Origin of the sequence: Aestuarium sp. (assembly GCF_023253315.1) — a bacterium.
Classification (GTDB): domain Bacteria; phylum Pseudomonadota; class Alphaproteobacteria; order Rhodobacterales; family Rhodobacteraceae; genus Marivivens; species Marivivens donghaensis.
Window position 1 is genome coordinate 1 of the sequence record NZ_JALRGW010000011.1, and the last position, 55,801, is coordinate 55,801.

55 protein-coding genes and 2 pseudogenes (1 of these 57 cut by a window edge) are annotated in these 55,801 nt (G+C 55.0%); 31 read left to right on the forward strand and 26 right to left on the reverse strand.

Annotation, left to right across the window (positions count from 1 at the left end):
- From AC1QQ2_RS07465 to AC1QQ2_RS07480, 4 genes are all read left to right on the forward strand, one after another.
- Window positions 1-599 (forward strand): hypothetical protein (locus tag AC1QQ2_RS07465; protein ID WP_479712673.1); only part of this gene is annotated, 599 nt, incomplete at its 5' end.
- A 79-nt stretch (window positions 600-678) separates the two neighbouring features.
- On the forward strand, window positions 679-1,152 hold the full coding sequence (locus AC1QQ2_RS07470) for a hypothetical protein (protein ID WP_479712674.1): 474 nt from the start codon (window positions 679-681) through the stop codon (window positions 1,150-1,152).
- Between the two features lie 82 nt (window positions 1,153-1,234).
- On the forward strand, window positions 1,235-1,858 hold the full coding sequence (locus tag AC1QQ2_RS07475; protein ID WP_479712675.1) for a ribonuclease HII: 624 nt from the start codon (window positions 1,235-1,237) through the stop codon (window positions 1,856-1,858).
- A gap of 106 nt (window positions 1,859-1,964) precedes the next feature.
- A complete protein-coding gene (locus AC1QQ2_RS07480) occupies window positions 1,965-3,068 on the forward strand; it encodes a site-specific DNA-methyltransferase (protein ID WP_067547477.1) in 1,104 nt (367 codons plus the stop codon).
- A gap of 89 nt (window positions 3,069-3,157) precedes the next feature.
- Here the strand turns inward: AC1QQ2_RS07480 and AC1QQ2_RS07485 are convergent, their stop codons facing one another.
- Window positions 3,158-4,291 (reverse strand): alkane 1-monooxygenase, encoded by a 1,134-nt coding sequence (locus tag AC1QQ2_RS07485; RefSeq protein WP_479712676.1) that lies wholly within the window; start codon window positions 4,289-4,291, stop codon window positions 3,158-3,160.
- Between the two features lie 51 nt (window positions 4,292-4,342).
- Complete coding sequence (mutY, locus tag AC1QQ2_RS07490; protein ID WP_479712727.1) at window positions 4,343-5,368, reverse strand: A/G-specific adenine glycosylase; 1,026 nt, start codon at window positions 5,366-5,368, stop codon at window positions 4,343-4,345.
- A gap of 88 nt (window positions 5,369-5,456) precedes the next feature.
- On the opposite strand from mutY, the gene AC1QQ2_RS07495 reads away from it, so the two are divergent.
- On the forward strand, window positions 5,457-5,969 hold the full coding sequence (locus AC1QQ2_RS07495) for a DUF721 domain-containing protein (protein WP_249946710.1): 513 nt from the start codon (window positions 5,457-5,459) through the stop codon (window positions 5,967-5,969).
- Window positions 5,970-5,980: 11 nt separating this feature from the next.
- Window positions 5,981-6,613 (forward strand): DsbA family protein, encoded by a 633-nt coding sequence (locus tag AC1QQ2_RS07500; protein WP_479712677.1) that lies wholly within the window; start codon window positions 5,981-5,983, stop codon window positions 6,611-6,613.
- A 45-nt stretch (window positions 6,614-6,658) separates the two neighbouring features.
- On the opposite strand, the gene lpxK is transcribed toward AC1QQ2_RS07500, so the two are convergent.
- Genes lpxK through AC1QQ2_RS07515 form a run of 3 tightly spaced genes read right to left on the reverse strand, consistent with a single transcriptional unit; the run spans window position 6,659 to window position 9,096 of the window.
- The gene (gene lpxK, locus AC1QQ2_RS07505; protein WP_479712678.1) at window positions 6,659-7,636 is read right to left on the reverse strand and encodes a tetraacyldisaccharide 4'-kinase; all 978 of its coding nucleotides are present in this window, start codon (window positions 7,634-7,636) and stop codon (window positions 6,659-6,661) included.
- Window position 7,637: 1 nt separating this feature from the next.
- Window positions 7,638-8,843 (reverse strand): 3-deoxy-D-manno-octulosonic acid transferase, encoded by a 1,206-nt coding sequence (locus AC1QQ2_RS07510; protein WP_479712679.1) that lies wholly within the window; start codon window positions 8,841-8,843, stop codon window positions 7,638-7,640.
- Between the two features lie 7 nt (window positions 8,844-8,850).
- A complete protein-coding gene (locus tag AC1QQ2_RS07515; RefSeq protein WP_479712680.1) occupies window positions 8,851-9,096 on the reverse strand; it encodes a DUF4170 domain-containing protein in 246 nt (81 codons plus the stop codon).
- A gap of 157 nt (window positions 9,097-9,253) precedes the next feature.
- Between AC1QQ2_RS07515 and AC1QQ2_RS07520 the strand changes: the two genes are divergently transcribed.
- Both AC1QQ2_RS07520 and AC1QQ2_RS07525 read left to right on the forward strand, forming a co-directional pair.
- Window positions 9,254-10,090: an HAD-IIB family hydrolase gene (locus AC1QQ2_RS07520; protein WP_479712681.1), complete on the forward strand. Its 837-nt coding sequence runs from the start codon at window positions 9,254-9,256 to the stop codon at window positions 10,088-10,090.
- A 3-nt stretch (window positions 10,091-10,093) separates the two neighbouring features.
- A complete protein-coding gene (locus AC1QQ2_RS07525; protein ID WP_479712682.1) occupies window positions 10,094-11,314 on the forward strand; it encodes a glycosyltransferase family protein in 1,221 nt (406 codons plus the stop codon).
- Here AC1QQ2_RS07525 and AC1QQ2_RS07530 read toward each other — a convergent pair.
- The 3 genes from AC1QQ2_RS07530 to AC1QQ2_RS07540 form a co-directional block, all read right to left on the reverse strand.
- A complete protein-coding gene (locus AC1QQ2_RS07530) occupies window positions 11,311-12,081 on the reverse strand; it encodes a 3'(2'),5'-bisphosphate nucleotidase CysQ (RefSeq protein WP_479712683.1) in 771 nt (256 codons plus the stop codon). The genes AC1QQ2_RS07525 and AC1QQ2_RS07530 overlap by 4 nt on opposite strands.
- The gene (locus tag AC1QQ2_RS07535; RefSeq protein WP_479712684.1) at window positions 12,068-13,414 is read right to left on the reverse strand and encodes a TldD/PmbA family protein; all 1,347 of its coding nucleotides are present in this window, start codon (window positions 13,412-13,414) and stop codon (window positions 12,068-12,070) included. Before AC1QQ2_RS07535 ends, AC1QQ2_RS07530 begins: the two co-directional genes overlap by 14 nt.
- A gap of 99 nt (window positions 13,415-13,513) precedes the next feature.
- The gene (locus AC1QQ2_RS07540; RefSeq protein WP_479712685.1) at window positions 13,514-15,013 is read right to left on the reverse strand and encodes a DUF2125 domain-containing protein; all 1,500 of its coding nucleotides are present in this window, start codon (window positions 15,011-15,013) and stop codon (window positions 13,514-13,516) included.
- A gap of 125 nt (window positions 15,014-15,138) precedes the next feature.
- On the opposite strand from AC1QQ2_RS07540, the gene AC1QQ2_RS07545 reads away from it, so the two are divergent.
- The 6 genes from AC1QQ2_RS07545 (at window position 15,139) to AC1QQ2_RS07570 (ending at window position 20,938) form a co-directional block, all read left to right on the forward strand.
- Window positions 15,139-15,888 (forward strand): SDR family oxidoreductase, encoded by a 750-nt coding sequence (locus AC1QQ2_RS07545; RefSeq protein ID WP_479712728.1) that lies wholly within the window; start codon window positions 15,139-15,141, stop codon window positions 15,886-15,888.
- A complete protein-coding gene (locus AC1QQ2_RS07550) occupies window positions 15,885-16,493 on the forward strand; it encodes an enoyl-CoA hydratase/isomerase family protein (RefSeq protein ID WP_479712686.1) in 609 nt (202 codons plus the stop codon). The genes AC1QQ2_RS07545 and AC1QQ2_RS07550 overlap by 4 nt, the downstream gene beginning before the upstream one ends.
- 70 nt (window positions 16,494-16,563) lie before the next feature.
- Window positions 16,564-17,745 (forward strand): TIGR03862 family flavoprotein, encoded by a 1,182-nt coding sequence (locus AC1QQ2_RS07555; protein WP_479712687.1) that lies wholly within the window; start codon window positions 16,564-16,566, stop codon window positions 17,743-17,745.
- Window positions 17,746-17,898: 153 nt separating this feature from the next.
- The gene (locus AC1QQ2_RS07560; RefSeq protein WP_479712688.1) at window positions 17,899-20,016 is read left to right on the forward strand and encodes a YjbH domain-containing protein; all 2,118 of its coding nucleotides are present in this window, start codon (window positions 17,899-17,901) and stop codon (window positions 20,014-20,016) included.
- Window positions 20,013-20,654: a YjbF family lipoprotein gene (locus tag AC1QQ2_RS07565; protein ID WP_479712689.1), complete on the forward strand. Its 642-nt coding sequence runs from the start codon at window positions 20,013-20,015 to the stop codon at window positions 20,652-20,654. The genes AC1QQ2_RS07560 and AC1QQ2_RS07565 overlap by 4 nt, the downstream gene beginning before the upstream one ends.
- Window positions 20,655-20,737: 83 nt before the next feature.
- The gene (locus tag AC1QQ2_RS07570) at window positions 20,738-20,938 is read left to right on the forward strand and encodes a hypothetical protein (RefSeq protein WP_479712690.1); all 201 of its coding nucleotides are present in this window, start codon (window positions 20,738-20,740) and stop codon (window positions 20,936-20,938) included.
- A 53-nt stretch (window positions 20,939-20,991) separates the two neighbouring features.
- On the opposite strand, the gene holA is transcribed toward AC1QQ2_RS07570, so the two are convergent.
- The 5 genes and pseudogenes from holA to AC1QQ2_RS07595 form a co-directional block, all read right to left on the reverse strand.
- Complete coding sequence (holA, locus tag AC1QQ2_RS07575; protein WP_479712691.1) at window positions 20,992-22,014, reverse strand: DNA polymerase III subunit delta; 1,023 nt, start codon at window positions 22,012-22,014, stop codon at window positions 20,992-20,994.
- The gene (gene lptE / locus AC1QQ2_RS07580; RefSeq protein ID WP_479712692.1) at window positions 22,011-22,517 is read right to left on the reverse strand and encodes an LPS assembly lipoprotein LptE; all 507 of its coding nucleotides are present in this window, start codon (window positions 22,515-22,517) and stop codon (window positions 22,011-22,013) included. Before lptE ends, holA begins: the two co-directional genes overlap by 4 nt.
- Window positions 22,504-25,057: pseudogene (leuS, locus tag AC1QQ2_RS07585) on the reverse strand (leucine--tRNA ligase). The gene lptE and the pseudogene leuS overlap by 14 nt, the downstream one beginning before the upstream one ends.
- 75 nt (window positions 25,058-25,132) lie before the next feature.
- The gene (locus AC1QQ2_RS07590) at window positions 25,133-25,594 is read right to left on the reverse strand and encodes a DUF3576 domain-containing protein (RefSeq protein WP_438986277.1); all 462 of its coding nucleotides are present in this window, start codon (window positions 25,592-25,594) and stop codon (window positions 25,133-25,135) included.
- Between the two features lie 160 nt (window positions 25,595-25,754).
- Window positions 25,755-26,969 carry a porin gene (locus AC1QQ2_RS07595; RefSeq protein WP_479712693.1) on the reverse strand — a complete coding sequence of 405 codons (1,215 nt, stop codon included), beginning with the start codon at window positions 26,967-26,969 and terminating at the stop codon, window positions 25,755-25,757.
- A gap of 27 nt (window positions 26,970-26,996) precedes the next feature.
- On the opposite strand from AC1QQ2_RS07595, the gene AC1QQ2_RS07600 reads away from it, so the two are divergent.
- Window positions 26,997-27,959 (forward strand): tyrosine-type recombinase/integrase, encoded by a 963-nt coding sequence (locus AC1QQ2_RS07600; protein ID WP_067547420.1) that lies wholly within the window; start codon window positions 26,997-26,999, stop codon window positions 27,957-27,959.
- Window positions 27,960-28,077: 118 nt separating this feature from the next.
- On the opposite strand, the gene AC1QQ2_RS07605 is transcribed toward AC1QQ2_RS07600, so the two are convergent.
- The 3 genes from AC1QQ2_RS07605 to AC1QQ2_RS07615 form a co-directional block, all read right to left on the reverse strand.
- Complete coding sequence (locus AC1QQ2_RS07605; protein ID WP_479712694.1) at window positions 28,078-28,398, reverse strand: hypothetical protein; 321 nt, start codon at window positions 28,396-28,398, stop codon at window positions 28,078-28,080.
- A 98-nt stretch (window positions 28,399-28,496) separates the two neighbouring features.
- Entirely contained in the window at window positions 28,497-28,856 is a 360-nt protein-coding gene (locus AC1QQ2_RS07610; RefSeq protein ID WP_249945153.1) for a hypothetical protein, read from the reverse strand.
- A 486-nt stretch (window positions 28,857-29,342) separates the two neighbouring features.
- Window positions 29,343-29,651 (reverse strand): DUF6626 family protein, encoded by a 309-nt coding sequence (locus AC1QQ2_RS07615; RefSeq protein WP_479712695.1) that lies wholly within the window; start codon window positions 29,649-29,651, stop codon window positions 29,343-29,345.
- 716 nt (window positions 29,652-30,367) lie between these two features.
- Here AC1QQ2_RS07615 and AC1QQ2_RS07620 point away from each other — a divergent pair.
- Complete coding sequence (locus AC1QQ2_RS07620) at window positions 30,368-30,934, forward strand: tyrosine-type recombinase/integrase (protein WP_479712696.1); 567 nt, start codon at window positions 30,368-30,370, stop codon at window positions 30,932-30,934.
- A 9-nt stretch (window positions 30,935-30,943) separates the two neighbouring features.
- Here AC1QQ2_RS07620 and AC1QQ2_RS07625 read toward each other — a convergent pair whose 3' ends face one another.
- Entirely contained in the window at window positions 30,944-31,081 is a 138-nt protein-coding gene (locus AC1QQ2_RS07625; protein WP_479712697.1) for a hypothetical protein, read from the reverse strand.
- 105 nt (window positions 31,082-31,186) lie between these two features.
- Window positions 31,187-32,383, reverse strand: a complete 1,197-nt coding sequence (locus tag AC1QQ2_RS07630) for a porin (protein ID WP_479712698.1) — start codon at window positions 32,381-32,383, stop codon at window positions 31,187-31,189.
- A gap of 236 nt (window positions 32,384-32,619) precedes the next feature.
- Between AC1QQ2_RS07630 and AC1QQ2_RS07635 the strand changes: the two genes are divergently transcribed.
- Window positions 32,620-33,273 (forward strand): YggS family pyridoxal phosphate-dependent enzyme, encoded by a 654-nt coding sequence (locus AC1QQ2_RS07635; protein WP_479712699.1) that lies wholly within the window; start codon window positions 32,620-32,622, stop codon window positions 33,271-33,273.
- Window positions 33,274-33,276: 3 nt separating this feature from the next.
- Here AC1QQ2_RS07635 and AC1QQ2_RS07640 read toward each other — a convergent pair whose 3' ends face one another.
- Window positions 33,277-33,771: a L,D-transpeptidase family protein gene (locus AC1QQ2_RS07640; protein ID WP_479712700.1), complete on the reverse strand. Its 495-nt coding sequence runs from the start codon at window positions 33,769-33,771 to the stop codon at window positions 33,277-33,279.
- Entirely contained in the window at window positions 33,768-34,841 is a 1,074-nt protein-coding gene (gene ribA, locus AC1QQ2_RS07645; RefSeq protein ID WP_479712701.1) for a GTP cyclohydrolase II, read from the reverse strand. The genes AC1QQ2_RS07640 and ribA overlap by 4 nt, the downstream gene beginning before the upstream one ends.
- A 164-nt stretch (window positions 34,842-35,005) precedes the next feature.
- Between ribA and AC1QQ2_RS07650 the strand changes: the two genes are divergently transcribed.
- The 7 genes from AC1QQ2_RS07650 to yaaA all read left to right on the forward strand — a co-directional run bounded on the left by AC1QQ2_RS07650 (window position 35,006) and on the right by yaaA (window position 41,515).
- Window positions 35,006-35,692: a response regulator transcription factor gene (locus tag AC1QQ2_RS07650; RefSeq protein ID WP_067547397.1), complete on the forward strand. Its 687-nt coding sequence runs from the start codon at window positions 35,006-35,008 to the stop codon at window positions 35,690-35,692.
- 182 nt (window positions 35,693-35,874) lie between these two features.
- Window positions 35,875-36,663, forward strand: coding sequence for an exodeoxyribonuclease III (locus tag AC1QQ2_RS07655; protein WP_479712702.1), 789 nt, complete (start codon window positions 35,875-35,877; stop codon window positions 36,661-36,663).
- An 81-nt stretch (window positions 36,664-36,744) separates the two neighbouring features.
- On the forward strand, window positions 36,745-37,644 hold the full coding sequence (locus tag AC1QQ2_RS07660) for a tetratricopeptide repeat protein (protein ID WP_479712703.1): 900 nt from the start codon (window positions 36,745-36,747) through the stop codon (window positions 37,642-37,644).
- A 27-nt stretch (window positions 37,645-37,671) separates the two neighbouring features.
- Window positions 37,672-38,298 (forward strand): LON peptidase substrate-binding domain-containing protein, encoded by a 627-nt coding sequence (locus AC1QQ2_RS07665; RefSeq protein ID WP_105236045.1) that lies wholly within the window; start codon window positions 37,672-37,674, stop codon window positions 38,296-38,298.
- Window positions 38,295-38,474 (forward strand): Trm112 family protein, encoded by a 180-nt coding sequence (locus AC1QQ2_RS07670; RefSeq protein ID WP_438986268.1) that lies wholly within the window; start codon window positions 38,295-38,297, stop codon window positions 38,472-38,474. The genes AC1QQ2_RS07665 and AC1QQ2_RS07670 overlap by 4 nt, the downstream gene beginning before the upstream one ends.
- 135 nt (window positions 38,475-38,609) lie before the next feature.
- Entirely contained in the window at window positions 38,610-40,646 is a 2,037-nt protein-coding gene (gene recQ / locus AC1QQ2_RS07675) for a DNA helicase RecQ (RefSeq protein ID WP_479712704.1), read from the forward strand.
- Between the two features lie 95 nt (window positions 40,647-40,741).
- Window positions 40,742-41,515 carry a peroxide stress protein YaaA gene (gene yaaA / locus AC1QQ2_RS07680; protein ID WP_479712705.1) on the forward strand — a complete coding sequence of 258 codons (774 nt, stop codon included), beginning with the start codon at window positions 40,742-40,744 and terminating at the stop codon, window positions 41,513-41,515.
- On the opposite strand, the gene AC1QQ2_RS07685 is transcribed toward yaaA, so the two are convergent.
- Window positions 41,516-42,691 (reverse strand): acetyl-CoA C-acyltransferase family protein, encoded by a 1,176-nt coding sequence (locus AC1QQ2_RS07685; RefSeq protein ID WP_479712706.1) that lies wholly within the window; start codon window positions 42,689-42,691, stop codon window positions 41,516-41,518.
- Between the two features lie 173 nt (window positions 42,692-42,864).
- On the opposite strand from AC1QQ2_RS07685, the gene selD reads away from it, so the two are divergent.
- The gene (gene selD, locus AC1QQ2_RS07690; RefSeq protein ID WP_479712707.1) at window positions 42,865-45,021 is read left to right on the forward strand and encodes a selenide, water dikinase SelD; all 2,157 of its coding nucleotides are present in this window, start codon (window positions 42,865-42,867) and stop codon (window positions 45,019-45,021) included.
- Here the strand turns inward: selD and mnmH are convergent.
- From mnmH to AC1QQ2_RS07710, 4 genes are all read right to left on the reverse strand, one after another.
- Window positions 45,008-46,027 carry a tRNA 2-selenouridine(34) synthase MnmH gene (gene mnmH / locus AC1QQ2_RS07695; protein ID WP_479712708.1) on the reverse strand — a complete coding sequence of 340 codons (1,020 nt, stop codon included), beginning with the start codon at window positions 46,025-46,027 and terminating at the stop codon, window positions 45,008-45,010. The genes selD and mnmH overlap by 14 nt on opposite strands.
- A 43-nt stretch (window positions 46,028-46,070) precedes the next feature.
- Window positions 46,071-46,784 (reverse strand): metallophosphoesterase family protein, encoded by a 714-nt coding sequence (locus AC1QQ2_RS07700; protein ID WP_479712709.1) that lies wholly within the window; start codon window positions 46,782-46,784, stop codon window positions 46,071-46,073.
- A 112-nt stretch (window positions 46,785-46,896) separates the two neighbouring features.
- Entirely contained in the window at window positions 46,897-48,492 is a 1,596-nt protein-coding gene (gene serA, locus AC1QQ2_RS07705) for a phosphoglycerate dehydrogenase (protein WP_105236038.1), read from the reverse strand.
- 75 nt (window positions 48,493-48,567) lie between these two features.
- Window positions 48,568-49,713, reverse strand: a complete 1,146-nt coding sequence (locus tag AC1QQ2_RS07710) for a phosphoserine transaminase (protein ID WP_249946745.1) — start codon at window positions 49,711-49,713, stop codon at window positions 48,568-48,570.
- Between the two features lie 223 nt (window positions 49,714-49,936).
- Here AC1QQ2_RS07710 and serB point away from each other — a divergent pair, with 223 nt between their 5' ends.
- The 4 genes from serB (at window position 49,937) to rlmN (ending at window position 53,562) form a co-directional block, all read left to right on the forward strand.
- Window positions 49,937-50,812: a phosphoserine phosphatase SerB gene (gene serB, locus AC1QQ2_RS07715; protein ID WP_479712710.1), complete on the forward strand. Its 876-nt coding sequence runs from the start codon at window positions 49,937-49,939 to the stop codon at window positions 50,810-50,812.
- Window positions 50,813-51,574 (forward strand): TSUP family transporter, encoded by a 762-nt coding sequence (locus AC1QQ2_RS07720; protein ID WP_479712711.1) that lies wholly within the window; start codon window positions 50,813-50,815, stop codon window positions 51,572-51,574. It abuts the gene before it with no gap.
- 174 nt (window positions 51,575-51,748) lie between these two features.
- Window positions 51,749-52,276: an invasion associated locus B family protein gene (locus AC1QQ2_RS07725; RefSeq protein WP_479712712.1), complete on the forward strand. Its 528-nt coding sequence runs from the start codon at window positions 51,749-51,751 to the stop codon at window positions 52,274-52,276.
- 104 nt (window positions 52,277-52,380) lie between these two features.
- The gene (rlmN, locus tag AC1QQ2_RS07730; protein ID WP_479712729.1) at window positions 52,381-53,562 is read left to right on the forward strand and encodes a dual-specificity RNA methyltransferase RlmN; all 1,182 of its coding nucleotides are present in this window, start codon (window positions 52,381-52,383) and stop codon (window positions 53,560-53,562) included.
- 16 nt (window positions 53,563-53,578) lie between these two features.
- Here rlmN and AC1QQ2_RS07735 read toward each other — a convergent pair whose 3' ends face one another.
- Window positions 53,579-54,427: an LOG family protein gene (locus tag AC1QQ2_RS07735; protein ID WP_479712713.1), complete on the reverse strand. Its 849-nt coding sequence runs from the start codon at window positions 54,425-54,427 to the stop codon at window positions 53,579-53,581.
- Window positions 54,428-54,513: 86 nt separating this feature from the next.
- Between AC1QQ2_RS07735 and dapD the strand changes: the two genes are divergently transcribed.
- A complete protein-coding gene (dapD, locus tag AC1QQ2_RS07740; protein WP_067547352.1) occupies window positions 54,514-55,341 on the forward strand; it encodes a 2,3,4,5-tetrahydropyridine-2,6-dicarboxylate N-succinyltransferase in 828 nt (275 codons plus the stop codon).
- A 380-nt stretch (window positions 55,342-55,721) separates the two neighbouring features.
- Window positions 55,722-55,801: pseudogene (locus AC1QQ2_RS07745) on the forward strand (hypothetical protein); it runs 254 nt beyond the window's last position.

Genomic DNA, 55,801 nt, shown 5'->3' on the forward strand with positions numbered 1-55,801 from the left:
GGGCGAATTCGGACTCAAACGCCGAGGACGAAGACGTCGAACGCGCGCCCGGCGAAGCCGTGCTCAACGAAAGAATGATGTTCTACGTCGGGAAGAGCATCGAGACGCACTGTCATATGCTGAAATTGCGCCAACGGTGCGAGGCAGATGATTACACGCCCACGAAGGAGGATATTGAGCTTATGGATACGATCAGAGATGCGATATTGAAGCACTACGACGCGCCGCTGCCGTCACTAGAGAGCGAAGCCAAGGCGCAGGCGGAAGAAAGGCGGCGGAAGAATCCGAATAATTACGGCTTACCCAAACCTTCGTCCGAACGCGAGGGTAAATTAGAAGCTTTGCCTACCGACGGATGGCGTCTAACGCGTAAGAAGGAGCGCACGAAGCTCAAGGCGAGCGACCCCGTATTGCAGACGCAATGGGGAATCCTGTTTGGCTTTATAGTCGGCGTAGCAATCCGCCTGCGCAACCGACGCCATCAGGAAAAGAATGAAGGATATAGCGTGTTTCATGATGAGATCAGAACACCAGAAGGTGCGGCGCTATTCAATAACCGAATGAGTGTGAGGGTGTGTTATCGAATGGCTCAGCACTGATATTGAGCGACACACCGCGAAGATCCCATCGTCCCTTCATCACGGCGCACCATCGCGTCAGACGAAGAAAGGACACACTATGTTCAAGACAGTAACCGCGGGATTGACCGCACTTTCTCTGGCGCTTTCGGTGCCCACCACAGCCCAAGCTGGCAATGACGATGTCGCTAAGGCGCTCGCAGGATTGGCCTTGATCGCCATCGTGGGTGCGGCTCTTTCTGATAACAATGGACGAACGCAAGTTCAGGTCACGCCGCCGCAATCCTACCCAAACCGCAGGGAAGGTGTTCGCAGTCATGATGAACATCGCAGTGACAATTGGGGCCATAACGCTCGCCGTGTCGCGCTACTGCCCGAAGCATGCAGCATCGAACTGAGCCGCCATGGCGAAACACGAGAGTTGTATAACAGCCGCTGTCTGCGCCGGACCTACGCCAACTTTGACGCACTCCCTAGCGATTGCCAGACGACCTATCGTCAGAATGGGCACACGCGAAATGGCTTCAATGCGTCGTGTCTCCGCCAATACGGTTACCGAGCAGAGCGCCGATAAAAGGGTCGAGCAGCAGGCACCAAAGGTGCCGAGGGCGGGGCGAGGGTTGGACAATTACCCTCGCCCCGTTTTAGGTGAAGCCATGACAAAGATTGCTCCTGATTTTTCATTTGAACGCGCCGCGATGGATCGTGGTTATCTTCGTGTCGCGGGTGTGGACGAGGTAGGTCGCGGACCTTTGTGTGGTCCTGTGACAGCCTGTGCTGTCGTGCTTGATCCCGCACAGGTGCCCGACGGTCTGAATGATTCTAAACAACTGACCCCGAAAAAACGCGCCATGCTGCTAGAGGCGCTCTTGGACGTGGCGGATGTTTCCATCGCCCATGCATCTGTAGAAGAGGTTGATAGTCTCAACATCTATCATGCCACGCATCTGGCGATGTGTCGTGCTCTCGATGGACTGTCTGTTCCTGCTGACTACGCGTTGATCGACGGCAATAAGATTCCCAAAGATATCCAGATTCCCGCTGAGGCCATCGTGAAGGGAGATGCCCGTTCCGTCTCAATCGCTGCCGCCTCAATTGCGGCAAAAATGTGTCGAGACCAAATTATGGTGGACTTAGCGCAACAGTTTCCGGGCTACGGATGGGAGCGAAATGCGGGCTACGGGACGAAAGAACACCTCGAAGCACTCGTAAAAAAAGGGGTTACACCACATCATAGGCGGTCGTTTAAACCCGTGCACAACATCTTGTATCAAGAATAAAACTTAAAGGCTTGATTCAAAAAACTTTTTGACACCGTCCCCCCTCTGACTCATCTTAAGGCCAACCATAGAGCGGAAAAATCCGCCGGTTATACGAGGCAGTAAAATGATCAGAGCAGAAGAGAAGGGCGCGGCAGCGCTCCCTCTGAATAGTATTCTTGCGGGCGATTGCATTGAAATAATGAACTCGCTTCCCGCAAATAGCGTGGACCTCATTTTTGCGGACCCGCCCTACAATCTCCAACTTCGTGGCGATCTTCATCGCCCCGATAACTCCAAAGTCGATGCCGTTGATGATCACTGGGACCAGTTTTCGTCCTTCGCGGCCTATGACCAGTTCACACGTGATTGGTTGGCAGCGGCGCGCCGTTTGCTGAAGCCGAACGGTGCGATCTGGGTGATCGGCAGTTACCATAACGTGTTCCGGATGGGTGCCGAACTTCAAAACCAAGGGTTCTGGATTTTGAATGACGTGGTTTGGCGCAAGTCGAACCCCATGCCCAACTTCCGCGGCAAACGTCTGACCAACGCACATGAGACCCTGATTTGGGCATCCAAAGAAGAGGCCAGCAAATATACCTTCAACTACGAGGCCCTAAAGGCCTTGAACGAAGGTGTGCAGATGCGCTCTGACTGGGTGCTTCCGATCTGCACGGGTCATGAGCGTCTCAAAGATGATGCAGGCGATAAGGCGCATCCGACACAGAAACCGGAATCGCTCCTCCATCGTGTTCTGCTCGGCACGACAAACCCGGGGGATGTGATTCTGGACCCTTTCTTTGGCACAGGCACCACGGGTGCAGTTGCCAAGATGCTGGGTCGCGAGTTTATCGGCATTGAGCGCGAAGAAGCGTACCGTTTGGTTGCGAAGAAACGCATCGAAGCCGTGCGCAAATTCGACAAAGAAGCGCTTGAGGTTTCGCAGTCCAAACGGGCCGAGCCGCGCGTTGCCTTCGGCGTTCTGGTTGAACGTGGTTTGCTGCGTCCAGGCGAAGAGCTGTTCAGCATTAATGGTCGTCACACGGCCAAAGTGCGTGCGGACGGGTCAATTGTCGGTCGGGACATGAAGGGGTCGATCCATCAGGTCGGTGCCCATCTCGAAGGCGCGCCGTCGTGCAATGGCTGGACCTACTGGCACTTTAAACGGGACGGTCAGACTGTTCCGATTGATCTCCTGCGCCAGCAGATCCGCTCGGAAATGTCAGCGTAAGCTGATCAAGAGTTACCGCCAGAGCCACCAGCCCTGCTCGGCTGTTGTAGGCTCATACCTCCCCGCCGTTTGTTCGGCGGGGCTTTTTGCTATCGAGGCATTGGATTGCTGGCAGTTTTATAGGCTGACCAATCGGTTATGTCGGGGTAGTACTGCCGACGCCAAGCGCGAACCTTGGGATTCATCCAGCGCCGCCAAACTGGGGGCACTAAGGCAGCCATTGCCATGAGCGGATATCCGAACGGCAACTGTGGCGCTTCGTTCTCATCATAGGTTTGCAAGAGCGGGAACCGTCGGTCGGGTTTATAGTGGTGATCCGAATGGCGCTGAAGGTTGATCAGCAGCCAGTTCGTGCCGGTATGAGACGCGTTCCACGAATGATGTGGTTTGACGTGTTCGTATTTCCCGTCACCCAAGTGACGACGCGTTAGTCCGTAATGTTCAACATAGTTGGTCAGTTCGAGGGCAAGAATGGCCATGAAGGCTTGAACAACAAAGAGGCCAAGTCCAGCGATTCCGCCGATACCAAACGCGATTGAAAGCATGATCAACTGCAGGACGGCATAGCGCCAAAACGGATTGCTCCGATGCCACCACGCCAGGTTCCGACGGGCGAGCATCTTGCGTTCAGCGTCAAACGCTGAGGGCGGACATGTCACGAGAACTCGGGCGAAATAACGGTGGAACCCTTCGTTGTAGCGAGCCGTCACCGCATCCTTCGGTGTGCCGACGTAGATATGGTGAACCAGAAGGTGTTCGGTTCGGAAATGCGAATATAGAACCATGGACAGAAGAATGTCTCCGAGCCACCGTTCGAACGTATTTTTCTGGTGCATTAACTCATGCGAGTACACGATCCCAATCGTGCCCGACAGAATACCAACATCGATCATCACTGCGATTTTTTCGCCGACGCGCAGATGGGTTGTTGAGGTGACATAGGCTAGAAGGCCGAAAATCATCACGAACTGCACAGGCGGCCAGATCATAGTGATCAGCCGATACCAAAACAGGTCTTTCGTTGGGGTTTCGGTGTCAGGGTTTTCTTGGTTTAGACCAGCGACGGCATCGACGACGGTAAATATATGCCACGCGAGTAGTGGCGTCAGTGCCAAGGTCCAACCGCCATAAATTGCGCCAATAACAGGCAGCGGGACGAGAGCTAATGAGAGCCAAAACGGCAGGGCTTTTGTGAATGATCCAACCGATTTTGCGGGCGTCATATGATCGATCCTCTACCTTTGGCTGAATGTTACGCCTATCGGTTTAGGGTTTCAATCAGTGCCGAAAGCACCCACTGCGAGGTCGTAAACCTTGCGCATGACAGTTGGCAGCGCACTTGGGTCCAATGTCATGAACACCCCATTCTTTGCCTCGGCCTTGGTAGGAACACGCGCGATTTCGATTCTGAGGCGCAGATGGAAATGGGTGAACGTATGCAGTGCTTCGACATTGAGCGTTTGCCAATCGGCTTCCATGGGAGGCGCTTCTTTTGGCGCATCGTTCCAGTCCGATCCGGGCCAGCCGAGCATCCCGCCCAAAAGCCCTTTGTCTGGTCGTGTCTCCAAAAGGAAGGTGCCGTCGGGCTTGCGGGCGACGTAGGCAATGCCAAATCGGACCGGTTTCGGCTGTTTAGGAGTCTTTTTTGGCAGTTCTGCTGCAGTCCCTTCGACGCGGGCGTGACACGGATCGCGCCACGGACAGATCCCGCAGGCTGGGCTTTTTGGTGTGCAAATGGTTGCGCCGAGGTCCATGACGGCCTGAGCGTAGTCTCCTGCGCGATCCTTTGGTGTCAGGTCACGTGCGAGTTCCGTAAGTTCAGGTTTAGCAGAAGGTAGCGGTGTGTGGACGTTATAGAGCCGAGACATCACACGTTCGACGTTGCCATCCACGACGACCTCAGACCTGTTGAACGCAATCGAAGAAATAGCACCTGCGGTGTATGGGCCGATCCCAGGAAGGGTCAGCAGACCCTCGCGCGTGTCAGGGAATGTTCCCCCATGATCCGTCACCACCGCGCGGGCGCATTTCAGCAAATTCCGTGCGCGGGCGTAGTAGCCGAGACCTGCCCATTCAGCCATTACATCGGCGTCGGCGGCATTGGCCAAATCAAAAACCGTAGGCCAGCGTTCTGTGAAGCGGCGGAAGTAGTCTTTGACGGCCGCAACTGTCGTTTGTTGCAGCATCACCTCTGACAGCCACACACGATAGGGATCAGGCATAACGCCCGCCTTGCGGTCCGCGGGCGATGTGCGCCATGGCATGACGCGGGCATGTTGGTCATACCAATCCAAAAGCATATCACTTAGGCCGTCACGCAATCTTTAGCTCCTGTAACAGTGGTTTCGCTGGCAACTGCCGCCTCGGTCGGTAACATAGGTCACTAAGATGAAACAGCCACGCTCCAATGGAACCACTCGCGGTTTTTCACGCGCCGTAAGCCTGATGCAGACCCGCATCCGTGAGGCGAGCGAATCGCGTGGCTTTGCCGTGTCGCGTCTTTTGACCCATTGGGAAGAGATCGTGGGGCAGCAGACGGCCTCAATGGCGCGACCTGTGAATGTGTCTTACGGGCGGAACGGAATGGGCGCGACGCTCACGCTTTTGACCACGGGATCGATGGCGCCGATCCTTGAGATGCAGAAAGAACAAATCCTGCAAAAAGTGAACGGATGCTATGGCTACCGTGCCATTGCGCGAGTGAAGGTCACGCAGACCGCACCAACAGGATTTAGCGATGGGCAGGTGGCATTTAGCCATGCACCCAAAGCCGAGAAACCCGCCCCTGCCCCTGAAGTGGTCGAACAGGCCCGCGATATCGGGCAGGGTGTCGGTGACGATGGATTGCGCCAAGCGTTAGAGCTTTTGGCGACCAATGTGTTAAGCAAACGGAAAACCTGACAGAGGCAGTAATGAAACGACGTCTTTTCCTCACCACCGCCGGTGCAGCCATGATGGCTGGCGGTATGACCCTCCCTGCATTTGCCCAAGAGGCAGAGGCCGCCGCTGGTATTCCTGATATGGTGCTGGGCAATCCTGATGCGCCAGTTGAGATCGTAGAATATGCGTCCTTCACTTGCCCGCATTGTGCGAACTTCCACGCCAACCAGTTCCAGCAGATCAAAGCGAACTACATCGATACTGGCAAAGTGCGCTTTGTCTTCCGTGAGGTCTTTTTCGACCGCTACGGCCTATGGGGTTCGATGATTGCGCGCTGTGGTGGCGAAATGCGCTTCCACGGGATCGTGTCGATGATGTTCGAACGCCAGCGTGATTGGGCACAGGGCGAACCAGCGCAGATCGCTGCAAACCTGCGCAATATTGGTAAGGTCGCAGGCCTTGATGATACGACGCTGGACGCTTGTATGCAGGATGCCGATACCGCGCAGGCTTTGGTCGCTTGGTACGAAGAGAATCGTGTTCGTGACAACATCGAAGGCACGCCGTCATTCCTGATCCAAGGTCAGAAATATTCGAACATGAGCTACGAAGAGTTCGCAGCAATTCTCGATGAAAAGCTGACCGAGGTTGGCTATACAGAATAAATCTGGAACATGGTTTCAGTCCAAAGGGCGGCCAGTGGCTGCCCTTTATTTTTTGGTGATGCCGATCGCGGATAGGGCGCTGTCGATTGGCCCCCAATCCTCTAGCTCTAGCCGAACTGGAACTGTCAGCACTTTTGAGCGGAACGAGTCTGGCAGACGAACCGCGTCTTTTTCGGTCGTGACCAACTGTGCTCCACGCAACTGCGCCTCTGCCTCTAAGCGGAGCATGAGGGCAGGTGTCAGTGGTTGGTGGTCTTGCAGGGGTTCACCGTGAATGACATTCGCACCTAGTTCGCGGAGGGTGGCAAAGAACTTCTCTGGGTTACCGATCCCCGCGAAGGCGAGAACTGGCATTCCCGCCCACGGCATTCCCGTTTGCAACGGTGCCAATCGACCATTGACGAGCGGAATGGGAATTTCGCCCAATGGCACACCGTTTGTTCCAATCGACAGGACGATTTGTGCGCGCTTTAGACCTGCATCAACCGTTTCACGTAAGGGACCAGCGGGCATGACGCGCCGATTGCCAAAGCCACGCGCCGCATCGACGACGACGATACTGAGGTCTTTAGTGACCGACGGGTTCTGAAACCCATCGTCTAGCAAAATAACGTCAGCACCTGCAGCTTCTGCGGCCTTGACGCCCGCCGCCCGATCCTGTGCGACCCATGTGGGGGTAAATGCTGCTAGCAAAAGGGGTTCGTCACCTACATCTTCGGCGTTGTGATCTCGTTCTCGAACTTGGGTCGGGCCAATGGTTTTGCCGCCATACCCACGCGACACAACATGAGGGGAGTAGCCGAGGGCAATAAGCCGTTGGACCAGTGCGATTGTCGTCGGTGTTTTGCCAGTCCCGCCAACGTTGATGTTGCCGACGCAAATCACGGGGACAGAGGCCCTATATCCCGACTTAGCCACACGGCGCGCAGTCACAAACCCATAGAGCGCCCCAACAGGCGACAGTATCCGCGCCATGAGCGCAGGTTTGTCTGCGGGGGTGAACCAATAGTCGGGCGCGCGCATCCTATCCTTCGGCCTTGTATAGGATTGTGCTAATCAGAGCGGCAATCCGGTTTGTTACCTCTGCTCCGCGCGATGTGACATCCCAAGCAGCATGGGCAATCTGCGCGGTAAGGTCAGGGGATAGCAGGTCTTCGATCGTTTTGGCCAGTGCTGCGCCGTTTGCAATTGGTGCCGCGCCACCCGCGTTGTCGAGTTGCATATAAAAGCGGGCATAGGGTGCCGTTGTCGGGCCATGCACAACTACAGAGCCAAGTGCCGCGGCCTCAAACGGATGGCGACTTCCTCTGGTCAACGTGCCGCCCATGTAAGTAATCGGCGAAATCCGATACCACATACCTAATTCACCATCGAGATCGGCGACCAGCGCACGGGTCGTCTCGGTCGGGTCGCCTTCGGACCGAAGAACGGTTTCAAACCCAGCATCGACGAGCTTCGCGGCGAGTTCGGGTGCTTGGCGTGTATCCTGAGGAACGAGGATCAAAAGCAGCCGATGTGATCTGCGGCATGCACTGCGGTGCGCCTCAATGATCAAGTTGATCTCAGCGGGGATCGCATTTGCGACGAGCCAGATCGGGCGCGTATCGATGGTTCTTGCGAAATCGGCCCGTTCTGCGTCGTTGCATGACAGAACGGGCGCTTGATCATCGAAATGTCCGATGACTTCGACGTGGTCTGAGGCGACACCCCAACGGCGAAACCGTTCGGCACTCGATTTATCAGCGGCGAGGACGTCGTTGAAAACCGAAAGAAGATAGCGGCGCATCCCAAAGAACCACTTTCGTCCTTCAGGGATAAAGTCGTTTGCGTCCGCAGCGATCAGGTATTTCGGAAACGAATATCGGTCGGCTGCGGTTACGATCGCGGGATCAACTTGTCCCCCAATCCACACCAGTCCGATGGGTTTCCAGTGATCAATGAACCGCGAGATATCCCGCAGATTTCGACCTGGTCCTTTTGATACTGTGATCATCCCGTCTGGAGAGGTGTCAGTGTCTAGCGACGATCCCGTCACGACAAATGCGACCTGTTCGAGGTCGTCCTGCATTTGTCGCATGACCCGTCGAATGTGATCTGCATCTGCGGTGTTTCGACAGTGCACCCAAATGACGGGCTGGGAAGGGGGGGTAGGTTCGTTTGCGCCTATGACCTCGCCTGACCCGCAGGGGCGGGCCAAGAGGTAGAGGTTTAGGAGCAATGACGAAGCCATTTAGGGATTACAGGCCCAGTTCTTCGGTCGGGGAAGCCGCAACGCCTTCGTCCCGGAGCCTGTGAATGTGAGCGATGAAATAGCGTGTGTGTGCGTCATCAACGGTGCGCTGAGCCGCTGCTTTCCATGCATCATGGGCGGACTGATAGTCGGGGAACATACCGACGATGTCGATATTGTTGACGTCTTTGAAAGTCGTGGTGCTGGGATCAACAAGTTCGCCACCAAAGACGAGATGCAGACGATTGGCCATGGGGAAACTCCGCTGTGTTGGATGTGCGCCACCCTAAGCATTGGAGGCAAAGGGTCAAGAGAACCACCGTCATGGTTTCGATACAGATGTGCCCTAACCCCCTGCAACTCAAGGGTTTGCTGCGGTGCAGAAATTTTTACTTGCCTTCTGGTCGTTGATGGCCAACCCTGTAGGTGAAGAAAAGAGGACCGCATTGCCCTGCATCGCCGTGTTCACCGATCTGGATGGAACTCTTCTGGATCATGAAACTTACTCTTGGGCGCCAGCCGCGCCTGCACTGGACCGATTGAGAACGCGGAATATTCCGCTGATCATAGCGAGTTCAAAGACTGCAGCCGAAATTGAACAGCTTCGGGATGCAATCGGGTTCGGCCATATGCCTGCAATCGTCGAGAATGGCGCTGGCATTCTTGAGGGTGGAGCGACCGCTGGATCTGATCGAGTGGATCATGAAAGGATTATGCGGGTCCTCTCACAGATACCTGATGCCCTGCGCCGTGATTTTGAAGGGTTCACTGATTGGGGCGTAGAGGGCATTTCGCGTGAAACTGGGTTGTCCAAATCTGGGGCTCGACTGGCTTATGCTCGTCAGTTTTCTGAACCTGGATTGTGGCGCGGAAGTGAGCAAGCCGAAGCGGAGTTTATAGCGGTTTTGGCTGAGCATGGAGTGCACGCACGGCGTGGCGGGCGGTTCCTGACACTTTCGTTCGGTGCGACCAAGGCGGATCGGATGAGAGAGCTATCCGCGCGATTTGCACCTTGTCGAACGATCGCGCTGGGTGATGCGCCTAATGATGTTGAAATGTTGCAGGCAGCGTCATTGGGCGTGGTGGTGAAGAACCCCCACGCTGCGCCGCTGCCGCCGCTCGTAGGAGAGGCGGATGGGCGCATTATTCGCACGAAACTCGTCGGGCCTGCAGGCTGGAACGAAGCGGTTCTGAAATATGTTGAGATTTGGAATCCGGAGCTGAACAAAAAACAACAGGAGGTTTGACCCTTGGCCGATTTTCACCAGAGCGGAAGCATCGCGACCCTGCACAATTTGCGGACCGCATCCACCGAAGCGATGACGAATGAGCTGTCTACGTTCGGGATGAACCGCAAAATCAACCTTATCCTCCCGTCGTTGTTTTCGGAACTCGAAGGCGAGGCTCTGCCCGCAATCATTGATGAACTGAATAAGGTGCCATACCTCAATAAAATCGTCATTGGCCTCGACCGTGCGACCGAAGAGGAATACCGATACGCACGGCAGTTCTTTTCTCGTCTCAAGGTGAACCACGACATTCTTTGGAACGATGGCCCGCGTTTGCAGGCGATTGATGAGCGTTTGAAAAAGCTAGCCTTGTCACCGAACGAACCAGGCAAAGGACGGAATGTTTGGTTCTGCATTGGTTACACGTTGGCGCAAGCGGAGGCTGCAGTGGTTGCGGTCCATGACTGTGATGTCGTGACCTATTCGGCAGATATGTTGGCGCGGCTTGTGTATCCCGTCGCCAACCCTGCATTTCCCTATCAAATGTCCAAAGGGTTCTATCCGCGAGTGGCGGATCGAAAGTTAAATGGACGGGTCAGTCGTTTGCTCGTGACGCCTCTTTTGCAGGCGCTCAAGAAGGTCTTGGGACAGCGAGACTACCTCGATTTCCTATCGTCGTTTCGTTACCCGCTGGCAGGAGAGTTCGCGATGCGTACGGCGATTTTGCCAGACATGCGCATTCCATCGGACTGGGGTTTAGAGATCGGCCTCTTGTCCGAGGCTTGGCGGAACCTATCGCCGCAGGCCGTTTGTCAGGTCGAGATCAGCGATCGATATGACCACAAACATCAGGATCTTTCCCTTGATAATTCAAACAAAGGGCTCAGCCGGATGTCGGTCGACATTTGCAAAGCCCTATACCGCAAGCTTGCTGCCGACGGCACGGTGCTGAGTGAGGAGGTGTTTCGGTCGATCAAAGCGACCTATTACCGAATGGCGCTCGACCTCATCGATACCTACTACAACGACGCGAGAATGAACGGTCTCGACCTTGATCGGCACGCCGAAGAGACTGCCGTTGAGTTGTTCGCTGCGAATATCATGCAGGCGGGGAGCGTGTTCCTCGATAACCCGATGGAAACGCCGTTTATCCCGAACTGGAGTCGTGTGAACGCTGCCGATCCTGCGATCCTGACGGACATGCTAAAGGCAGTCGCAGACGACAACGCGGAATTCGGTTAGAGCAGTTGATCTGCGAGGGTTTGGTGGAAGGTCGGCACTGCGCCGATCACTCCGTTCACCTGCGGATGGGGATTGTTAAATCGCAGCGGGATGCCTTTTTTGTCGGTCACGGTGCCGCCTGCCTCGGTCAGGATCAAAGCCCCTGCAGCGATGTCCCATTCCCAGCTTGGGCGGAGGGTAATCATGCCGTCGAAACGACCCTCGGCGACGAGGCACATACGGTAGGCAAGTGAACTTCTGAAATGGCGATCGACCTCGGGTGGCTGTGCGTTTTTCCAGTTGGTCACATCCATGGTCGGCGTGTTCGTGAGGATCGTTGGCGGCGTTGCGGTTTCACCGGCATGCAGGGTTTCACCGTTCAGCGTTGCGCCCTCGCCACGCCCCGCAGCAAACATCTGGTCTTTCATCGGTAGATAAACGACGCCGGCTAAAACCAGTCCGTTTTCGACAATAGCGAGCGAATGGGCCCAGTCCTTGGAGCCGTCGATAAACGCGCGGGTTCCGTCGATTGGATCGACGATGAACTGGCGGGTTGTTGATAGACGATCCGAGGTGTCATCGGTCTCTTCGGACAGCCAACCATAGTCGGGCCGCGCTGCGGTCAACGATTCCCGCAGCATGGTATCGACAGCTAGGTCCGCTTCGGTCACGGGGCCTTGGCCAGCGGGTTTGTCCCATACCTTTGGAGCCGACTGAAAAAAGTCCGCTGCGATTTCCCCTGCTTTGCGGGCCGCGTCTATCAGGAGGTCGAGATCAGTCACCGGCAAGCGTCAGCCCTTCGACCAAGAGCGATGGCACAACACGGCTTAGGTGTTGGCGAGCATCATTGGCGGGGGTGATCCGTTTGAGCATATCGATCAGGTTGCCCGCAATTGTGATCTCATTGACGGGGTAGGTGATCTCGCCGTTTTCGATCCAGAAACCAGCCGCCCCACGGGAATAGTCGCCCGTATTCGGGTTGATCGTTGAGCCGATGAAAGACGTCACCAACAGTCCAGTGCCCATATCGCGGATGAGATCGGCGCGGGACTTATCGCCTTGGGTTAAGGCAACGTTCGTCACAGAGGGGCTGGGCGTTGAGGATGTGCCGCGTGCCGCATGTGCGTTGCTGGCCAGTCCGAGTTGCCGCGCTGTGGCGAGGTCGAGCGTCCAGTCGGTTAGGATACCATTTTCAACAATCGCACGACGGGCTGTCGGCAGTCCTTCGGCGTCGAAAAGACGGGAGGCACTTGCGCGTGGGCGATGCGGGTCCTCGATCAGCGACAGACCTTCGGGGAGGACTTGTGTCCCTTTCAATCCACGTGCCCATGACGAACCACGTGCGATCATGCTGCCGTTTACCGCCTGCAAGAGGTGGGTGATCAGTGATGAAGAGATACGTTCATCCAATAGGATTGGATAGCTGCCTGTTTTGGGGCGGCGTGGGTTGAGACGCTCAATCGCGCGTTCCCCTGCGGTGCGGCCAATGTCCGCCGCGTCGCGCATATCGGACTGGAAAATGCGGCTGTCATGATCGTAATCACGTTCCATCCCGCTGCCAGTTCCAGCGAGTGCGCCACAGGAAATGCCACGGTCTGAACGCTCATATCCTGCCGCGAAGCCGTTCGTTGCAGCGATGTGAACGCGGCGATGGCTGTAGCCTGCGGATGCGCCGATCACTTGCTCTACGCCGTCGACGGCAAGTGCTGCCGCTTCGGCGCGGGCTGCATCGTCCTGTAGCATGGCGGGATCAGGTTCAGGTGTTGGGTCGAATAGTTCTAGCCTGCTGCTATCGGTATCCGTGGCGAGCTGATCGACATCGGCTAACCCAGCATACCGATCTTCGGGGGCCACGCGGGCCATCGCAACTGCGCGCTCTGCCAACTCGCGAAGCGCATCGGGGCGTGTGTCCGAGGTCGATACGCAGGCCTGCCGTTGGCCGACCAACACGCGCAAACCAACATCTACGCCTTCGGATCTTTCGGCGGACTCTAGGACACCACCGCGAACATCGATGTGAACCGAAGTTCCATCAACGGCCAAAGCATCGGCGCTATCGGCACCACTTTTACGGGCGAGATCGAGAAGTAGGCTGGTCAGGTCAGAAAGCGATTTTGTCATGGGCACACCTTTGGTCACCCATGACCTAGACCGCAGGGCCTGTCCCTGCAAGTCCGGCATGGTGTGCCCGCCCCAAAGTCACTGGGACGGGCTGTTGATTTACTTGATACGTTGACCGTTCAGCATCACGTTGCCTTGGGCATTCATATCGATGGTTGTTTCGATCTGATCGTCACCAGTGGATTGGGTGAACATGCCCAACATCATCCGTGCGGTCATGATCTGATCACCGACGGGCAGACCCATTGTTTCGACCTTATCCAAGAGCCCATTAATGCCTTTGCCGACCAAAGACAGACTGCCTTCGGGGCGTGGGAAGCCGTCATAGGTTTCCAGATCGGTGTTATCAAAGGTGAAATCACCCGTCCCTGTAATCTCTGCGCCAGCAATGGCGAGTTTCAGGTTCTGAAGGGTCAGAGCGTGCAGTTCGCCAGGAACATCGGTTTGCTCAAGCGCGGCGGCTTGTTTCGGGTCCATTACGTCAAAGAATAGCTTTGCCGCGCCTGTCACAGCGACTTGGAAGGTGATCGGGTCATGGGGCAGGATGCCCTGCGGGTCTGCCATCATCCAAAGCATGTCGTTGAGGCCAAGGTCCGTAAGGGTGATCCCTGCCGAAAACGGAGCAGGTTCTTCGGTCTTAGCCAGAGGCATTTCAAAGCTCACACCGTACTCTTCCGCGGTGATATCGAGCGGCAGCGGAACCTGCCCACCCATGGCTTGGAATTTCAAACCCGTTGAGAGCGCAGCGAACGACATCGCGTCCTTATCCAAACCAAAACTGAGGTGGCCGGACTCGGTCGCGCTTGCCATGTTGAGCGTGCCAGAACCATCTGTGACGCTGATGATGTATGTCGACGGGCCTGCGGTGTAATCGAACGACATCTCTGCACCGTCGATAAACATTGTCTCAGGCGATATCTGTTCAAAATCAGTTGGCATGATCATGCTAGAGGCGAGGGACATGCCCGTCGTTTGGCCCGAGACGTTTATCTTTTCGAACTCTTCGTCCTGGTCGAAATACACGTCCATAGAGGACGCCGACAGATCATAGCCGACAGTCTGTAGATCGCCGGTGAGGACGGAATAGACGCCCGACAATCCGTTGAGCTTGAGGCTTGCCTCAACCGGCACTGGCTTCCCGCCGTCGAACGCTTCTGCCAGCTCAAGCAAATAAGAATCCGCCGAGACATCGTAATTGATCGCGTCCGCGGTTCCGCTGGCGACCATATCAAAGTTGGCAACAGTGATGGAAATGGTCGCGTGGTTTTCGGCGAAGTTTTCCGAGTTGCCCATCGACATCTGATATTGTTCAGGAATCATGACCGAAACAGTGCCATCGCCGTTTTCGGTCAGGCTAATCGGTCCCATCTCGGCTTTGATCGTAATGCCGTCCTGATCAGCATCGTATGTGGTGCTTTCGATTGTCAGCGTGTTGCCCGACATCGTTTCCGCACCGAATGTAATCATATCGGTGCCGTACATCGACATTTGGGACTTCCAATTGTCCCAAACCTCTTGGGCGGTAACATCTGCAAAAGCTGCGGGAGCGGTGAACAGTGCGGCAAGGCAAACGCTTGCGCCAAATTTGCTAGTATTCATGGTGGGTATCCTTTCCCAGACAACTTTTGAAAAATATTTTGCCATTAAAGTGTCATGGCAGTGATCACTTATGTCTAAAAGTAACCATTCAGTCGGCTGCGATAAAGATGACGGAGAAAGAAAACATGAAGATGACAGGCAAAACGGTCGTTATTACAGGTGCCAGCCGAGGCATTGGTGAGGCTGCAGTACGAGAATTTGCGGAAAAAGGCGCGAATGTTGTTCTCTTGGCGCGCGATGCGGATCGGATTGCAGCAATCGCCACAGAGATCGGGGAGACTGCGTTGGCCATTCCTTGCGATGTTACGTCATTCGAGGCCGTGAAGTCTGCCATTGATCGCACGCTTTCGCAGTTCGGCAGCATCGACGTTCTTGTCAATAATGCGGGCGTCATTGCGCCAATGGCACCGCTTGCCGAGGCCGACGTGGATCAGTGGGGCCTTGCCGTCGATGTGAACCTCAAAGGCGTGTTTCATGGTGCACACGCCGTATTGCCCAGCATGATTGCAAAAGGGTGCGGGACCATTTTGAACATCTCTTCGGGCGCTGCGCATAACCCGTACGAAGTTTGGTCAGCCTACTGTGCGTCTAAGGCCGGAGCCTACATGTTAACCCGTCACATCGACCTTGAATATCGGGCCGCGGGTATCCGCGCCTTGGGGCTGTCGCCTGGTACAGTGGCGACCCAGATGCAGCGGGATATCAAATCCTCGGGTCTGGGTCCTGTAGCGGAACTCGAATGGTCTGATCACATTCCACCCGAATGGCCGGCCAAGGCTCTGGTCTGGATGTGCGGCGAAGAGGCCGATGTTTATCTAGGGCAGGATGTGAAACTAAGAGATCCTGAAATACGCAAGGCAATAGGTGTGGCATGATCCGTTTTGACCGAGAGGGTGATCTTTGGATCACCACGATCGACCGCCAAGAGAAAGCGAACTCTCTGACCGAGGAGATGCTGACCCAACTGGCTGAATTTGCGGAATCTGCCTCTGCTGCCAAGGTGTTCGTTATCACGGGCGCAGGCAAGGTATTCAGCGCAGGTGCCGACTTGGATGAGGCCCGCGCAGGATTAGCCACTAGTCCTGTTTGGGAACGCCTTTCAGGTGCGATTGCCGCACTGCCGTGTATGACGATTGCCGCGCTCAACGGCACTTTGGCTGGCGGTGCCTTTGGGATGGCTTTGGCCTGTGATCTGCGGATTTCTGTCCCGACCGCAAAGTTCTTTTATCCCGTGATGAAGCTTGGTTTTTTGCCGCAGCCGTCTGACCCGAAACGGTTGGCCGCACTAGTTGGTCCAAGCCGCGCGAAACTAGTCCTAATGGGCGGTCAAAAGATCACTGCTGACGAGGCGTTGTCCTTTGGTCTGGTCGATCGTTTGGTCGAGGTTGAAGATTTGATGCCCACGGTCCGCGAGATCGCTACAGATGCATTGGCCGCCAAGCCAAGCCATATCGCGGGCATCAAAGGTCTTGTCGGTTAATCACCAGTAGTTGGAACCTGACCTGCCCCATGTTACCCGTCGGTTAAGTGTTTTCGGACGGAGCAGACATTTGGCAAAGGCACTGGTGATCGGCGCGGGTCCTGCGGGCTTGATGGCGGCAGATGTTCTGTCGGCTGCTGGGCATTCCGTGTTGATCGCCGATGCGATGCCGTCTGCTGCGCGCAAATTTCTGATGGCGGGTAAATCAGGTTTGAACCTGACCAAAGTTGGGGCTGGGTTCCTAGAAGCCTACGGTGACATTCCGGCCTCGATGGTTGCAGCTTTGTCTGCGTTCGGCCCTGACCAAGTTATCGAGTGGGCAAATGGGCTTGGCCAAGAGGTATTCATAGGCTCGACTGGGCGCGTCTTTCCGGTGGTGATGAAGGCGTCACCGTTGCTGCGGGCGTGGCTAAAGCGATTGGATGCGCAGCAGGTTAAGTTGCAAACACGGTGGCGATGGACCGGTTGGGACGGCGACGATTGGTTATTCGATACGCCCGATAGCCCTCAGTCGGTTTCGGCAGACATCGTGATCCTCGCCTTTGGTGGGGCGAGTTGGGCGCGGCTTGGGTCTGATGGGCGATGGGCTGAACAATTCCATGGCAGTATCGCGCCGTTTAAACCCGCCAACATGGGGTTTATCGTTTCATGGTCGGACCACATGACGGCCCATTTCGGGGCGCCTGTTAAGGGGTGTACGCTTATAGCAGGCGCCCACAGATCCAGCGGAGAATTCGTGATCTCGTCTCGTGGGATCGAAGGCGGTGGGATTTATATGCTCTCGGCTGCGGTACGTGATGGCGCACCATTGACTATCGACTTGTTGCCATCGCTGACCGTTGAGGACATACGAAAAAAGCTTTCTCGGAAAGGCAAAGAGTCACTCTCGAATGTCCTACGTAAATCGCTTCGCCTCGATCCAGTGAAAATTGCCCTCTTGAATGAATTTGGTCGTCCATTCCCTGATGATCTGGCGACTTTGATTAAAAACCTCCCCATTCCACATGATGGCCCCCGCCCCATGGATGAAGCAATTTCTGTCGCGGGTGGGCTGAGGTTCGACGCTCTGGACAATGGTTTGATGATGCGGGACCGCGAGGGCGTATTTTGCGCGGGAGAAATGCTCGATTGGGAAGCCCCAACGGGCGGGTATTTGATCACAGGATGCCTGGCGACGGGCCGGCATGCTGCGCTGGCGGCGATTGATTATGCGCGCAGCTCGATGCGGGCGAGCACTAGCCGACCTTTTTGAGGCGGCTTAGGACTGGCTAAATTTGGTTCACGAAAAAAGTCCAAGAGGGATGCAGTTTCGCAACCCTAAGAGATTACTCGCATCAAGACTTCATGCGATGTTTGTATTTTAGGTTTCGAAAGGTAGAAGAACTCTGAATTTAGGAGAGTTTTAATGACTGTTTTGCGCGGATTGCTCGCACTGATGGCCTCGGTTGTTGGGTCAACCACAGTAATGGCGCAGGATTGGCGTCCTGAGTATTCGATGTATGGGACGATCGGCATCATTGAAATGCCATCCGCTTTGTCCGCGCAGGATGCTGACCTGTCGAGCCAGATATCGGCCTTCGAAGATCAAACCCGCGTGTCTATCACTTTTCAGATTTTGCCGAGGTTGTCGGGGACTTTCCGCTATTCGATCATCCCTGAATACACTGGCGTGGATACTGGTACGCTTTATGATCGCAGTTTTGATTTCCAATATCGGCTGCGGGATGAATCCGAATGGCTCCCGGCTGTTGCTGTCGGACTGCGTGACTTTATGGGGACGGGCGTCCTCACCTCTGAGTACGTCGTCGGAACAAAAACAATTGGCACCAATTTGCGGGCGACAGCTGGCATCGGTTGGGGCCGAATGGGGAGCTATAACGGCTTTACCAACCCGCTCGGCGCGATTGCGAGCGCAATGGAGACGCGTCCGTCGCGCAGCAGTATATATGGCAAAGGCGGTGTTCCTGCATATGACCTCTATTTTCGTGGTGACGCCGCTTTGTTCGGCGGGGTCGAATGGCAGATTAACCCTTCGCTGACTTTCGCAGCTGAGTATTCTTCAGATGCCTACAAGCGCGAAGTAGCCAACGGGACGTTTGACCATAAGTCGCCGCTCAACTTTGGTCTCAAATATCACCCGAACGAAAACTATGAACTTGGCATTTACGCGCTCTATGGTAGCGAAATCGGCGTCACTGCTACTTCGGTTTTGAACCCAAACCGCCGTCCCGCGGTTGGCGGTTACGATACCGCCCCGATGCCAGTCGTCGTTCGGCCAGAGGATTTGCGAGCTGCACGGACATGGGATCGGTCAGTGTTGCCAGATGAGTCCATTCAGATGGCTCTTGTTGAGGCCCTCGGTCAGGACGGGATTGTTGTTCAAGGCATTGAACTCACTGATACTTCGATCCGACTTCGATATGAGAATACCCAATACAGATCCGAGGCACAGTCCGTCGGGCGTATTTCGCGCGTTTTGACCTATGCGCTCCCGCCGTCGATTGAAACTTTCATCTTCGAGCCAACGCGATTGGGCGTTCCGACTTCTACGACGACGATTAAGCGTAGCGACTTGGAGAGCCTTGAGAACCAAATCGGGTCTGCCAAAGCAATTTACGCTCGGGCCGATGTGTCAGAGGCGATGGTCGGTGACGACGCTGCTCTTGTTCCGACCCAAACGAGTAACTTTAAGTGGGGCATCATGCCGTATGGGGAGCTGACACTTTTCGACAGCCGGAACCCTGCAACAGTCGAAGTCGGTATCGAAGCGGCGATGCGTTACGAAATTCGGCCCAACATTGTCGTTGCGGGTTCGATTCGGAAATCGGTCTACGACAACCGGATCGACAATCCCTCGATTTCGGCTTCGACGATCGAACCCGTTCGTCGTTATGCGCCCTATTATGCTGACCAAGGTGATGGTGGGATCGATTATCTCACGTTTGCTTGGTATGGGCGTCCCGCCTCGGAACTCTATTCACGGGTAACCTTCGGTTATCTCGAGCCTATGTTCGGCGGTATTTCGACAGAGCTACTCTGGAGGCCAGTCGATAGCGACCTCGCATTTGGGGTTGAGCTGAACTACACCGCGCAGCGTGATTTTGATCAAGGCTTTGGATTCCAAGACTACAATGTCATCACGGGTCATCTGTCTGCCTATTGGGCAATGCAAAATGACTTCCACCTTCAAGTCGACGCTGGTCGGTATTTGGCAGGTGATTGGGGCGCGACCGTTTCTGTGGATCGAGAGTTTCAAAACGGCTGGCGGATCGGGGCCTATGCAACCTTTACCGATGTTCCGTTTGAAGACTTTGGTGAGGGATCGTTCGACAAAGGTATTCGTCTGACCATTCCGATGGATTGGGCAACGGGTATGCCGTCAACGCAGTTGGTTGATACTCGATTGAGCTCGCTTACACGTGACGGCGGCGCGCGGCTTGATGTGGATGGGCGACTTTACGATGCAATTCGGTCTGGTGACATTTCAGACTTTGGCGATTCTTGGGGACGGTTCTGGCGATGAAAAATCTACTAAAATTTGTCGCATTTTCAGCGCTCGTTGCCTGCGGGCCTTTGGCCAAAGGAAACACGGCTTCGAAAGTTTCGGCAGCGGTTAAGTCACGCTTTGACCAACCTGATGCAGAGGCCATTCCGACCTACACTTTCGCCGATCTAACTGCCTCGGAAACACCTGTTATCTTGGCTTCCGTTCCGTCGTTGGAGGTTGCAGACATCTTTCAAAAGATCGGGTCCAACGGAAATCAAGAGACATGGATTTCGTCTATCGGGATGACTATCACGCTTGAGAACAGTATTGTCGTAGCGACGCGTGGATTTGGCGAAGACATCTACGCAGCTGATACTCGCGGACTTTCGGCGGCTTTGCGCCGTGGTGTAGGATCTTATTCCCGCCGTATCGAACAACTTGATTCTTCGGATGAAGTTATCCGAATGGAATTCTCATGTGAGCTTGAAACGGTCGGACAGGATCAAGTCACGATCCTTGACCGTAGCTTTGGGGCAACAAAATTGCAGGAGACCTGCCGAAGCGAAGACGTCGCATTCGCCAATTATTATTGGGTGAATGGGTACCGCGACGTTGTTCAATCACAGCAATGGCTTGGCAAAAGCGTCGGACATGCCACAACGCAGCAATTTTAAGAACAATTCAAAGTTGAAAGTTGATTGTGAAGGTTTTTCGCGGTATTCAAAGCCTAGTTTGGTATTCAATTGGAGCATATCTAATGCGTAAAGTATTTCTCGCAGCGGCTGTTGCCGTAGTTGCAGCAACCTCTGCTCACGCTGGTGGCATGAACGCTGTTGTTCAACAGCCTACTAATACAGGTGTGGTCGCTGTAGCCCCAACCACTAGCTTGCCTAGCTATGTTCTGCCTTTGGTTGTCCTTGGTGCAGTTGCTGCTTTGGCTTCTTCTTCGGGCACCTAATCGGTCCGAATAGAGTTACGAAAGGGGCGGGCCAATGGTCCGCCCTTTTTATTTTAACGCTTCCCCATCATCGCGAGGCGGACCAAAGCGCGCTCCATCAAGGCTTGCTGTGGGGCCTTTGAAGATGAACGCAGTGTCAGGTCAGTCGTCAGCAGCTCGCTCAAAGCGCGTTCTAGTCGATCACGACCCCATGTGCTGGCTTGTCGAAGGATTGCGTCACGACGAGGGCCGAACACTGGTGGTCTAAGTCGCCCAATCCCCGATGACGGTCCCCCAGGGTCCGATGCGACTGTGTGAAGAGCGCGAAAATGACGGTTCGCGTTGATGCATAAACCGGTGGGATTGACGCCCTGCGCGTAAAGCCGGCGCAGCAGCGGGGCAATTAACTGGGGCTGTCCATCAGCAACAACTTTGAGCAAATCATCAACGCCAGCCTCTGCAGATTGTGGTCGACAGGAATCGACATCGTCGACGTTTAACTCGCTGTTATCGTTGAGTTTGTAGAGGCCCAGCTTTTCAATGGTCTGCCGAAAATCACCGGGATCAAGAGTCCGCGACAACGCGACGATAGCGTCCATCGCGTCGCGTCCAATCGCCTTAAGTCCTGCTGCGGCAAGGCTGGCTTCGATTTCGTCGCGTGCAGGTGGATCGTCATAGATCCCGATCGAGAAGGCGTTCGGGTGGGCTTCGAAATATTTACGCAACGACGACTTTGCCGTGAGCGAACCCGCTGTCACGATCACTTGCGCATCGCCATCCCTCCAATCCGACATTGCGACGCGGATCGTTTCTGCCAGACTGTCGGCGGCGTCTTCCACTAAAACCGCGCGTTGTCCTGGGAAGAAACCTTGGGATTTGATTGCATCGTTCAGCAGAGCGCCGTCTTTACGTAAATCGGCAGCGGCTATGCGAGTGAAACGCATTTCTGCTTCGCCTTGTGGTCCGACGAGGGCATCGACAACTTCTTTGCGGCGGAGAGCCACGCGCATGCCGTCGGTGCCATAAATCAGTAGGCCAGCCTTGCCGGGGTCTGGTTTCCGGAAGTAACCAGACGCTTCGCGCGCACCTAATTTCATGGGTTATCAGCGACTTGAGCCGCAAGAATATGGGCTACAATGAGGTCGGCTAGCGCGATGGACAGGCGTTCATGGGCATCTTGTTCAGCCGAACGAGTCGACACAACGTTACCAGTTGTCGAGTAGCCGCTGAATGTTTCGACCGTGCCGTTTGTGATGACGGCGCCCGCGCTATCAACCAAAGAGAAGGTTGCCGTTCCCGTCAATGTCGCGCGCAGAACTGTAGAGTCTTCTGCAATACCAACCGAACTGCTGCTGAGGGTCGTTCGGACGGACAGCTGATATTCAGCCGTTTCCGTCTGCCCTAAACGTCGTTGGAGACGTTCGCGCAGATGGTAGCCGTCCAACGTGTCAGGCCTGTCATAGGCGACCTTGCCCCGAAGATTGGATGCGGAGCCATTGTCGCCGTAGATCGGCGTAAACCCACACCCCGCCAACACCGCCACAGCCCCCACTAAGAGGGCGCGACGGGTGCAGCGGGTAATGGATTTAGACGACGACATTGACGATACGACCTGGAACTACGATCAGTTTTTTCGGCTGGCCACCGTCCAGTGCTTTGACCACAGCTTCGTTCTCAAGGACGAGCTTTTCAACCTCTTCCTTCGACATATCTGCAGGCACGCTGATTTCCGCGCGGCGTTTGCCGTTGATCTGGATCGGCAGGGTGACCGTGTCTTCGACCAGCATAGCTTCGTCGACGACGGGCCACGCGGCTGTGGTCACAAGTCCCTCACCGCCCAAGAGCGACCAGAGTTCTTCGGACAGGTGCGGCGTCATCGGCGACATCAACTGGGCTAGAATGCGCGCTGCCTCTTTCTTTGCCTTTCCGCCAGCAGGTGATTTCTGCAGGAGGTTGGTAAAGGCGTAGAGTTTCGCAATCGCGGCGTTAAAGCCAAACGATTCAAAGCCTTGGGTCACGTCAAAGATCGCTTTGTGCGTTGCTTTGAGCAGCTCCAGATCGGACTCAGTCGTGGCATCATCCATCTCTGCAATATCGGCACAGATGCGGAACACACGAGCGAGGTGCTTTGCCGTCGCTTCGGCTCCAGCGGCGGTCCATTCGACGTCGCGTTCTGGTGGGCTGTCAGACAGCACGAACCAGCGGGCGGTATCAGCGCCAAACGACGAAATGATGTTCAACGGGTCGACCACGTTGTTTTTCGATTTCGACATTTTGGCAGATGGAATGATCTGTGCATCTTCGCCGGTCGCGATGACGAATGCCTTACCGTCCCGCAGCTCGATCGCTTCGGGATAGTGATAGATCGGACGTCCGTTTTCAGGGTTGGTCGTCTGATAGATCGCATGTGTCACCATGCCTTGGGTGAAGAGCGCATTGAACGGCTCGCGCGCGCTATCGGGCAAGTGACCTGTCACGTTCATCGCACGTGCGAAGAAGCGCGAATAGAGCAGGTGAAGGATCGCGTGTTCAATACCACCGATATATTGGTCGACGTTCATCCAGTAGTCAGCATCGGCCTGAACGGTCGGAGTGTCAGCACGTGGTGAGGTGAAGCGCGCATAATACCACGACGAATCCACGAAGGTATCCATGGTGTCCGTTTCGCGGCGTGCGGGTTTGCCACACGACGGGCAAGCACAATCGCGCCACGTGTGGGTGGCGGTCCAGCGGGTTGCCTGGAACGTCAAAGGTGACATCGTCAGGCAACTGAACAGGCAGGTTTTCTTTTTTCTCAGGAACCACGCCGCAATCGTCACAGTGAACAACAGGAATTGGGCAACCCCAATAGCGCTGCCGCGAAAGGCCCCAATCGCGCAGGCGGAATTTGGTCACGCCTGTGCCCCAACCTTCGGCTTCTGCTTTCTCGATTGCGCTATTCACGCCGTCTTCACCAGTTTGAAGCTCTTGGCCAGCGAAGCCACGGATGTAGCGGACCTTCTCCGACTTCAGTGGAGTGTAGGCTTCGGTCAGGGTCTCTTCTTCGGCGCCATCCGCAACAAAAATCGGCGTAATATCAAGGCCATATTTCGTTGCGAAGTCAAAGTCGCGTTGGTCATGCGCAGGGCAACCGAAAATCGCACCCGTGCCGTAGTCCATCAGAATGAAGTTTGCGATCCAAACAGAAAGCTCTTTGGACGGGTCCAGCGGATGTTTGACTTTAATACCTGTATCAAGGCCTTTCTTTTCAGCCTTTTCCAGCGCCTCTTCGGTCGTGCCACCCTTGCGGCAATCAGCGACAAACGCCGCGATGTCTGGGTTGTTGGCTTCCAGCTCTTTCGCAATCGGGTGATCTGGTGAAATACCAACAAAGGATGCACCCATCAGCGTGTCGGGGCGCGTGGTGTAAACCTCAATTGCTTCACCAGCGTCGGTGCGTTCGAACGAGAACTGAAGGCCGCGGGATTTGCCGATCCAGTTGGCCTGCATCAGCTTCACCTTGGCAGGCCAATCATCGAGGTTATCGATGCTGTCCAGCAGATCGCCAGCCATGTCCGAAATCTTAAAGAACCACTGGGTCAGCTCTCGGCGTTCAACATCGGCACCAGATCGCCAGCCTTTGCCGTCAATCACCTGTTCGTTCGCAAGAACAGTCATGTCGACTGGGTCCCAGTTCACCACGGCGTTCTTGCGGTAGACCAGACCCTTGTCCAGCATATCAATGAACAGAGCCTGCTGCTGGCCGTAATACTCTGGATCGCAGGTCGCGAATTCACGGCTCCAGTCGATCGACAGGCCAAGAGGTTTCATCTGGCCGCGCATGTCGGCGATGTTCTTATAGGTCCAGTCCTTGGGGTGGCCGCCCGATGCCATCGCAGCGTTTTCCGCAGGCATACCGAACGCGTCCCAGCCCATTGGGTGCAAAACGTTGTGACCCGTCGACATTTTGAAACGCGCTACCACGTCGCCCATGGTGTAGTTCCGCACGTGACCCATATGGATGCGGCCCGACGGGTAGGGGAACATTTCGAGCACGTAGTATTTCGGCTTTGTCTCATCGCGTTTTGCGGTGAATACGCCAGCCTGTTCCCAGGCGGCTTGCCATTTTTGTTCGATATCAGCGGCGGTATAGCGGGACATGGATCGGTCCTTTGGGACATGGAAACGCCGGGCAACAGGGCCCGGCGCGGTATTAAAAGGTTTTCGCGGCAGTTTCTATAGGCCGCGGTCTTGAATGCGGATCTGACGCGCACGGGCGAGGATTGCGTCCTCAACAGCGCGCTGCGTCTCAAGGCTGACCGCGCCATTGCGCGATTGCAGCGCGACATTGAGCGAACGAGCATCCAGCGCAGGGTCAGAGATATGCACAGTCGCACGATATGCGCGGCCACCACCCGGTGGGGTGCCGTAGCCAAAGACGATCACGCCAGTGAAGGGGTCGACACTCTCGACGGGGAGGAACGACAGAACATCGATCGAAGCGGCCCAGAGGTAGCGGTTCACAGCCACGGATTCTGATCCAGCGGTCCGCGTTGCCTGACGCACGGCGCCAGCATCGTTTGATTTGCCACCGAATAATCCGCTGAACGGCGAACTAAAGCCGCCCGAACAAGCAGACAGGCCCAAGGCCATTGCGGTCACCAGCATCGCGCGGGTCGTTTTTTGGAAAGCGGTCACAGTATTGCCCTCATGTCCATGACCCCGCGTTGGGGCCGACGTCGCAAAATGTGTAACGTGGGGCAGAGCCTGTCACAAGGCTTAAGGGGTAAACCTGTGGTCACAAAAGAAAAGAGCGGCCCCGAAGGACCGCTCTCTCATTCAAACTGACTAGGTCAGATTAGAATGCGAACGACAGTTCAACAGTGGTGCCAACTGCGTAGCCCTGTGCGCCGATGTCGTCGTCGCCAGCTGCTTCGTCGTTGTTGGTGTCGTCTGCGTACGAAACGAGCAGCGAAGCACCGCCGCCGAGGTCGTAAGAAGCGCCAACGTAGGTGTCGTCGGTGTCGCCGTCTTTGGTGATCGCACCAGCGTAGATGCTCAGGCCGTTGCCGAGGTCGTAGGAACCTTCGAGCGAAACGTAGTCAGTGCCTTGCTCGCTTGCGAAGCCGAGAGTACCTGCAACTGCACCAGCAGCGTATGCGAATTTAACGCCGTAGTTGTCTTTCGCGTCAACAGCGGTGCTGTCGTCTTCGGATACGAAGTACGCGGAAACAGTTACGTCACCCATCGGGTAGGAAACTGCGATACCGGTCGAGTCGTAGTCGGTGCCGCCTGTGTTTTTCTCCGAAGCATATGCCAGTTTGACATCAGCACCTGCAACAGACATTGCAACCGAGATACCGAGGGTTTCTGCAGTGGTCAGATCACCGTTGGTAGAAATGGTTGTGTTGGTGTTGGCGTTAAGACCACCAGTTACGTCAGCAGCAAGAAGCTCTTCTTGGTAAGCAACTACTACGGTAGCTGCGCCAACAGTTGCTTTTGCACCGAACGACAGCTGAGCAAGGTCATCAGTCGCTGCGTCGCCTTCAGCGTCATATACGAGGCCAGAAACAGCCATGTCTACACCACCGAACGAGAAGGTGCCTTTGAGTACGCCTTCGCCATCCTGAGCGGAGAAGCTGTCAGCTTCCATGTCGCCAGCTGCCGACCACATCGATTTTGCAGCGAATTCGGTGTCGCCATAAACGAGCGAAGCGGTGTCCGAAGAGATGGTCAGAGTAACGCCGCGCGATGCAGCGTCAGCAGCATCCACTTCGTCAACGTCAGCAGAAGCCGAAACGGTCAGGCCGTTGTCGAGCTCAGCAGAGAAAGCTACGTCGAGGTTCAGGTCCGAGTAGAAGCCCTGGTGATCGCCGAATACAGCGCCGCCAGCCAGACGGCCGTTGTCGTCGTTGTAGCCCAGAGTTGCGGAGCCCGAGAAGGAAACTTCAGCAGCAGCTGCGCCAGCGAAAGCGGTCAGTGCGACGGAAGCGAGAAGGATAGCGGAATGGTAGTCGGAGTATTTTTCACTACCTAAATCAAGAACTTGGTCGTCCTTGTGTGCAGCTGACATTAGCGTTGTAGCAAGGAGATATTCGATATGCGACCGATTTCGAAGTTATTCGGCAAGGACAAGAAGAGCGTGGCTGTGAGCGAAGCTGCAGAGCCAGCTGTAACGCTCGCGGACTTCTTTGATGCAAAGTACTATGCGTTTGCAAAGGCTACCAAGCGTCGTAGTCAGCTGGACTACTATGTGTTCAACAAGCACATCCGCTCATCACTGGGTCAAAAGCCTCTGAGAGAGATTACCAGTGAGGACTTGGATAGCTGGGTGCTGCATCAGATTGATGCTGGCTACAAACCCGCAACGGTAAATAAGCACTCATCGATGCTGAACCGTATCCTAAACATCGCCGTGCATTGGGGATACTTGGACAAGAACGTGTTCAAGGGCGCAGCGATTAGAAAGTTGCCCGTTGGAGACTACGTGCAGCGGTTCCTAACTGAAGCTGAGATACGACGCTTGCTCAGTGCCTGTAAGCGCAGCAGTCACCCGTATCTGCATCTATTCGTAAAGCTGCTGTTGTTGACGGGTGCGCGGAAGAGCGAACTTAGACTTGCTCGGTGGACTGATATTGATGAGCGCAAGAAAGAACTGTTTGTCGCTGTGAGCAAAAGTGGGCGCAGCAGAACAGTTATGTTGAGTGACAAGGCACTATCAGTGCTGCAGCAAGTCAAAGCGCGATCAGAAGTTTTGGGTGTGCCAACAACACGTGACAGTTGGATCTTTGCCAATCCCCGCACTCGTGCCCCATATACGAGCCTGCATAATGCCTTTGTAGAAGCGCGAGAAAGTGCTGCTTTACCATCAGTGCGTATGCATGATCTTCGGCATACATATGCAAGCCTACTGATCAACAATGGCGCCAGTATCTACGAAGTGCAGCGACTGTTGGGGCATTATCATATTTCGATGACGGAACGGTATGCTCAGCTGTTCCCTAATACCTTGCAGGATCGCGTAGATATTATCGCAGGCGCTATCGACTTGGATCGTATTTGATCCCTGCATCACTATGCCAGTCAGCCCCAACTGCAAGCAGATATTGAACTGCTAAAAATCGCAACAAATACGCCAAAATCGCACGATTGATCCTGTGTTCTGTTGCTGAGTAAACGCCTTAGTCCAGTCCCATGCGTAAGAACTTTGCGAGTTGATCTGATATTGATTTATCTGGCTCACTACCTGTCTTATCAGCTTCATAGTCAGCGGGATCATATTCTTCAGTCCAGCGATCAACGCGACGTATGCTTTGATAGGGCTGTGCTGTCAGTGCTTTGTGATCAACTTCGTACATGTCTGGCACAACACCTTCCTGCCAACCTGTCAGCGCCTTGCGTTCGTTAAACGTCAACTCACCCAATCGCTCAGAGATCTTCTCCCCAAGCTGCTCAAGCCGTCGATCCAACTTGCCTTGTGTGCGTGGTTTTGCGTTTGCCATGCGTGCCGCAACGGATCTGTAAGTGCTCAACAACTGGACCGCTTGTTCATACAGCGGCCCAGTGTCTACTTGTTCATACATCCGTACAACACGCCGTATTACTTTTTTTTGCGGCGCTCTTCTTCTTCAGCCCACTGCGAGTCTTTACTGCGTTCAATCACCCTACGCATCTTCTCAATCGCAGTACGTACGTCAGAGAGAGTGTTGTTCACATAGACCGCAGAACCGTCCACTGTTTTGGAACCAGCACGCATTGCTACACGTCTCTGACCATCAACACTTTGTGGAGCCCACCAATACTTGGAGCTGTTACCGTCAAGCTCTTGTTCTGTCTTATAAGTCGCCAACTCTTTGAGCATACGATCCGCTTGACCAAGCAGTTTCGAACGTAGAGTTGTACTCGCACTGCTTTGGGGTTCGAGTCCTTCTTCACGCATCAAGTTTTGCAGCCAGTCCATCGTCGTCATCCTTTCTGTTTGAACCGTAGTAAAAGGATGTGTCGCAAACGCAGACAGTCAATATTGAGGATGATGTGCTATTGGGGTGGGATGGGTTTTTGAGCTTGTTTGGGAGCGAGAGCTTGAACGTTAGGCGTAGTCTGAATCTGAGCGCTTTGCTGCTTTGGTGCAGGACGCACTGTGGGCTTGGGAGGACGCGGGATTGGAACAGCAGGCTGTTGCTTGCGCTTTGGCTCTCGTTGTTTCGCTATATCACGTGCCTCGTCACCTGTGACGCCCGCCAGCAATGCGAGTGCCGCAAGTCGTACGGCTTCTTCCTCCGCCTGTGTTATGCGTCTTATCGTGTTGAGAGCTTTTTGTATGTCGGACAGCGCAGTCATTGTCGTGCTCCACGCACAATAGGGGCTGCAAAATCACCACCCCAATAGCATAAGTACTTCCCTGTCAGAAACTGCGCTGCAGCGTATTTAGAACACAACACCCCCTTCATAGTGCAGCCATCCAGTGTCGCTCGCTTTGCGTATTGATGTGACGATGACAAGCGTTGCTCAAACTCACAAAGCGTTCACCCAGCTGTCGATGCTCAGCTGTGTTCAACATCCGTTGCCCATAGTGCTGCAACTTACTGGCACAGATAGCGATAGCACCAACGCTGGCATTGGTACCCTTAAAACGCAGCGTACGCATGTAGCATTCACTACGCCCAAGCCAGTCCGTACTAAACTCGCTCTCATTGCTGACGGCATTGATGCTGTGCAGCAGAGCATAAACGTCATTCAATATCGTTTTTGACATGATTTTTTCCTTTGTTGATAAATAACTGTAGATGCAAAGCAGCTACCCACTGCCGTGTATTTATCTGTGCATAGCGCCCTATAAACGACATTGAGCAAGCGTATGAACCGCGTGCAGAACTTGTCAGCGCAGAAGGTTAAACAGAGCCATTCACCGAGCAAAGCTGTAACGGGCTCGTTAAAGATTATGCAGTGGAACAAGATGAGAGGCTTTGAATGTCAAAGCACCTTGTATGTGTGCTGCTGGTGGCAATGTATTGGCAGCACATTGCGTTGGGAACAACTCTACGCACGTAAAGGTAACAGCCTAACCCTACCTACCAACCGCAGTTGGTTGTGCGACATTGCTGACTGAGAAACTCACAGAAAGTCTTACGTCAAAGAGAGGTTAGCAGCCTCTCTATGACATCCAAATCTACAGAAAATCCCCGTATTAATATTAACTCATAAAAGATGCTGAGACTGTTGAGACGCTGTAGCGTAGCGAAAGCGTTGAGACAGTGAAGCAGTTGGATAACGGCGTAGCTGTTAGACAATCAATCATCCAAACAAGTACCACTGCATACATACTCCCAAATATCATAGAATATGTATTGTCTGAGAAGAACACCTAAGTCGTTGATAATGAACAGCTCTGGCTAAACCAATTTAGGGGTCGCATCACTCGAATATCAGAGCGTAACGTAGCAGTTAATGAAGCTGATATTTGAGGGCTATATGGCACAAGCAGCAACACTCAACGACGCACAAATCAAACGTGCCCTGCGTTACTGCCAATCACGCAAGTACCCAGTACGTGATGCAACGATACTGCTGTTCAGCATCTATACTGGGCTGCGAGCTAAAGAACTGGCTGCACTGCGTATTGCGGATGTGTTTGATGCTGATGGTGCAATACGTACCCAGTTCACGCTCACAGCAGCACAGACAAAAGGTGCAAAGTCACGCACTGTGTTTATCAACAAGGCACTCACTCAACAGCTGGCTCTATATCGCACTTGGCGCAACAGTGTGGATCCAGCTGCGCCGCTGTTTCGCAGTCAAAAGGGTGGGCATTTTAGTGCCAACACCATGTGTCAGCTGTTTCTCAACATCTTCCATGCGTGTGGACTGCAAGGTGCCAGCAGTCATAGCCCACGTCGAACTTTTATCACACGTTTGGCCAACAAAGGCATCGGTGTACGAGTATTAGCTGCTTTAGCTGGGCATAGCTCAATAGCCGTTACGCAACGCTATATCGACGTCAACGACGAGCAGTTAGCCAATGCTGTAGAGCTGCTCTAAGCCCGAGCCTTAGTTCAGCATCCCGCCCAAGCTACGCACATCAGTCGCCATGCCTTCAAGCACACTACCCGTGCCATCGAGGAAGCCTTTGGCTGTGCCACAGCTGCTAAGCAGCACTGCAGTCAATAGTAGAGCGATTTTATGCATAACTGTCTCATCCAGTGTTGGTTGCAGCAAAGGTAGAATCAGCTTTGCCAAAAGAAAAGAGCGACGCCGAAGCGCCGCTCTCTCATTCAAACTGACAGGGTCAGATTAGAATGCGAAGGTCAGCGACAGAGTTGTGCCGTCCTGGTAGTCAGGAGTACCAACTTCATCAGCTGCGATTGCACCAGCGGTGTCCGCATCAGCGTAGGATACGAACAGTGCTGCGCCACCACCGAGGTCATAGGAAGCTGCTACGTAGGAGTCAGTGCCATCCGATGCTGGGGTAGCAACGCCAGAAGCGTTGTAGGTGTCGTTCTCGTCGTACATACCAGCCATCAACTTCAGGCCGTTGCCGAGGTCGTAGGTAGCATCAAGAGAAGTCTTGGCTACGCCTTGGTCGTCCTGCAGGTCAAGAGTCACAGTTACGTCACCAGCCGCGTAAGCGAATGCGATGCCGTAGTTTGCATCATCTTTATGAGCGTTGGTTGCAAGGTTTGCAGCCGAAGGGTTTTCGTCTACGTAGTAGGCGGTGATCTTAACGTCGCCTACAGGGTATGCAACTTTGATACCGGTCGAAGAGTTTGTGCCGTTAGCGCCAGTATCGGTTTCAGCGTAAGCGACAGTTACGTCAGCACCTGCAACTGCCATCGCAGCAGATACGCCCCATACGTCGTTCGCGTTGAAGTCACCAGCTGCAGCACCAGTGATGGTGGTGTTAGCTTTTTCTTCAGTCGCAGCAGTAATGGTTACACCACCAATAGTAGTGCGTGCGCTGAACGAAGTCTGCTCCTCTTGAGAGTTGTCTGCAGCGGACACGATCAGTGTCGAAACGGACGCTTCAACAGAACCGTAGTTGATGTCAGCGCGGAGAACGGCGTCAGCGTTAACTGCATCGGTCCAATCGGAAGTGAAGCCGTCAGCTTCCATGTCGCCAGCAGAAGCCCAGTATTTAACTGCAGCGGTGCCAGTGTCGCCGTAGTACAGCGAAACATTCTCAGACTTAACGAAGAGAACGTAGTCGTCTGCGTTAAGGTTGGTGTTGCCACCTGCATCTTGGTTATCTTCTTGGATGTCGAAGTTAACCGTTGCGCCAGCGGTAATGCCGTTGTCGAGCTCTTGGGACAGTGTTGCAGTCAGTGTCGCACCCCAGTAGAAGCCATCGTTGTCGTCGGCAGGAGTAGTCATAACTGCAGTAGCGTCAGTGTCGTTGTACGACAGGTTAGCTACGCCGGAGAACGAAACTTCAGCAGCAGCTGCGCCAGCGAAAGCCGACATTGCTACGGAAGCGAGAAGGATCTTTTTCATGGTTTACCCTCGTGTTTTTGCATTCACATGAATGCCAGTGAACCTAGCATTGGCAGGATATGTGCGCCCAAAGCCCCCACCACTCAAGTCATTTGCCCCGTTCATTCGGTGCCTTGATCAAAAATGATGCACGAAGGACACACCCGTTTATCGCGGAAATGGCGGGTGACAGGGGGGCTTGATCGTCCTATGTCCTGCTGAGCCGCCTTAAAACAAAAGACGATCAGGAGCGTGTTATGGGTTTGTCTGACATCAAAGACCGCATTGCAAAAGCTGAGGCCGAAAGTGGTCGCGCAGAGGGAAGCGTCACTTTGATCGCTGTCTCAAAAGTACAGCCCAATACCAAAGTGGAGTCGGTTTTGCGCGAAGGGCAGCGAGTCTTTGGCGAAAATAAGGTTCAAGAGGCGCAAGGAAAGTGGCCTGCGTTTCGTGAACAGTTCGAAGGAATCGATTTGCACCTGATTGGGCCGTTGCAAACCAATAAGACTCGGGCGGCTATGGAGTTGGTGAATGCGATCCACTCGGTTGATCGTCCGAAACTGGCACATGCGATTGCACGTATTGCTCAAGAGATCGGGTCCTGTCCTGATTTGTTCATCCAAGTGAACACGGGCGAGGAGCCGCAGAAGGCGGGGATCTTGCCTGCGGATGTCGACTCTTTTGTTGCTGAATGTCGTGCGCTTGATCTGCCGATTAAAGGTTTGATGTGTATTCCACCAGCTGACGAGGAAGCGTCGATGCACTTTGCGCTGTTGCGTAAGTTTGCAGAACGGAACGACCTTGAGGGGCTTTCGATGGGTATGAGTTCTGATTTTGAAAAGGCGATTGCCTTTGGTGCGACCCATGTTCGCGTCGGCTCGGCGATCTTTGGTGAGCGCGACTACGGCTAAGGGCTATAGTATACAGACTCGGCTTTGGTAGTTGATGCGGGGTGCGATCCAATGCAGGTCGCGCCGCGACAGAGCCACGCAGCCTTCGGTCGGATAAACGGGGCGGCGCCATTGATGGATGAAAATGGCAGAGCCGCGTCCTTTGACGGCGTAGGGCCAGTTCCAATCTAGAATCAGAACGAGGTCGTAGAGCGGATCAGCGCGCCGTAGTTTTTCGTGGCTATGGGGGTAGGGTGCGCGAACCATGAGGTTGTAGTCCTCATGGTTGGGGTCGTCGGACCAGAGATCAGCGTGACCTATCGGCACGGCCCAGTCAGTCGGTTTTGCGATCCGATCCGGGCGATAGAGCATGCCGACAATGCGGTGTTGCCCACGTGGGGTCGCGCCATCACCTTCGCGTTTGTTGTCAGTGACACCGCCGCGCCCAATGTTACAGGCGAAATGGCGGTTCATGAAACGCAACCCAGTTGGGCCGACGACCAGATCGAGCGGTGTCACAGGAGGTGTCCTGATTTCGATGCCTTCGTTGCAAGGTAGTGGTGGTTATGGCGGTTCTCGCCGACCTTGAGGGCGACGCGTTCCACGACTTCAATCCCGCTATCGTTCATGCGTGCAACTTTTGCAGGGTTGTTGGTGAGCAATCGAACCGAGCTGAACCCCATGCGGCGCAAAATCTCTGCTCCGATGCGAAAATCACGTTCGTCGTCTTCGAACCCTAAACGGTGATTTGCTTCGACGGTGTCAAAGCCTTGATCCTGTAGCGAGTAGGCACGCATTTTGTTGGCGAGGCCAATGCCGCGTCCTTCTTGATTGAGATACAAGAGCACGCCCGCGCCTTCTTGACCCATCTGAGACAACGCGCCACGCAATTGCGGACCGCAATCGCATTTTAGGCTGCCGAGAACGTCGCCCGTAAAACAAGCGGAATGAAGGCGCGCCAAAACGGGCTTGTCTCGCGGGGGCTGGCCGATCTCTACGGCATAGTGTTCTTCGGCGCCGTCGTGAGGGCGGAAGATGTGCAAACGACCTGCTTCTGAAACATCGAGCGGCATACGGGCCGCGATAATCGGGTCGAGTGGCGACAAATCGGTGGCAAGAGCGGCGGAATCGGGGACGATTGTAAGGTTGTGGGCCTGCGCAAAGCTCGTTGAATTGGGGAGGTCCACCATGACCGCCGCTGGCAACAAGCGAGCGGCTTTGGTCAGGGCAATTGCCGCACGGGCGGGTTCTGCAGAACCCTCACGACGTGCGTGGAGCGGGCCTTTCATGGGGTGCCGTAGGTCATCAGCTGGATCCGCGATGCCACGAACCCAGGTCAGCGCAGCATCAACAGGCAACGCGATACGTGTCAGATCGCCGTCGTAGGCTGCGACCTTGAGTGTCGAAGCGCGGTGAGATGTGACCGCAATACTGGCGGCACCCATTGCCCTCACCTCGGCCAAACGGGCGGCGTTTAATGTTTCCGCCGCTAGAACCAGAGCGCCGCTTTCCAGCACAACAGGAACACCCATGCGTAAATCTGCACGGGCACGCGCTAGCCGTTCTGTAATATCGGGTGCAAATCCCATCGTCGAAACCTTCGCTTTGTTTGACTTAACTAGGGTGATTTGAAGGGAATTGAAACATTTCCCTTCTCTACGACACGACCGCGTGAATTTTTGTCGGAATCCTTGCCCTAAAGCGTACCAAGTCACAGATGTTCAATCAGACGTGAATGGAGGCCAAAAACGCTATGGCACAACTCAAACGCATTTTGCTTGTCGATGACGATGATGACCTGCGCGAAGCGCTAGGCGAACAATTAATTATGACCGAAGACTTTGACGTCTTTGAGGCTGGCAACGGCCACGACGCAATTGGCCGTGTCAAAGAAGGGATCTACGACCTCGTGATTCTGGACGTAGGTTTGCCTGACACCGATGGGCGCGAGCTTTGCAAGGTGATGCGCAAGCAAGGTGTCAAATGTCCGATCCTTATGTTGACTGGGCATGACACCGACAGCGACACCATTTTAGGTCTGGACGCTGGGGCGAACGACTACATCACTAAGCCGTTCAAATTCCCAGTGCTGCTGGCTCGTATCCGTGCGCAGCTTCGCACCCATGAACAGTCCGAAGACGCTATGTTCCAAATCGGGCCATATACGTTCAAGCCAGCGCAGAAACTGCTGCTGACCGAGGACGACAAAAAGGTCCGTCTTACGGAAAAAGAAACCAACATCCTCAAGTATCTTTATCGGTCGACAGACGGTGTTGTGCCGCGCGATGTGCTGCTTCACGAGGTTTGGGGGTATAACGCGGGTGTCACGACCCACACGCTTGAGACGCACATCTATCGTCTGCGTCAGAAGATCGAACCCGATCCATCCAATGCTCGCCTTTTGGTCACAGAAAGCGGTGGATATCGGTTGGTCGCCTGATTTGAGTATAAAATACGACCAAAATGTCGTATAGGTTGAATCGTTCCCTTGATGGCAGGGTTACGCCATCATCCTCCCTGTTGGACTTGCCCCCGCATTTCGCGGGGGCTTTTTTCTGCGTGATACTGGTGGTCGTGGGCGCGTGATCGCGCTACACATCTGTCCGAAATATGGAGACGGATATGACTTTTACGCTGGCCACTTGGAACATCAACTCTGTCCGCTTGCGCGAAGCTCTCGTGTCTCGGCTCATGACTGAAGATATGCCAGATGTGCTCTGCTTGCAGGAATGCAAAAGCCCTGTCGAGAAAATCCCGTTCGAAGCGTTTCAGGCACTTGGCTACAACTACATGATCGCGCGTGGCCAGAAGGGCTATAACGGTGTGGCGATCTTGTCAAAGATGCCGATCCTCGAAACCGATGCCCAAGATTTTGCATCGCTCAATCATGCGCGGCACATTGCAGGTCGGCTTGAGAACGGCGTGACGATCCAGAACTTTTACATCCCTGCGGGCGGTGATGAACCTGACCGTGAGAAGAACGAGAAGTTCGGTCAGAAACTCGATTATCTAACCGAGATGCGGGATTACTTTCACAAGACCAAACCAGAAAAGACGGTGATCGTTGGTGATTTCAACATTGCCCCGCGTGAGGATGACGTGTGGGATCACAAGAAGCTGTTGAAGATCGTCAGCCACACTCCGATTGAGGTTGAACACCTTGCTCAAGTGCAAGATTCAGCGAGTTGGGTTGATATCACGCGGCAGGATATTCCTGAGGGGCTGCTCTATAGCTGGTGGTCCTATCGTGCGAAGGATTGGGACGAAGCCGACAAAGGTCGCCGTTTGGACCATATCTGGGCAACGCCCGATATTTCGAATGCGGCGCATTCCAGCCGGATCAGGCGTGATGTGCGCGGATGGGAACAGCCCAGTGACCACGCGCCAGTTTTTGCGACCTTCGACATTTAAAACATTTCAATAACGGGATGTAACTTGTCTTCCCGTTACAGGCTGCTCATATAAGGGCAAACAGAATTCTAGGAGGGCATGATGCTCGAACTTGGCGGACAAAAAACGACTGGCGATCTGGTCATTGATACAACCGACGCAACCTTTGTGCAGGATGTTATTGAAGCGTCCAAAGAGGTTCCGGTCATCGTAGACTTCTGGGCGCCTTGGTGCGGCCCTTGTAAGACGCTTGGGCCTGCGCTTGAGGCTGCGGTGAACAAGGCGGGCGGCGCCGTGAAAATGGTCAAGGTCAATGTAGACGAAAATCAAGGTTACGCTGGCCAGTTGCGCGTTCAGTCCATCCCAACTGTATATGCGTTTTTCCAAGGGCAACCTGTTGATGGGTTCCAAGGTGCCATCCCACCAAGCCAGATTCAAGAGTTCGTTTCGAAACTAGCCTCTTTGGGCGGTGCAGAGGGCCTAGAGGCTGCGCTGGAAGAAGCTGAAAATATGCTCACCGAAGGCAACGCTGCCGACGCGGCTGAAGTATTCGGTGCGATTATTGGTGAAGAAGCTGAAAATGCTGCTGCCTTTGGTGGTCTGGCGCGGTGTTATGTTGCGATGGGCGACCTTGATCAGGCTGAGGCCGTCTTGAACGGCGTTCCTGTGTCCATTTCGAAGTCAGCCCCAATCGAGGCAGCGTTCGCACAAATTGCATTGGCCCGTCAGGCGGAAAAGGCAGGTCCTGTAGATGATCTGCGTGCTGCAGTTGCTGCAGACCCTGATAATATGCAGCTTCGCTTGGACCTCGCGCAGGCATTGCATGCGGCAGGCCAAGTCGCCGAAGCAGTAGATGAACTCTTGGAAATGTTCCGTCGTGATCGGGAATGGAATGACGGCGCTGCCAAAGCCCAGATGTTCCAGATTTTTGATGCGTTGAAACCAAATGATCCGATCGTGCTGAACGGTCGCCGCCGTTTGTCGTCGATGATATTTGCCTGACGGACGGAGCGTCCTACCTTGCGGGTTATGAGGACATCATCCGATCTGCCGCTTTCTATTCCGGTATTCCCGCTTCCGGGAGCTTTGTTGCTGCCACGCGCAAAGCTCCCGTTGCACATCTTTGAACCTCGATATCTTGCGATGATCGAGGATGTGATGAAGACGCCTGAGCGGTTGTTGGGAATGATCCAGCCAAATGGCGGGCGAGGGTTGCATCGCATCGGTTGCGCTGGGCGTCTAACCGCGTTCTCCGAAACCGAAGATGGTCGCTATATGATCACCCTTACGGGCATTTCGCGGTTCCGTTTGGCCGAAGAGGTCGAAGGCTTCACACCTTACCGCAAGTTTAATGTCTCGTGGGATGGTTTTGGCAGGGATCTTGGTCCCGTAGAGCACGACCCAGACATGGATCGAGACGTGTTGTTGTCGTTGCTGGAGCGCTTTTTCGATGACAAAGGTTTGTCGACCGATTGGGACGGAATTCGAGATGCCGAAGACGAGCTCTTGATCAACTCGCTTTCGATGTTATGCCCCTTTGAGCCCGAGGATCGACAAGCGTTGTTAGAAGCGCCAGAGTTGGCCCAACGGCGGGAAACGTTGATCACCTTGATCAGCTACGCTTTGCATGGCGGTGGTGAAGAGAGGCTACAATGAGCGAAATGACTTTTGATCCGAAGATGATCGAAGCCTTGGTTTGCCCCCAAACGCAAACCCGTTTGGACTATGATGCGGCGCGTCAGGAACTGATTTCGGTCGCTGCGAAGTTGGCCTATCCGATCCGAAACGGCATTCCGGTCATGCTGGTTGATGAAGCTCGCGTGATCGACTGAGGCGTAAGGGGCTCTGCCCCTCTTGGCCTTTGGCCAATTCACCCCGGGATATTTCAAGCACGAAGGCAGGGCGGGGTTGCTCTGACTCGGGGCTTGTGATTCTTTAGGCAAAACGAGCAGCCAGAAATTGATCTTATGACCGCAGCCACGCTTTTGCGCGACGTATTCGGATTCGACGGGTTCCGTCCGGGTCAAGAAGATATCGTTGAGGCGGTGTCTCTGGGTCAAAACACGCTTGCCATTATGCCGACAGGCGGCGGTAAGTCGTTGTGTTTCCAACTTCCAGCCTTGGTGCGCGAGGGTGTAACCGTCGTTATTTCGCCACTTATTGCCTTGATGCGCGATCAAGTACGAGGGCTACGTGAAGCTGGGGTTGAGGCTGGCGCGCTGACCTCTGGCAATACTCAAGAAGAAACCGATGCCGTCTGGCAAGCGCTGGAAGAGGGGCGTCTCAAGCTCTTGTATATGGCGCCAGAGCGGTTGGCCGCGGGCGGCGTACCGCAAATGTTGCGTCGCATTGGCGTGAGCATGATTGCGGTAGATGAAGCGCATTGTGTCAGCCAGTGGGGCCACGATTTTCGCCCAGATTATTTGCGGATTGGCGAGTTGCGGCGGGCGTTGGGCGTGCCACTTGCGGCCTTTACCGCGACGGCTGACGCGGAGACTCAAGCGGAAATCGTTGAAAAGCTGTTTGATGGCGTTCCACCTGTTACGTTCCTGCGGGGATTTGATCGTCCGAATATTCACCTCGCCTTTGCCGTGAAGGATCAACCGCGCCAGCAGATACTGTCGTTCGCGGCGGCGCGAAAAGGGCAGTCTGGGATTGTCTATTGCGGCACGCGAGCCAAAACGGAAACCATCGCGCAAGCGCTGCGAGAGGCGGGGCATGCCGCCTGTCATTACCACGGCGGGATGGAGGCGGAAGACCGTCGCGTTGTTGAGGGGCGCTTCCAACAAGAAGACGGACTGATTGTGGTTGCGACCGTTGCCTTTGGTATGGGGATCGACAAGCCCGACATCCGTTGGGTTGCCCATGCAGACCTGCCGAAATCGATTGAGTCTTACTACCAAGAGATCGGTCGTGCTGGCCGCGACGGAGCACCGGCTGAGACACTCACGCTCTTTGGACCCGATGACATTCGTTACCGGCGTCAGCAAATCGATGAGGGTCTTGCGCCGCCGGAACGTCGTATGGCTGATCACGCGCGTCTCAATGCGCTTTTGGGGCTGTGCGAGGCGCTTGAATGCCGTCGCAAAACCCTGCTCGGCTATTTTGGCGAAGAGGCGACGGCCTGCGGTCATTGCGATCTTTGCGACAAGCCTGCCGATGTGTTCGATGGAACGACGCCTGTGCGGATGGCGCTGTCTGCTGCTTTGCGGACAGGGGAAAGCTATGGATCCGGGCATCTGATCGAGATCTTGTTGGGCTCTGAGCTGGATAAGATCAAACAGCGCGGACACGATCAGTTGCCGACCTATGGTGTCGGCAAAGAATATAGTCGCCGTGAATGGCAGGCGATTTTTCGGCAGATGATGGGGCATGATTTGTTGCGTCCTGATCCTGAACGGCATGGTGGTTTACGCATGACCGAAAAAGCGCGCCCCATTCTACGTGGTGAGGATACGATCCAGCTGCGGCGCGATACGATTAAGGCCGCGAAGACTGGCAATAAGATCAAAATGCTGGTGAGCGAGGACGACGCGCCGCTGTTGTCAGCGCTTAAGGCGAAGCGCCGTGCATTGGCGGAGGCGGCGGGTGTGCCTGCGTATATCATCTACAACGATAGCACTCTAATCGAAATGGCGCAGAAGCGCCCGATGAGCCTAGATGAAATGGCAAAGATCAGCGGTGTAGGCGCGAAGAAACTGCAGAGCTACGGTGATGCGTTTCTTTCGGTTATTGCAGGGGAGGTGACCCATCTGCATCCCGCCCGTCGAAAGATGGCAGGGCGGAGCGAAGGATCGGTCTATGATCGACTGCTCGAAGTGCAGGCCGATCTTAGTCGAGGCGAGGATGGGACGGGTAAACCGATGACATGTTCGGCATCACTGTTGGCGAAAGTCGCGCAAATGCGTCCTCGGGACATGGCGACGATGGAGCGTGTGCTCGGCGCGAAATATGCCAAACGGTTCGGGGATGCATTCTTGGGCGTTTTGTCAGAAGCATCCTGATAATCATGTGCATTTGAGCAGGGGATTAACTGCGTTTGGCCTCTTTAGTTTTGAGAGGTGAGTGCTAGGTTCCCCTCTGCAAGAAGGAGCCATAAATGCTGATCGTCGTTTCCCCCGCTAAATCTTTGGATATGTCACCTGTTTCGGCCGAAATGACCGACCTGATGTTCCCTGATGACGCGATGCGATTGGCCAAGGCTGCGCGGAACCTGACCCTGTCAGACCTGAAAGGTCTGATGTCGATTTCGGACAATCTGGCGAAATTGAACCGCGATCGGTTTAAGGCCTACAGCGCCGATCCAGAGCCCGAGAATGTAAAGCCAGCGGTTTTTGCCTTCGATGGGGACACCTATAAAGGGTTGGAAGCAAAGACCCTTGATCCAGACGCACTGCGTTGGGCACAGGACCACTTGCGGATACTTTCGGGGATGTATGGGTTGCTGCGTCCGTTGGATGGCATGCAGCCTTATCGGTTAGAGATGGGGAGCAAGCTCAAGACGCGTCGCGGCAAGGATTTGTATGACTATTGGGGCACACAAATTTCCAAGCGCCTAAACGCTGAGGCGGAGGCTATTGGTACGGATGTCTTGGTCAATTGTGCCTCACAGGAATATTTCCATGCGGCGGACAATAAGGCCCTGAAACTGCGTGTGGTGACGCCCCAGTTTTATGAGGTCAAAGGCGGCAAGCCAAAGATTGTCAGCTTTTTCGCTAAAAGGGCGCGGGGTGCAATGGCGCGGTATATCATTGAAAACCGCATCACTGAGGTGGAGGACCTTAAGGGGTTCCACACAGGTGGATATGCCTTTGATCCAGGGATGTCGCAGGACAACACCTTGGTGTTCTCCCGCGACTATCCTGAGGAATGATCAGAGGCGCTCAATCGCCAGCGCGATGCCTTGGCCACCACCGATACACATGGTGATGAGGCCATAGCGGCCGCCGATGCGGTCGAGTTCATACATGGTCTTGACGGTCAGAATGGCACCCGTCGCGCCGACAGGGTGGCCAAGAGCAATTGCGCCGCCATTCGGGTTCACCTTGGCCGCATCAAATCCAAGCTCACGAGCCACCGCGATGGCTTGGGCCGCGAAGGCTTCGTTCGATTCAATCACGTCAAAGTCCGCGATTGAAAGGCCAGTACGTTCACACAAGGATCGAACGGCTGGGATGGGGCCAATACCCATGACCTCTGGTGCGACGCCAGAATGCGCATAGCCCGCGATGCGGAATTTCGGCGTGAGGCCTGCTTTTTCTGCCGCATCAGCGCGCGCAAGAATAACTGCCGCGGCGCCATCGTTGATGCCACTTGCGTTGCCAGCGGTGACAGAGCCGTCTTTTTGGAACACGGGGCGTAGGCCAGCGAGGGCTTCTACGGTGGTCGGTTTGGCGTGTTCATCGCGGGTAAAGGCGACTATTTCGCGTTTTACCTTCACCTCGACGGGTACAATCTGACTGTCGAAATACCCTGCCTCCATCGCGGCCAATGCGCGGCGTTGGCTTTCTGCGGCAAAAGCGTCTTGGTCTTCGCGGCTGATGTTGTAATCCCGCGCAACGTTTTCAGCGGTGACGCCCATGTGACCTGTGCCGAATGGGCAAGTTAGTGCGCCGACCATCATGTCGAGGCCGCGAATGTCTCCCATTTTTGCACCCCACCGTGCATCGGGGAGGATGTAGGGCGAGCGGCTCATGCAGTCCGCGCCACCAGCCAATGCGAAATCCGCATCGCCGAGCATCAACGACTGCGTGGCCGATACAATCGCCTGAACGCCCGACCCACACAGGCGGTTCACGTTCATGGCGGGAGTTGTTTCAGGAACGCCAGCCTGCATCGCAGCAACGCGTGACAGATACATATCGCGGGGTTCGGTGTTGATGATGTGGCCAAAGACCGTCGTGCCAATCTGATCGCCGGTGACGCCCGAACGCTCCAAAGCTGCTTTCGCTGCGATTGCGCCAAGGTCGATTGGAGCCGTGCCTGCGAGGCTACCGCCGAATGTGCCAATTGCGGTCCGTGCGCCGCCCAAAATTACGATATCAGTCATAGAGGTCCTCCCGTTGGGCGAAGGTTACTCATGGTCACGTGGGAAAACAGTGAAACGTTCCGTCACTTCGGGAAATCAATGTTGGTGGTGCGGTGGGATGTCCGGTTGCCAGTTGAGAGGCCAAATGTCAGTCTCGTTGGATCGGTAATCGAACTGCGAACGAGTCACCCATTATGCACGATCAAATCCCTCTGACCCGCGACCTCGTTTTGATCGGCGGTGGACATACACACGCCCTCGTTCTGCGGATGTGGGGCATGAACCCATTGCCTGGCGTTCGTGTGACGGTGATTAACCCTGTGCCCACGGCTCCATATTCTGGAATGCTGCCAGGGTTTGTGGCGGGCCACTATTCCAAAGATGAACTCGATATTGATCTGATCAAACTGGCACGATTTGCGGGTGCTCGTGTCATCGTGGACAAAGCCACTGGGATTGATTTGCGTAGACGGACCATCAGCCTCAAGGGGCGTGGTCCGATACCATACGACATCGCGTCTATTGATATCGGGATCACATCCGAGATGCCTGATCTGCCGGGATTTGCTGAACATGGTATTCCTGCAAAACCGCTCGATACATTTGCGGCGCGTTGGGATGCCTATCGCAAAGAGGCCAAGAAGCCTCGTGTTGCGGTTTTGGGTGGTGGCGTTGCAGGCGCTGAACTTTCTATGGCGATAGCGCATGCGCTGCGAGGCAAATCGGCAGAGGTTCGTCTGATTGATCGCGGCACAGCGCTGTCCGAATTTAGCGATACGGCTCGGTCTCAACTGCTGAAATCGCTAAAAGAGGCGCGTGTCGAGCTGATCGAGAACGCGGATGTCGTTGAGGTGACGGCGGATTCTGTGGTCCTAAAGGATGGCACGCGTGTTCCGTCTACTTTTACCAATGGTGCGACAGGCGCGCGCCCGCATGGTTGGATCGCTGAGACGGGATTGAACCTTTATCAAGGGTTCATTAGCGTCGGGCCAACCTTGCAGTCGAGCGATAGTCACGTTTTCGCGGCGGGCGATTGTGCTTATCTCACCCATTCGCCACGTCCAAAGGCGGGTGTTTTTGCCGTTCGTGAAGCGCCGGTACTGTTCCATAACCTTCGGGCCGCTCTGTCGGGTGGAACCTTCAAAGGATACCAACCGCAGAAAGATTACCTCAAGCTCATCTCTCTCGGCCAGAAATCCGCACTAGCAGAAAAGCTTGGAACGGCTGTTCGGGGGCCGCTGTTGTGGTCATGGAAAAACCGCATCGATACGACGTTCATGGAGAAATTCCATAACTTGCCAGCAATGGCGCAGCCAAAGTTGCCTGCACTGGTCGCTGACGGTGTCCGCGCGGTCTTGGGCGATGTCCCGATGTGTGCTGGATGCGGGTCCAAGGTGGGACGAAGTGCATTGCGTGCAGCCCTTGCCGATTTGCCCAGCAGTGACCGCGATGACGTTCGTTATGTCAAAGGTGATGATGCAGCGGTGATTGAAGTCGGCGGTGAGACCCTCGTTATGACCACCGATCATCTCAGAGCCTTTACTCATGATCCCGATCTCATGACGCGCATCGCTGCGACCCATGCGCTGGGCGACATTTGGGCGATGGGGGCGGAACCTCAGGCTGCTACGATGTCTGTGATCTTGCCACGCATGTCGTCAGAGCTTCAGCAACGCACAATGGTAGAGATTACCTCGGCTGCGGCGGATGTGATGGGGCGGGTAGGCGTGGTCATCGCGGGGGGACATACCTCAGTCGGATCAGAATTCACCATCGGCTTTACCATCACAGGCCGCACGACAGGAGACGTGCGCACGATTGAGGGTGCAAAAGAGGGCGACGTTCTCATCTTAACAAAGCCATTGGGAACGGGTGTTCTTTTGGCCGCCGAAATGCGTGGGCTCGCAAAGGGGCGCGATGTATTGGCGGCCTATCAGCGTATGGCTGAACCACAGGCTGTCGCGAGCCGTATCCTAGCGTCCGAAGCGCGAGCGATGACGGATGTCACAGGCTTTGGTCTGGCAGGGCATTTGTCTGGTATTTGCGAAGCATCAGGCGTTGGCGCAGAAATCACCTTGGCGAACCTGCCAGTGTTGCGTGGCGCCGAAGAGCTGATCGCCGCTGGTGTGAAATCCACTCTCTGGAACGAAAATCGCGAGGGGGCTGGCGGCGTCTTTGGGGCGCAAGGGCCGCGGTTCGATCTATTGTTCGATCCGCAAACCTCGGGCGGTTTGCTGGCTGCTGTGCGTGCTGATCTTGCTGACGAAATGGTGCGGAAATTGAAGCTCTGTGGTTATGGCGCTGCGGCTATTGGCCGGATCACCGACACGCCAGCAATCAAAGTGATTTGACGATATCGGCCACGCGCTCTGCCAAGTTGACCTGTCCGATGTCGTCGAGGGTGTCGCTGTGAAGTGAGCCAAGAACGGTCGGTGCATGCACCGATCGGGATTTCGCGTAGGACGGATCATAGTGATCGACGATCAAAGCCTTTGCGAGCGCGGTAAAGTCACCGCCCCGTAGCAAGGTTTCCCAGTGATCGACGGTCGCATGGCTGCGATGTTGCCGAAGTGGCTGCAATAGAGCGGTCAAGCGGTCAGTGTCCGCAATGACATCGGCGTAGGCACCCTGTAAATACCGCGCCCGTTCTTCGACAGGGGCTTCGATATCAATACGAGGCGCATCGCACATTGCGGCCCATACTGTCGGCGGCACATTCAAGCGACCGATTTTGCTGCTTTCGGCTTCGACGACGACTGGGTGGTTTGGGTCCAGTGTCGATAGTTTGCAAGCCAATCGGGACTCAAAGGTTTTCTGATCAGGCTGACCACCCGCAACACCACCCAACATAGAGCCGCGATGCTGCGCCATCCCTTCGAGGTCGAGGGTCTGGATGCCGTGCGCAGATAAACGGTTAAGAATATCGGTCTTTGCTGTCCCTGTATTCCCATCCAACAGCACAAAGCTGTGCGGGACTTGGGTCTCATACATGTCGTTGTATACAAAGCGACGGTAGGTCTTGTACCCACCCGCGATGGTATCCGCCCGCCATCCGATCTGTTTGAGGATGATGGCTACGGACCCTGAACGTTGTCCGCCGCGCCAGCAATAGACCAACGGCTTCCATCCGCCATCCTTGTCCGAAAGGGCGGTTTCAAGGTGATGCGCCACATTACGGGCAACAATTGCCGCGCCGATTTTGCGGGCTTTGAATGGGCTTTCTTGTTTGTAGATCGTCCCGACGATTGCTCGTTCTTCGTTCGACATGGCTGGGAGACTGATCGCGCCCGCGATGTGGTCCTCGGCGTATTCGGCAGGGGAACGCACGTCGATCACGGTGTCAAAACCGTGTGCCATTAGGTCAGTAAGGGACGAAAATTCAACGGGCATTTCAGGTCTTTCAGACCGACGGTAGTAGCGGAACGCGCCCCTGATCGGTCAAAGTAAAACAGGTGGTCCCATCAAATACCGCAGGAACGAGCGGACGGCCATAGCCAGCGCCGCCATCAAGATCGACCCGATTGCCGAAGTGAGTTGGCGTGTCTAGCGCGGTATGACCGTGAACGATCAGTTTCTCGAATGGGCCTTCGTGATCCAGGAAACCAATGCGGATCCAGATCAGGTCGTCCTCAATCTGGTCCTCCATCGCAATGTTGGGACGAATGCCTGCGTGAACAAAGATCAGCTCGTCAGTTTCGAACCAGAGCGGGCGACTTTCCAAGAATGCGAGGTGTTCGGGGGGAACGGCGGCTTGGGCACGTTTGAGTGTGTCGGTGCCGCCAACGTCGACTCCATAAGACCGTAGGGTTTCTGTCCCGCCGAGGGCAGGATCGAACCAACCTTTGCCAGACTTGATCTGGGAGTCGTGCTCGGTGCCATCCGCGAGATAACGACAGAACATTCGGTCATGGTTGCCGCGGAGCACGGTCCAGTTCCGACCTTCGGCAATGCCATTCAGCAGTCGCTCGACGACGGCGCGGCTATTGGGACCACGGTCCGTATAATCCCCGAGAAAGACGATATGAGCGTCTGCACCACCATCAATTTCAATAAGGCGAAGTGCGTTTTCGAGTTGGTCGATTTGGCCGTGAATATCGCCAATAGCGTAAATCATGATGTGTCCCGAACGTGTGGTAAGCCCTCGTCATAGTTGGCCTGTGTAACGGCAGGGCTTCAAATGGAAAAAGGGGCGGAAACCCGCCCCCTTGTAGTGAATGTAGCGTGGATTAGGCGACGTCAAAGACCAGCGGTTTGACCTGCTTGAATTTACCGGTTTCAGACAGGGCTTTTAGTGTCTCAGCATTGAGCGCTTCGTCTACATAAAGAAGCGCAATTGCTTCGCCACCTGCGCCAGCGCGACCAAGGGTAAAGTTCGCGATGTTGACGCCATTGTTGCCAAGCGTCGAACCCAGCGTACCGATGATGCCCGGAACGTCTTCGTTGGTGGTGTAAAGCATGTGTTGACCAACTTCGGCGTCGACGTTGATGCCTTTGATTTGGATAAAGCGCGGCTTGCCATCAGAGAACACCGTGCCAGCAACCGAACGCTCGTAACCGTCAGTGACAACGGTCACTTTGATGTAGCCTTCGAACGCGCCCGACTGATCCTGAGTGGTGGTCGAGAGTTTGATACCGCGTTCTTTGGCGATCACAGGTGCGGACACCATGTTCACGTCGGGGTTCGCTTTCTTCATGATGCCTGCAATCACGCCGCAATCGAGCGCTTTGAGGTTCATGTCAGAAACGACGCCGTCATACATCACGTTGATTGCTTTGATCGGTTCGTCGGTCATCTGGCCGATGAAGTTACCGAGGTGACCAGCCAGCTTGATCCACGGCCCCATGACTTTTGCTTCTTCGGCGGTCACGGACGGCATGTTGAGTGCGTTGGTAACAGCGCCAGTCAGTAGGTAGTCAGAGATTTGTTCTGCAACCTGAAGTGCCACGTTTTCCTGAGCTTCCGAAGTAGCTGCGCCCAAGTGCGGGGTGCAGACAACGTTCGGCAGGTTGAACAGCGGGTTTTCTTTCGCAGGCTCGACCGAGAACACGTCGAACGCAGCACCAGCAACATGGCCCGATTTCAGCATGTCAGCGAGAGCTTCCTCGTCAACCAGACCACCGCGAGCACAGTTCACAATGCGAACGCCCGGTTTGGTTTTCGCGAGGTTTTCGCGCGACAGGATGTTACGGGTCGAGTCGGTCAGCGGAACGTGCAGGGTGATGAAGTCAGCACGTGCGAGCAGCTCGTCGAGCTCCAGTTTCTCAACACCGATTTTCGCAGCGCGTTCTTCGGACAGGAACGGATCGTATGCAACGACCTTCATTTTCAGGCCTTGAGCGCGATCGATCACGATCGAACCAATGTTACCCGCGCCAATAACGCCAAGTGTTTTGCCGGTCAGCTCAACACCCATGAATTTTGACTTTTCCCATTTGCCAGCATGAGTAGATGCGGACGCTTCGGGGATTTGACGTGCGACAGCGAACATCATCGCGATAGCGTGCTCAGCCGTGGTGATCATGTTGCCGAAGGGCGTGTTCATCACGATGATACCTTTTTTCGAGGCAGTCGGGATGTCCACGTTATCGACGCCGATACCAGCGCGAGCGACGACTTTGAGGTTGGTCGCAGCAGCGATGATTTTCTCGGTTACTTTGGTCGCAGAGCGGATCGCGAGACCATCGTAGTTGCCGATGATCGCTTCGAGCGCTTCTTTGTCTTTGCCAAGCTGAGGCTGGAAGTCGACTTCGAGACCGCGATCTTTAAAGATCTGAACGGCTGCGGGGGAGAGTTCGTCGGAAATAAGAACTTTGGGGGCCATGATGGGGCTCCTTTGTTTGTGGGCATCTGCCCGAAAATTGGGGGGTAAGGGCGCGGTTAGTCGCGCCCCGCAAGATCACGCTTGTGCTTCGATTTCTGCTTCGAATGCCCACTCGAGCCACGGAAGCATTGCTTCGATGTCCGAGGTTTCGACGGTTGCACCACACCAGATACGCAAACCAGCAGGCGCGTCACGGTAGGCACCCACATCCAGCGCAACACCTTCTTTTTCGAGACGTTTTGCTACGGCCTTGGCAAATGCAGCGCCGTCTTGGATGCGGTCGTCGGTGAACTTCAAGCAAACCGAAGTGTTCGAACGAATGTCGTCGGAAACAGCAAGGTTAGCGATCCAGTCGCGAGTTGCGCAAAAGTCCCAGATGGCCTGAGCGTTGGCGGTCGAACGTGCGATCAATGCATTCAGGCCACCGAGGTTTTGCGCCCATTTCAGCGCAACAAGGTAGTCCTCAACAGCCAGCATCGACGGCGTGTTGATGGTTTCACCAACAAAGATACCTTCGATCAGCTTGCCGCCTTTGGTCATGCGGAAGATCTTTGGCAGCGGCCATGCAGGTACGTAAGTTTCGAGGCGTTCAACCGCGCGTGGGCTGAGGATCAGGATGCCGTGGGCACCTTCGCCGCCCATAACCTTCTGCCAAGAGAAGGTCACAACGTCGAGTTTGTCCCAAGCGAGGTCCATCGCGAAAGCGGCGGAGGTCGCGTCGCAAATGGTCAGGCCAGCGCGGTCCGCAGGGATCGCATCGCCAGACGGCAGGCGAACGCCCGAAGTGGTGCCGTTCCAAGTAAAGACAACGTCGTTGTCAAAGTTCACTTTGGTGAAATCGACGATTTCGCCATAAGCAGCTTTGTGAACGTTTGCGTCTAGTTTCAGCTGTTTCACAACGTCGGTGACCCAGCCTTCTCCGAAGGATTCCCAAGCGACCATGTCGACGCCACGAGCGCCGAGCATCGACCACATGGCCATCTCAACAGCGCCAGTATCAGACGCTGGAACAATGCCGATGCGGTAGTCGGCGGGAACGCCGAGAATTTCACGGGTGAGGTCGATTGCCTCTTTCAGCTTCGCTTTACCAACAGCAGCGCGGTGCGAGCGACCCATTGGAGCGTCGGCGAGCATATTGAGTTCGAAGGCTGGAATCTTGGCGCAGGGGCCGGAAGAAAAACGCGCATTTGCCGGACGCGTTGCCGGAGTCTCTTTGACCATTTCTGGTACCCTTTCAGATAAGCGCCTCTCGTTGGGGAGAGGTGTCCCGCTGCTGGACATATGCGGCAGTGCAGAAAGCTGCAATGGGGAAAATGACGCTTGTTTTCGGCAAAAGGTCGTAATTGGACCATCTGCGACTACTATCGGAAACTTCGGACCTGCTTGGCAGCGGCTTAGGGATATGCGAAACGCTAGCAAAACCAGTCGTAACCGGAGTTGTTCGATGTTCACCGTCACCCTTCTTTGTGCACCGTCAGAGCGTAAAATCGAAACGCCATTGGTGGAATCGCTCCGCAATGCGTGGGGCGGTGGCGACGCGATTTGGTTGTCGGTTGATGAGGCAGCGGAGTTCGAAGTGCCCGTAGAGCCGTCGAATTTTTGGGATGTTTGGTCCGACCTGCAGTCGAATGGGATCGATTTGGTGATCCAGCCGACCGAAGGACGTCGCAAAAAGATGCTCCTTGCCGATATGGATTCGACGATGATCCGTCAGGAATGCATCGATGAACTGGCCGCCGAAGCTGGCGTAGGTGAGCGGGTCGCAGACATCACAAAGCGCGCGATGAATGGCGAGTTGGATTTCAACGGCGCACTGGAAGAGCGTGTTGGCCTTTTGGCAGGGTTGGATGAGGCTGTTATCGGACACGTTCTGAATACCCGCATCACCCATATGCCAGGCGGTTACGAACTGGTGCAGACAATGAAAGCACAGGGCGGCTATGCGGCCTTGGTGTCTGGCGGATTTACCGCGTTCACATCGCGCATCGCGACGGCGCTTGGGTTTGATGAAAACCGAGCGAATACCTTGATTGCGGAAGATGGTAAGCTGACGGGTAAAGTCGGCTACCCGATCCTTGGTCGCGAAGCGAAGGTTCAGGCGCTGGAAGAGATCACAGCGCGTCTGGGTATCTCAGAGGCCGATGTGATTGCCGTTGGTGATGGCGCGAACGACCTCGGTATGCTCGGTCGTGCGGGCACTGGCGTGGCGCTTCACGCGAAACCAAGTGTGCAGGCAGAGTGCAACGTTCGTATTAACCACGGCGATTTGACCGCACTCCTCTATCTTCAGGGGTATAAACGCAGCGAGTTTGTATCCTAAGTGCTAGAACATTCTATCGAACTACTCGTTCTGCTCACGGGCGCTGCGTTTGTGGCGGGCTTTATCGATTCGATCGCGGGCGGTGGTGGATTGATTACCATTCCTGCGCTGCTGATAGCTGGTCTGAACCCGATTACGGCTCTCGCAACGAATAAGGTCCAAGGATTGTTTGGCGCAGGTATGGCTGCGATCAACTATGCGCGGGCTGGGCATGTGAACCTGTTAGCCCAAATGCCCTCAGCGTTGATGTCATTTGCAGCATCGATCGCAGGTGCGTTGCTCGCCTCGTTCCTGCCCACAGATGTGATCCGCTTGGGCTTGCCCGTTTTGCTGATCGCAGTCGCGCTCTTCTTTGCATTTAAACCTGGTTTGGATGATCTGGATCGAGTGCAACGCATCAGCCCAGCTCTATTCATGATCGCGTTCGTGCCCGTAATCGGGTTTTATGATGGCCTCCTCGGGCCAGGCACGGGGGCGTTTTTCATGCTCGGTTTCGTCGCCTTGGGTGGCTATGGCGTGCTGAAAGCGACGGCGCATACAAAACTACTGAACTTTGCATCCAACGTGGGTGCGACGCTTGCCTTTGCGTTGGTGGCTAAACCGCTCTGGGTGACGGGGCTATGTATGGGCGCGGGGCAGATGGCAGGGGCTTATCTGGGCTCTAAATTGGCGATGAAAGTCGGCTCGCGCGTTATCAAACCCGTTCTAGTGATCGCCTCTACAGCGATGGCGATTAAGCTGATTTGGGATGCAATGGCCTGAGTTCAGGGCGTTCAGGCGGGAATCCGCACAATTTCGTGCGCCAATAGGACTTTCCCATAGGCCTCTTTTCTTGGTAAAGATACAACATCGAGAGAATAGATCCGCTGGCGGAACGGTGACGGTAGAGCATCGGGTGAGTGGAAGAAGAGGCAAAAACAGCTTGGAGGCTGTCTAATGATTTCTGGAATGATGCGTGCGGCAGTTGTCGCTCTTGCGCTCGGTACGGCTAGTGTTGCTGTCGCGCAGGACTCTGACAATCGCGTAGCCGCCAACACCGACTGGAGCGTCTTCGAGGGCAATGATCCGCGCGAATGCTGGATCGTTTCGGCACCCAAAGAGACAGTGAACACACGCGATGGCAACGTGGTTGCGGTGCGCCGTGGTGATATCCTGCTCTACGTTTTCTTTAAGCCCTCTGCTGGTCTGAATGGCCAAGTGGTGTTCACGGGTGGGTATCCGTTCGCAGGTGAATCAACTGTGAAGATGGAAATCGGTGGACGCGCGTATGATCTCTACGTTCAGGGCGAAAACGCTTGGCCTGCTAATGCCGAAGCCGATGCACAGATTGTTGCGGCGATGCGTGCTGGCTCTGAGGCTGTGCTGACAGCGCGTTCTGCACGTGGGACCGTGACCAAAGATAGCTTCTCGCTTTTGGGTTTCACGGCATCGTTGGAAGAGGCTCAGCGCCGCTGCGCTGGTTAATTTCGACCCGCTGCACCATTATTTGACTTATATTGGGGCGGAATTCTTTTGAATTCTGCCCCGAATCCTATATGAGCGCCCATCTACCCGCACCCGAGGCTGCTATGACCGCGACTGCTCCGATTACCCAAGACGTCCTGACAATCCCCCGCAAACTGCCGGAGGGAGCCAGAAACCTTGCTGGCATGACCCGCGAACAAATGCGTGAGGCATTGATCGAAGCAGGTACGCCCGAGAAGCAGGCCAAGATGCGCCTCAATCAGGTGTGGCAGTGGGTCTACCACTGGGGCGTGACCGATTTCGACGTTATGACCAACCTGTCCAAAGACTATCGCAAGATGCTCTCCGAGAATTTCGTGATTGAGCGTCCTGAGTTGGTGACAAAGCTGGTGTCCGAGGATGGCACCCGCAAATACCTCGTTCGTATTGCGGGCGGCCACGAGGTCGAGATTGTCTACATTCCTGAGGAAGGCCGCGGAACGCTGTGCGTGTCTTCCCAAGTTGGCTGCACGCTGACCTGTTCGTTCTGCCATACGGGCACGCAGAAATTGGTGCGCAACCTGACCGCATCTGAGATCGTTGGTCAGATCATGCTGGCGCGCGATGATTTGGATGAATGGCCCGAGCCAGGCACTGGCACTGGTGATGATGGCCCACGTTTGCTGTCTAACATCGTTCTGATGGGCATGGGCGAGCCGCTCTATAATTTCGAAAACGTCCGTGATGCGATGAAGATCACCATGGATGGTGAAGGCATCGCACTGGGCCGTCGCCGCATCACGCTGTCGACCTCTGGTGTTGTTCCCGAAATCGCACGGACTGCCGAGGAAATTGGCTGCCTTCTCGCGGTATCGTTCCACGCAACGACCGATGAAGTGCGCGATAAGCTCGTTCCCGTGAACAAAAAGTGGAACATTGAGACGCTTTTGGACGCACTTCGCGAATATCCAAAGGCGACGAATAGCGAACGGATTACGTTTGAATATGTGATGCTCGACGGTGTGAACGACACTTTTGAAGACGCGCATCGGTTGGTCAAACTGCTCGACGGTATTCCGGCGAAAGTGAACCTGATCCCGTTCAACGAATGGCCGGGGGCTCCGTATAAACGGTCGTCAAACAACCGTATTCATGCATTTGCACGGATCCTGATGGAAGCGGGCTACGCGTCACCAATCCGCACGCCGCGCGGTGAGGACATCATGGCCGCCTGCGGTCAGTTGAAATCCGCAACTGAACGGGCACGTAAATCGCGCGCTCAGATCGAAGCAGAAGCGGGGCTCTAAAGCCCCGCCCATTCGGTCAACGTCCCGGGATAGACCCGCGCTTTTGACCTACGTTTTCCCAGTTTGCGAGCGCGTCCATCGCCTCTTCGGCTGTTTCAACATAGCGGAAGAGCGCCAGATCTTGATCCGAGATGGTGCCCGCGTCGGACAGTGCCTCCCAGTTGATGATCTTCTCCCAGAATTCCTTACCGAAGAGTAAGAAGGGAACTTGCTCCATTCGACCTGTCTGAATCAGGGTCAAACTTTCGAACATTTCGTCCAAGGTTCCGAAACCACCTGGGAACACGCACACCGCTTTCGCGCGCATCAGGAAGTGCATCTTCCGAATGGCGAAGTAGTGGAAGTTGAAACACAGTTCTGGCGTCACGTATTGGTTTGGCGCTTGCTCGTGCGGAAGGACGATGTTCAAGCCGATTGATTTACCGCCTGCCTCAGCCGCGCCACGGTTGCCCGCTTCCATCACGCCCGGACCACCACCAGTGACGATGACGTTCTCATGGCCCCCATTTTTCAGCGAAAGCTCGGTCATCATGCGGGCAAAGCGTCGTGCTTCATCATAGTATTTCGACAGATCAGAGAGCGTCGGTGTTCGCGCCGTGGCTTTGTTTTCGGGTGCTGGAATCCGCGCACCACCGAACAGAACGATCGTTGATTCGATCTGAGCTTCGTCCATCGCCAACTCTGTTTTCAGGAGTTCGAGTTGCAGACGGACGGGGCGGAGATCTTCGCGACACATGAAATCGGTGTCTGAAAACGCCAGTTTGTAGGTCGGCGACCGCGTCTGCGGAGTGTCAGGGATGTGTTTGGCGGCCTGACGGTCTTCTCCTGAGTGGCGAAGGGGGTGGCGTCGGTTGTCGTCTCTCATCGGTCGTGCCTTTTATTGCTCTTTGGGGGCGAAACGGTCTATAGCCCCACGGAAGGTTCAAACCACATCTAACACCGAGAGGCCACATGTCGAACGTCCAGCTCGAAGCTGCCATCGAAGCCGCGTGGGAAGCCCGCGATACGATCACCCCTGCGACCACGGGCGAAACCCGTGAAGCGATTGAAGATACGCTCAACGCGCTTGATAGCGGTGCACTGCGTGTTGCCGAACGTCAGGATGACGGTCAATGGCATGTAAACCAATGGGCGAAAAAGGCCGTGCTCTTGGGCTTCCGTATCAAGGATATGGAGCTTCAGTCTGGTGGTCCGCAGGGTCACAGCTGGTGGGACAAGGTCGACAGCAAGTTCAAAGGTTGGGGCGCTGAAGACTTCCAAGCGGCCGGCTTCCGTGCTGTTCCGAACGCAGTTGTTCGTAAGTCTGCGTATATTGCAAAAGGCGTTGTTCTGATGCCGTCCTTCGTGAACCTAGGTGCGCACGTAGGTGAAGGCACTATGGTTGACACATGGGCGACCGTAGGGTCGTGCGCACAAATCGGTAAACACGTTCACCTGTCGGGTGGCGTAGGTATCGGTGGCGTTCTTGAACCCATGCAGGCTGGCCCGACCATCATCGAAGACAACTGCTTTATCGGTGCGCGTTCGGAAGTCGTCGAAGGCTGTATCATCCGTGAAGGTTCGGTTCTGGGCATGGGCGTTTACATCGGCCAATCGACCAAAATTGTTGACCGCGAAACGGGCGAAGTTTTCTACGGTGAAGTGCCGCCGTATTCCGTCGTCGTCTCGGGTTCGATGCCGTCTAAGAACGGTATCAACTTGTACTGCGCTGTGATTGTGAAACGTGTGGACGAACGCACACGTTCGAAAACAGGCATCAACGAACTCCTGCGCGATTAATTATCTATCGCATATTGCGTTTAGGGCGCGTCCATTTTGGGCGCGCCTTTGTTTTTGTCGCGGCCATAAAAAAGCCCCGCGAGCGGTAGCTTGCGGGGCAAAGTCGTGACGTGGGCGTGACGGAGAGTCACCCGCGTCTCTGAAAGACTGAAGCGACACCACATGCGAATGAAGTGTCTCGACACACGCATTAGGGGCTAAATAGGTGAACAGGTCTATTCACCTAAGGGTTATTTTCGGGGATCATTTGAGTAGGTTTTGCCGATTTTCGCGGTGCAAAAGTATAATGCGGTTTGCGGCGCCACTTGAAAATCATCGCGTTCGCAGTCAAACGGTCTCAACCGTTAATCATGCGCCGAACAAGGCAAGAGGGGGCCGAAATGGTCAAAAAAGACACCAAACAACAGGTCTACACCCTTTTGGTTCAGGTCGGTCGCAAAGAGGGTGACGGTCTGCCAGA

Excerpts from the sequence above, each read along its gene's own strand:
- AC1QQ2_RS07470 (WP_479712674.1), top strand. The coding sequence starts at position 679 with ATGTTCAAGACAGTAACCGCGGGATTGACCGCACTTTCTCTGGCGCTT.
- AC1QQ2_RS07475 (WP_479712675.1), top strand. The coding sequence starts at position 1,235 with ATGACAAAGATTGCTCCTGATTTTTCATTTGAACGCGCCGCGATGGAT.
- AC1QQ2_RS07480 (WP_067547477.1), top strand. The coding sequence starts at position 1,965 with ATGATCAGAGCAGAAGAGAAGGGCGCGGCAGCGCTCCCTCTGAATAGT.
- AC1QQ2_RS07485 (WP_479712676.1), bottom strand. The coding sequence starts at position 4,291 with ATGACGCCCGCAAAATCGGTTGGATCATTCACAAAAGCCCTGCCGTTT.
- mutY (WP_479712727.1), bottom strand. The coding sequence starts at position 5,368 with ATGCTTTTGGATTGGTATGACCAACATGCCCGCGTCATGCCATGGCGC.
- AC1QQ2_RS07495 (WP_249946710.1), top strand. The coding sequence starts at position 5,457 with ATGAAACAGCCACGCTCCAATGGAACCACTCGCGGTTTTTCACGCGCC.
- AC1QQ2_RS07500 (WP_479712677.1), top strand. The coding sequence starts at position 5,981 with ATGAAACGACGTCTTTTCCTCACCACCGCCGGTGCAGCCATGATGGCT.
- lpxK (WP_479712678.1), bottom strand. The coding sequence starts at position 7,636 with ATGCGCGCGCCCGACTATTGGTTCACCCCCGCAGACAAACCTGCGCTC.
- AC1QQ2_RS07510 (WP_479712679.1), bottom strand. The coding sequence starts at position 8,843 with ATGGCTTCGTCATTGCTCCTAAACCTCTACCTCTTGGCCCGCCCCTGC.
- AC1QQ2_RS07515 (WP_479712680.1), bottom strand. The coding sequence starts at position 9,096 with ATGGCCAATCGTCTGCATCTCGTCTTTGGTGGCGAACTTGTTGATCCC.
- AC1QQ2_RS07520 (WP_479712681.1), top strand. The coding sequence starts at position 9,254 with ATGGCCAACCCTGTAGGTGAAGAAAAGAGGACCGCATTGCCCTGCATC.
- AC1QQ2_RS07535 (WP_479712684.1), bottom strand. The coding sequence starts at position 13,414 with ATGACAAAATCGCTTTCTGACCTGACCAGCCTACTTCTCGATCTCGCC.
- AC1QQ2_RS07540 (WP_479712685.1), bottom strand. The coding sequence starts at position 15,013 with ATGAATACTAGCAAATTTGGCGCAAGCGTTTGCCTTGCCGCACTGTTC.
- AC1QQ2_RS07545 (WP_479712728.1), top strand. The coding sequence starts at position 15,139 with ATGAAGATGACAGGCAAAACGGTCGTTATTACAGGTGCCAGCCGAGGC.
- AC1QQ2_RS07550 (WP_479712686.1), top strand. The coding sequence starts at position 15,885 with ATGATCCGTTTTGACCGAGAGGGTGATCTTTGGATCACCACGATCGAC.
- AC1QQ2_RS07560 (WP_479712688.1), top strand. The coding sequence starts at position 17,899 with ATGACTGTTTTGCGCGGATTGCTCGCACTGATGGCCTCGGTTGTTGGG.
- AC1QQ2_RS07565 (WP_479712689.1), top strand. The coding sequence starts at position 20,013 with ATGAAAAATCTACTAAAATTTGTCGCATTTTCAGCGCTCGTTGCCTGC.
- AC1QQ2_RS07570 (WP_479712690.1), top strand. The coding sequence starts at position 20,738 with ATGCGTAAAGTATTTCTCGCAGCGGCTGTTGCCGTAGTTGCAGCAACC.
- holA (WP_479712691.1), bottom strand. The coding sequence starts at position 22,014 with ATGAAATTAGGTGCGCGCGAAGCGTCTGGTTACTTCCGGAAACCAGAC.
- lptE (WP_479712692.1), bottom strand. The coding sequence starts at position 22,517 with ATGTCGTCGTCTAAATCCATTACCCGCTGCACCCGTCGCGCCCTCTTA.
- AC1QQ2_RS07595 (WP_479712693.1), bottom strand. The coding sequence starts at position 26,969 with ATGTCAGCTGCACACAAGGACGACCAAGTTCTTGATTTAGGTAGTGAA.
- AC1QQ2_RS07600 (WP_067547420.1), top strand. The coding sequence starts at position 26,997 with ATGCGACCGATTTCGAAGTTATTCGGCAAGGACAAGAAGAGCGTGGCT.
- AC1QQ2_RS07605 (WP_479712694.1), bottom strand. The coding sequence starts at position 28,398 with ATGGCAAACGCAAAACCACGCACACAAGGCAAGTTGGATCGACGGCTT.
- AC1QQ2_RS07610 (WP_249945153.1), bottom strand. The coding sequence starts at position 28,856 with ATGGACTGGCTGCAAAACTTGATGCGTGAAGAAGGACTCGAACCCCAA.
- AC1QQ2_RS07615 (WP_479712695.1), bottom strand. The coding sequence starts at position 29,651 with ATGTCAAAAACGATATTGAATGACGTTTATGCTCTGCTGCACAGCATC.
- AC1QQ2_RS07620 (WP_479712696.1), top strand. The coding sequence starts at position 30,368 with ATGGCACAAGCAGCAACACTCAACGACGCACAAATCAAACGTGCCCTG.
- AC1QQ2_RS07625 (WP_479712697.1), bottom strand. The coding sequence starts at position 31,081 with ATGCATAAAATCGCTCTACTATTGACTGCAGTGCTGCTTAGCAGCTGT.
- AC1QQ2_RS07630 (WP_479712698.1), bottom strand. The coding sequence starts at position 32,383 with ATGAAAAAGATCCTTCTCGCTTCCGTAGCAATGTCGGCTTTCGCTGGC.
- AC1QQ2_RS07635 (WP_479712699.1), top strand. The coding sequence starts at position 32,620 with ATGGGTTTGTCTGACATCAAAGACCGCATTGCAAAAGCTGAGGCCGAA.
- ribA (WP_479712701.1), bottom strand. The coding sequence starts at position 34,841 with ATGGGATTTGCACCCGATATTACAGAACGGCTAGCGCGTGCCCGTGCA.
- AC1QQ2_RS07650 (WP_067547397.1), top strand. The coding sequence starts at position 35,006 with ATGGCACAACTCAAACGCATTTTGCTTGTCGATGACGATGATGACCTG.
- AC1QQ2_RS07655 (WP_479712702.1), top strand. The coding sequence starts at position 35,875 with ATGACTTTTACGCTGGCCACTTGGAACATCAACTCTGTCCGCTTGCGC.
- AC1QQ2_RS07660 (WP_479712703.1), top strand. The coding sequence starts at position 36,745 with ATGCTCGAACTTGGCGGACAAAAAACGACTGGCGATCTGGTCATTGAT.
- AC1QQ2_RS07665 (WP_105236045.1), top strand. The coding sequence starts at position 37,672 with ATGAGGACATCATCCGATCTGCCGCTTTCTATTCCGGTATTCCCGCTT.
- AC1QQ2_RS07670 (WP_438986268.1), top strand. The coding sequence starts at position 38,295 with ATGAGCGAAATGACTTTTGATCCGAAGATGATCGAAGCCTTGGTTTGC.
- recQ (WP_479712704.1), top strand. The coding sequence starts at position 38,610 with ATGACCGCAGCCACGCTTTTGCGCGACGTATTCGGATTCGACGGGTTC.
- yaaA (WP_479712705.1), top strand. The coding sequence starts at position 40,742 with ATGCTGATCGTCGTTTCCCCCGCTAAATCTTTGGATATGTCACCTGTT.
- AC1QQ2_RS07685 (WP_479712706.1), bottom strand. The coding sequence starts at position 42,691 with ATGACTGATATCGTAATTTTGGGCGGCGCACGGACCGCAATTGGCACA.
- selD (WP_479712707.1), top strand. The coding sequence starts at position 42,865 with ATGCACGATCAAATCCCTCTGACCCGCGACCTCGTTTTGATCGGCGGT.
- mnmH (WP_479712708.1), bottom strand. The coding sequence starts at position 46,027 with ATGGCACACGGTTTTGACACCGTGATCGACGTGCGTTCCCCTGCCGAA.
- AC1QQ2_RS07700 (WP_479712709.1), bottom strand. The coding sequence starts at position 46,784 with ATGATTTACGCTATTGGCGATATTCACGGCCAAATCGACCAACTCGAA.
- serA (WP_105236038.1), bottom strand. The coding sequence starts at position 48,492 with ATGGCCCCCAAAGTTCTTATTTCCGACGAACTCTCCCCCGCAGCCGTT.
- AC1QQ2_RS07710 (WP_249946745.1), bottom strand. The coding sequence starts at position 49,713 with ATGGTCAAAGAGACTCCGGCAACGCGTCCGGCAAATGCGCGTTTTTCT.
- serB (WP_479712710.1), top strand. The coding sequence starts at position 49,937 with ATGTTCACCGTCACCCTTCTTTGTGCACCGTCAGAGCGTAAAATCGAA.
- AC1QQ2_RS07725 (WP_479712712.1), top strand. The coding sequence starts at position 51,749 with ATGATTTCTGGAATGATGCGTGCGGCAGTTGTCGCTCTTGCGCTCGGT.
- rlmN (WP_479712729.1), top strand. The coding sequence starts at position 52,381 with ATGACCGCGACTGCTCCGATTACCCAAGACGTCCTGACAATCCCCCGC.
- AC1QQ2_RS07735 (WP_479712713.1), bottom strand. The coding sequence starts at position 54,427 with ATGAGAGACGACAACCGACGCCACCCCCTTCGCCACTCAGGAGAAGAC.
- dapD (WP_067547352.1), top strand. The coding sequence starts at position 54,514 with ATGTCGAACGTCCAGCTCGAAGCTGCCATCGAAGCCGCGTGGGAAGCC.